General features: G+C 66.3%; 59 protein-coding genes and 1 tRNA gene (2 of these 60 running past the window's edge). 35 read left to right on the top strand and 25 right to left on the bottom strand.

Annotated features, from left to right (window positions below; translation table 11 throughout):
• Positions 1–1029 carry the 5' portion of a site-specific DNA-methyltransferase gene (locus A6F68_RS07880; RefSeq protein WP_067678259.1) on the bottom strand. The gene continues 99 nt to the left of window position 1, outside the view, so the window shows 1029 of its 1128 coding nt (coding positions 1–1029); it begins with the start codon at positions 1027–1029; the stop codon falls past the left edge of the window.
• A gap of 262 nt (positions 1030–1291) precedes the next feature.
• On the opposite strand from A6F68_RS07880, the gene A6F68_RS07875 reads away from it, so the two are divergent.
• Positions 1292–1987 carry a sulfotransferase family protein gene (locus A6F68_RS07875; protein WP_067678257.1) on the top strand — a complete coding sequence of 232 codons (696 nt, stop codon included), beginning with the start codon at positions 1292–1294 and terminating at the stop codon, positions 1985–1987.
• Here the strand turns inward: A6F68_RS07875 and A6F68_RS07870 are convergent.
• Positions 1984–2619, bottom strand: coding sequence for a ribonuclease HII (locus A6F68_RS07870; RefSeq protein ID WP_157096688.1), 636 nt, complete (start codon positions 2617–2619; stop codon positions 1984–1986). The two genes, A6F68_RS07875 and A6F68_RS07870, sit on opposite strands and share 4 nt — an antisense overlap.
• Here A6F68_RS07870 and A6F68_RS07865 point away from each other — a divergent pair.
• The 6 genes from A6F68_RS07865 to A6F68_RS07840 all read left to right on the top strand — a co-directional run bounded on the left by A6F68_RS07865 (position 2612) and on the right by A6F68_RS07840 (position 7460).
• On the top strand, positions 2612–3793 hold the full coding sequence (locus A6F68_RS07865; RefSeq protein WP_067678255.1) for a PQQ-dependent sugar dehydrogenase: 1182 nt from the start codon (positions 2612–2614) through the stop codon (positions 3791–3793). The genes A6F68_RS07870 and A6F68_RS07865 overlap by 8 nt on opposite strands.
• 54 nt (positions 3794–3847) lie before the next feature.
• The gene (locus A6F68_RS07860) at positions 3848–4372 is read left to right on the top strand and encodes a GNAT family N-acetyltransferase (protein ID WP_067678253.1); all 525 of its coding nucleotides are present in this window, start codon (positions 3848–3850) and stop codon (positions 4370–4372) included.
• Between the two features lie 24 nt (positions 4373–4396).
• Positions 4397–4936, top strand: a complete 540-nt coding sequence (locus tag A6F68_RS07855) for a DUF1285 domain-containing protein (RefSeq protein ID WP_067678250.1) — start codon at positions 4397–4399, stop codon at positions 4934–4936.
• Entirely contained in the window at positions 4933–5532 is a 600-nt protein-coding gene (locus A6F68_RS07850; protein WP_067678247.1) for a CoA pyrophosphatase, read from the top strand. The genes A6F68_RS07855 and A6F68_RS07850 overlap by 4 nt, the downstream gene beginning before the upstream one ends.
• On the top strand, positions 5525–6703 hold the full coding sequence (locus tag A6F68_RS07845) for a CCA tRNA nucleotidyltransferase (protein WP_067678244.1): 1179 nt from the start codon (positions 5525–5527) through the stop codon (positions 6701–6703). Before A6F68_RS07850 ends, A6F68_RS07845 begins: the two co-directional genes overlap by 8 nt.
• A 244-nt stretch (positions 6704–6947) precedes the next feature.
• Complete coding sequence (locus A6F68_RS07840) at positions 6948–7460, top strand: hypothetical protein (RefSeq protein ID WP_067678241.1); 513 nt, start codon at positions 6948–6950, stop codon at positions 7458–7460.
• 75 nt (positions 7461–7535) lie between these two features.
• On the opposite strand, the gene parC is transcribed toward A6F68_RS07840, so the two are convergent.
• Complete coding sequence (parC, locus tag A6F68_RS07835) at positions 7536–9830, bottom strand: DNA topoisomerase IV subunit A (RefSeq protein ID WP_067678238.1); 2295 nt, start codon at positions 9828–9830, stop codon at positions 7536–7538.
• Positions 9831–9919: 89 nt separating this feature from the next.
• Here parC and A6F68_RS07830 point away from each other — a divergent pair, with 89 nt between their 5' ends.
• A complete protein-coding gene (locus tag A6F68_RS07830) occupies positions 9920–10465 on the top strand; it encodes a type 1 glutamine amidotransferase domain-containing protein (protein WP_067678235.1) in 546 nt (181 codons plus the stop codon).
• Positions 10466–10595: 130 nt separating this feature from the next.
• The gene (locus tag A6F68_RS07825) at positions 10596–11474 is read left to right on the top strand and encodes a DUF4349 domain-containing protein (protein WP_084001755.1); all 879 of its coding nucleotides are present in this window, start codon (positions 10596–10598) and stop codon (positions 11472–11474) included.
• 29 nt (positions 11475–11503) lie between these two features.
• Here A6F68_RS07825 and A6F68_RS07820 read toward each other — a convergent pair whose 3' ends face one another.
• From A6F68_RS07820 to A6F68_RS07805, 4 genes are read right to left on the bottom strand one after another with little or no spacing between them, the layout of a single operon-like run.
• Positions 11504–12433 carry an alpha/beta hydrolase gene (locus tag A6F68_RS07820; protein ID WP_084001754.1) on the bottom strand — a complete coding sequence of 310 codons (930 nt, stop codon included), beginning with the start codon at positions 12431–12433 and terminating at the stop codon, positions 11504–11506.
• A 43-nt stretch (positions 12434–12476) separates the two neighbouring features.
• On the bottom strand, positions 12477–12809 hold the full coding sequence (locus tag A6F68_RS07815) for a 2Fe-2S iron-sulfur cluster-binding protein (RefSeq protein ID WP_067678229.1): 333 nt from the start codon (positions 12807–12809) through the stop codon (positions 12477–12479).
• Positions 12806–13867: a cysteine desulfurase family protein gene (locus A6F68_RS07810; RefSeq protein WP_067678227.1), complete on the bottom strand. Its 1062-nt coding sequence runs from the start codon at positions 13865–13867 to the stop codon at positions 12806–12808. The genes A6F68_RS07815 and A6F68_RS07810 overlap by 4 nt, the downstream gene beginning before the upstream one ends.
• Positions 13864–14952 carry a cysteine desulfurase family protein gene (locus A6F68_RS07805; RefSeq protein WP_067682297.1) on the bottom strand — a complete coding sequence of 363 codons (1089 nt, stop codon included), beginning with the start codon at positions 14950–14952 and terminating at the stop codon, positions 13864–13866. Before A6F68_RS07805 ends, A6F68_RS07810 begins: the two co-directional genes overlap by 4 nt.
• Positions 14953–15062: 110 nt before the next feature.
• Here A6F68_RS07805 and A6F68_RS07800 point away from each other — a divergent pair, with 110 nt between their 5' ends.
• Both A6F68_RS07800 and A6F68_RS07795 read left to right on the top strand, forming a co-directional pair.
• Positions 15063–15719, top strand: coding sequence for an alpha/beta hydrolase (locus tag A6F68_RS07800; protein WP_067678225.1), 657 nt, complete (start codon positions 15063–15065; stop codon positions 15717–15719).
• Between the two features lie 91 nt (positions 15720–15810).
• The gene (locus A6F68_RS07795) at positions 15811–16479 is read left to right on the top strand and encodes an energy transducer TonB (RefSeq protein WP_067678223.1); all 669 of its coding nucleotides are present in this window, start codon (positions 15811–15813) and stop codon (positions 16477–16479) included.
• A 27-nt stretch (positions 16480–16506) separates the two neighbouring features.
• Here the strand turns inward: A6F68_RS07795 and A6F68_RS07790 are convergent, their stop codons facing one another.
• Positions 16507–16710, bottom strand: coding sequence for a hypothetical protein (locus A6F68_RS07790; protein WP_067682294.1), 204 nt, complete (start codon positions 16708–16710; stop codon positions 16507–16509).
• 104 nt (positions 16711–16814) lie between these two features.
• On the opposite strand from A6F68_RS07790, the gene A6F68_RS07785 reads away from it, so the two are divergent.
• Positions 16815–17198 carry a DUF3597 domain-containing protein gene (locus A6F68_RS07785; protein WP_067678221.1) on the top strand — a complete coding sequence of 128 codons (384 nt, stop codon included), beginning with the start codon at positions 16815–16817 and terminating at the stop codon, positions 17196–17198.
• Between the two features lie 40 nt (positions 17199–17238).
• Positions 17239–19068 carry a DUF885 domain-containing protein gene (locus tag A6F68_RS07780; protein WP_067678219.1) on the top strand — a complete coding sequence of 610 codons (1830 nt, stop codon included), beginning with the start codon at positions 17239–17241 and terminating at the stop codon, positions 19066–19068.
• Here the strand turns inward: A6F68_RS07780 and A6F68_RS07775 are convergent.
• Both A6F68_RS07775 and A6F68_RS07770 read right to left on the bottom strand, forming a co-directional pair.
• The gene (locus tag A6F68_RS07775) at positions 19065–19559 is read right to left on the bottom strand and encodes a DUF937 domain-containing protein (RefSeq protein ID WP_067678216.1); all 495 of its coding nucleotides are present in this window, start codon (positions 19557–19559) and stop codon (positions 19065–19067) included. The genes A6F68_RS07780 and A6F68_RS07775 overlap by 4 nt on opposite strands.
• Positions 19560–19669: 110 nt before the next feature.
• On the bottom strand, positions 19670–21283 hold the full coding sequence (locus A6F68_RS07770) for a phosphoenolpyruvate carboxykinase (RefSeq protein ID WP_067678213.1): 1614 nt from the start codon (positions 21281–21283) through the stop codon (positions 19670–19672).
• Positions 21284–21501: 218 nt separating this feature from the next.
• On the opposite strand from A6F68_RS07770, the gene A6F68_RS07765 reads away from it, so the two are divergent.
• From A6F68_RS07765 to A6F68_RS07735, 7 genes are all read left to right on the top strand, one after another.
• Complete coding sequence (locus A6F68_RS07765) at positions 21502–22269, top strand: response regulator transcription factor (protein WP_067678210.1); 768 nt, start codon at positions 21502–21504, stop codon at positions 22267–22269.
• On the top strand, positions 22262–23824 hold the full coding sequence (locus tag A6F68_RS07760; RefSeq protein ID WP_067678207.1) for a sensor histidine kinase: 1563 nt from the start codon (positions 22262–22264) through the stop codon (positions 23822–23824). Before A6F68_RS07765 ends, A6F68_RS07760 begins: the two co-directional genes overlap by 8 nt.
• A gap of 3 nt (positions 23825–23827) precedes the next feature.
• Positions 23828–24262: an HPr kinase/phosphorylase gene (locus tag A6F68_RS07755; protein ID WP_067678204.1), complete on the top strand. Its 435-nt coding sequence runs from the start codon at positions 23828–23830 to the stop codon at positions 24260–24262.
• A gap of 46 nt (positions 24263–24308) precedes the next feature.
• The gene (gene rapZ / locus A6F68_RS07750; RefSeq protein WP_067678196.1) at positions 24309–25235 is read left to right on the top strand and encodes an RNase adapter RapZ; all 927 of its coding nucleotides are present in this window, start codon (positions 24309–24311) and stop codon (positions 25233–25235) included.
• A 76-nt stretch (positions 25236–25311) separates the two neighbouring features.
• Positions 25312–25740: a PTS sugar transporter subunit IIA gene (locus A6F68_RS07745; RefSeq protein ID WP_067678194.1), complete on the top strand. Its 429-nt coding sequence runs from the start codon at positions 25312–25314 to the stop codon at positions 25738–25740.
• A complete protein-coding gene (locus tag A6F68_RS07740; protein WP_067678192.1) occupies positions 25737–26015 on the top strand; it encodes an HPr family phosphocarrier protein in 279 nt (92 codons plus the stop codon). The genes A6F68_RS07745 and A6F68_RS07740 overlap by 4 nt, the downstream gene beginning before the upstream one ends.
• Entirely contained in the window at positions 26015–26824 is an 810-nt protein-coding gene (locus tag A6F68_RS07735; protein WP_067678189.1) for a TrmH family RNA methyltransferase, read from the top strand. Before A6F68_RS07740 ends, A6F68_RS07735 begins: the two co-directional genes overlap by 1 nt.
• Here A6F68_RS07735 and A6F68_RS07730 read toward each other — a convergent pair.
• Both A6F68_RS07730 and A6F68_RS07725 read right to left on the bottom strand, forming a co-directional pair.
• Positions 26821–27498, bottom strand: a complete 678-nt coding sequence (locus tag A6F68_RS07730) for a hypothetical protein (protein WP_067678186.1) — start codon at positions 27496–27498, stop codon at positions 26821–26823. The genes A6F68_RS07735 and A6F68_RS07730 overlap by 4 nt on opposite strands.
• 70 nt (positions 27499–27568) lie before the next feature.
• Entirely contained in the window at positions 27569–28954 is a 1386-nt protein-coding gene (locus A6F68_RS07725; RefSeq protein ID WP_067678183.1) for a DNA recombination protein RmuC, read from the bottom strand.
• A gap of 96 nt (positions 28955–29050) precedes the next feature.
• Here A6F68_RS07725 and A6F68_RS07720 point away from each other — a divergent pair, with 96 nt between their 5' ends.
• Positions 29051–29449: a four-helix bundle copper-binding protein gene (locus A6F68_RS07720; protein ID WP_067678180.1), complete on the top strand. Its 399-nt coding sequence runs from the start codon at positions 29051–29053 to the stop codon at positions 29447–29449.
• 24 nt (positions 29450–29473) lie between these two features.
• On the opposite strand, the gene A6F68_RS07715 is transcribed toward A6F68_RS07720, so the two are convergent.
• Together A6F68_RS07715 and recR are read right to left on the bottom strand one after the other, a co-directional pair.
• Positions 29474–30037: a peptide deformylase gene (locus tag A6F68_RS07715; protein ID WP_067678177.1), complete on the bottom strand. Its 564-nt coding sequence runs from the start codon at positions 30035–30037 to the stop codon at positions 29474–29476.
• A gap of 42 nt (positions 30038–30079) precedes the next feature.
• Positions 30080–30676, bottom strand: a complete 597-nt coding sequence (gene recR, locus A6F68_RS07710; protein WP_067678174.1) for a recombination mediator RecR — start codon at positions 30674–30676, stop codon at positions 30080–30082.
• Positions 30677–30728: 52 nt separating this feature from the next.
• Here recR and fmt point away from each other — a divergent pair, with 52 nt between their 5' ends.
• From fmt to A6F68_RS07695, 3 genes are read left to right on the top strand one after another with little or no spacing between them, the layout of a single operon-like run.
• The gene (gene fmt, locus A6F68_RS07705) at positions 30729–31634 is read left to right on the top strand and encodes a methionyl-tRNA formyltransferase (RefSeq protein WP_067678171.1); all 906 of its coding nucleotides are present in this window, start codon (positions 30729–30731) and stop codon (positions 31632–31634) included.
• Complete coding sequence (gene truA, locus A6F68_RS07700; protein ID WP_067678169.1) at positions 31631–32380, top strand: tRNA pseudouridine(38-40) synthase TruA; 750 nt, start codon at positions 31631–31633, stop codon at positions 32378–32380. Before fmt ends, truA begins: the two co-directional genes overlap by 4 nt.
• A 58-nt stretch (positions 32381–32438) precedes the next feature.
• Entirely contained in the window at positions 32439–33551 is a 1113-nt protein-coding gene (locus A6F68_RS07695) for a zinc-binding dehydrogenase (RefSeq protein WP_067678166.1), read from the top strand.
• Here A6F68_RS07695 and A6F68_RS07690 read toward each other — a convergent pair.
• Positions 33548–34525, bottom strand: a complete 978-nt coding sequence (locus A6F68_RS07690) for an asparaginase (protein WP_067678163.1) — start codon at positions 34523–34525, stop codon at positions 33548–33550. The two genes, A6F68_RS07695 and A6F68_RS07690, sit on opposite strands and share 4 nt — an antisense overlap.
• A 75-nt stretch (positions 34526–34600) precedes the next feature.
• Here A6F68_RS07690 and A6F68_RS07685 point away from each other — a divergent pair.
• Together A6F68_RS07685 and A6F68_RS07680 are read left to right on the top strand one after the other, a co-directional pair.
• Positions 34601–34676 (top strand) — tRNA-Val (locus tag A6F68_RS07685).
• Positions 34677–34738: 62 nt separating this feature from the next.
• Complete coding sequence (locus A6F68_RS07680) at positions 34739–35938, top strand: pyrophosphate--fructose-6-phosphate 1-phosphotransferase (protein ID WP_067678160.1); 1200 nt, start codon at positions 34739–34741, stop codon at positions 35936–35938.
• Positions 35939–35953: 15 nt separating this feature from the next.
• Here the strand turns inward: A6F68_RS07680 and A6F68_RS07675 are convergent, their stop codons facing one another.
• Positions 35954–36514: a TlpA family protein disulfide reductase gene (locus A6F68_RS07675; RefSeq protein ID WP_067682291.1), complete on the bottom strand. Its 561-nt coding sequence runs from the start codon at positions 36512–36514 to the stop codon at positions 35954–35956.
• A gap of 31 nt (positions 36515–36545) precedes the next feature.
• On the opposite strand from A6F68_RS07675, the gene argH reads away from it, so the two are divergent.
• From argH to A6F68_RS07655, 4 genes are all read left to right on the top strand, one after another.
• The gene (gene argH, locus A6F68_RS07670) at positions 36546–37922 is read left to right on the top strand and encodes an argininosuccinate lyase (RefSeq protein WP_067678157.1); all 1377 of its coding nucleotides are present in this window, start codon (positions 36546–36548) and stop codon (positions 37920–37922) included.
• Positions 37923–38171: an LPS translocon maturation chaperone LptM gene (gene lptM, locus A6F68_RS07665; RefSeq protein WP_067678154.1), complete on the top strand. Its 249-nt coding sequence runs from the start codon at positions 37923–37925 to the stop codon at positions 38169–38171. It abuts the gene before it with no gap.
• A 93-nt stretch (positions 38172–38264) separates the two neighbouring features.
• Positions 38265–39524, top strand: coding sequence for a diaminopimelate decarboxylase (lysA, locus tag A6F68_RS07660; RefSeq protein ID WP_067678151.1), 1260 nt, complete (start codon positions 38265–38267; stop codon positions 39522–39524).
• Entirely contained in the window at positions 39515–40285 is a 771-nt protein-coding gene (locus A6F68_RS07655; protein ID WP_067678148.1) for a precorrin-2 dehydrogenase/sirohydrochlorin ferrochelatase family protein, read from the top strand. Before lysA ends, A6F68_RS07655 begins: the two co-directional genes overlap by 10 nt.
• A gap of 12 nt (positions 40286–40297) precedes the next feature.
• Here the strand turns inward: A6F68_RS07655 and A6F68_RS07650 are convergent, their stop codons facing one another.
• The 6 genes from A6F68_RS07650 to A6F68_RS07625 form a co-directional block, all read right to left on the bottom strand.
• On the bottom strand, positions 40298–40825 hold the full coding sequence (locus A6F68_RS07650) for a hypothetical protein (RefSeq protein WP_157096687.1): 528 nt from the start codon (positions 40823–40825) through the stop codon (positions 40298–40300).
• Positions 40826–40913: 88 nt separating this feature from the next.
• Positions 40914–41381 (bottom strand): response regulator, encoded by a 468-nt coding sequence (locus A6F68_RS07645; RefSeq protein ID WP_084001904.1) that lies wholly within the window; start codon positions 41379–41381, stop codon positions 40914–40916.
• A gap of 8 nt (positions 41382–41389) precedes the next feature.
• Positions 41390–41722 carry a hypothetical protein gene (locus A6F68_RS15330; protein WP_232308095.1) on the bottom strand — a complete coding sequence of 111 codons (333 nt, stop codon included), beginning with the start codon at positions 41720–41722 and terminating at the stop codon, positions 41390–41392.
• 84 nt (positions 41723–41806) lie between these two features.
• Positions 41807–42769, bottom strand: coding sequence for a winged helix DNA-binding protein (locus A6F68_RS07635; protein ID WP_067678142.1), 963 nt, complete (start codon positions 42767–42769; stop codon positions 41807–41809).
• 65 nt (positions 42770–42834) lie between these two features.
• Entirely contained in the window at positions 42835–43320 is a 486-nt protein-coding gene (locus A6F68_RS07630; protein ID WP_067678139.1) for a L,D-transpeptidase family protein, read from the bottom strand.
• 4 nt (positions 43321–43324) lie between these two features.
• Positions 43325–44614 (bottom strand): adenylosuccinate synthase, encoded by a 1290-nt coding sequence (locus A6F68_RS07625; protein ID WP_067678136.1) that lies wholly within the window; start codon positions 44612–44614, stop codon positions 43325–43327.
• 206 nt (positions 44615–44820) lie between these two features.
• Between A6F68_RS07625 and A6F68_RS07620 the strand changes: the two genes are divergently transcribed.
• The 4 genes from A6F68_RS07620 to A6F68_RS07605 all read left to right on the top strand — a co-directional run bounded on the left by A6F68_RS07620 (position 44821) and on the right by A6F68_RS07605 (position 50190).
• A complete protein-coding gene (locus A6F68_RS07620; RefSeq protein WP_418368980.1) occupies positions 44821–45693 on the top strand; it encodes an alpha/beta hydrolase in 873 nt (290 codons plus the stop codon).
• A gap of 177 nt (positions 45694–45870) precedes the next feature.
• A complete protein-coding gene (locus A6F68_RS07615; RefSeq protein ID WP_067678133.1) occupies positions 45871–47697 on the top strand; it encodes a DUF1800 domain-containing protein in 1827 nt (608 codons plus the stop codon).
• Positions 47698–47708: 11 nt separating this feature from the next.
• Positions 47709–49121, top strand: coding sequence for a DUF1501 domain-containing protein (locus A6F68_RS07610; protein WP_067678130.1), 1413 nt, complete (start codon positions 47709–47711; stop codon positions 49119–49121).
• Between the two features lie 289 nt (positions 49122–49410).
• Positions 49411–50190, top strand: a complete 780-nt coding sequence (locus tag A6F68_RS07605; RefSeq protein WP_157096686.1) for a PilZ domain-containing protein — start codon at positions 49411–49413, stop codon at positions 50188–50190.
• Here A6F68_RS07605 and A6F68_RS07600 read toward each other — a convergent pair.
• The 3 genes from A6F68_RS07600 to A6F68_RS07590 form a co-directional block, all read right to left on the bottom strand.
• Positions 50168–51304: an ATP phosphoribosyltransferase regulatory subunit gene (locus tag A6F68_RS07600; RefSeq protein ID WP_067678124.1), complete on the bottom strand. Its 1137-nt coding sequence runs from the start codon at positions 51302–51304 to the stop codon at positions 50168–50170. The genes A6F68_RS07605 and A6F68_RS07600 overlap by 23 nt on opposite strands.
• 19 nt (positions 51305–51323) lie before the next feature.
• On the bottom strand, positions 51324–52907 hold the full coding sequence (gene serA / locus A6F68_RS07595; protein WP_067678121.1) for a phosphoglycerate dehydrogenase: 1584 nt from the start codon (positions 52905–52907) through the stop codon (positions 51324–51326).
• Between the two features lie 62 nt (positions 52908–52969).
• A complete protein-coding gene (locus tag A6F68_RS07590) occupies positions 52970–54100 on the bottom strand; it encodes a phosphoserine transaminase (protein ID WP_067678118.1) in 1131 nt (376 codons plus the stop codon).
• Between the two features lie 172 nt (positions 54101–54272).
• On the opposite strand from A6F68_RS07590, the gene A6F68_RS07585 reads away from it, so the two are divergent.
• Positions 54273–55179: the 5' portion of a glycosyltransferase family 4 protein gene (locus tag A6F68_RS07585; RefSeq protein ID WP_067678116.1), read on the top strand. The gene runs 254 nt beyond the window's last position; 907 of the gene's 1161 nt are visible here — the first part of the coding sequence; its start codon is at positions 54273–54275; its stop codon lies beyond the right edge, outside the window.

The following is a 55179-nucleotide window of genomic DNA, read 5'->3' as shown; positions in this document are numbered from 1 at the left end:
CGGCGCGCCCTGGAGGTCCTTGCCGAGACCGTGGATCGACCCGGTGGCCTTCTCGTGCACCAGCGACCCATCGGCACGCACTGTCGCCACCCAGCGGCGCTTCTTGTCGAAAACCTGCGTCCCGGGCGGAATCAAGCCAGCTTCCACTACCGCTCCGAAGGCGACCTTCGGCGCGGCGCGCGCGCTCTGCATCGTCGTCAGCGCGCTTTCGTCGAGCGGCAGCTCCTTCTCGATGCGCTTCGTGGCGACGCCGCGGTAGAATTCCTCGCGCTCGCAGCCGATCCACTCGCGGCCCAGCCGCTTGGCGACCGCACCGGTGGTCCCCGTGCCGAAGAACGGGTCGAGCACCACGTCGCCCTTTTCGGTGGTCGCCAGCAGCACGCGGTAGAGCAGCGCCTCGGGCTTCTGCGTCGGGTGCGCCTTGGTCCCGTTTTCCTTCAGCCGCTCGGCGCCCGAGCAGATCGGGATCACCCAGTCGCTGCGCATCTGGAGCTCGTCGTTCAGCGTCTTCATCGCGCGGTAGTTGAACTGGTAGCGGCTCTTTTCGCCCATGCTCGCCCAGATCAGCGTTTCGTGCGCGTTGGTGAAGCGCGTGCCCTTGAAGTTGGGCATCGGGTTGGTCTTGCGCCAGACGACGTCGTTGAGGATCCAGAAGCCGAGGTCCTGCAGGATCGCGCCGACGCGGAAGATGTTGTGGTAGCTGCCGATCACCCACAGCGCGCCGTCGGGCTTGAGGACGCGGCGTGCCTCGGTCAGCCAGGCGCGGGTAAAATCGTCGTATGCCTTGAAGCTGGAGAACTGGTCCCAATGGTCGGTCACGGCGTCCACGTGGCTGCCGTCGGGCCGGTTGAGGTCGCCCCCGAGCTGGAGGTTGTAGGGCGGGTCGGCGAAGACGAGATCGACCGACGCATCGGGCAGCCGCCGCATGGCTTCCACGCAATCGCCCGGCAGGATCCGCCCGATCGGCAGGTCCACCGGGGCTTCCGGCGCGCGCCGCGCGCGGACCTTCGTGGTCTCGATGACCCCCATCCTTCATTCCCCCTGATTCAACTTATCCACAGGGTGAGTCCTCGCGGACTCGGCGTCAAGCGGGGAGTTTGGCGCGATATGGTTAACGCGGAATCAACCGAGAAAGAACAGAAGGTGTCCGGCACAAGATGTTGAGTCCATGTGGAATCGCCGGACTCGATATCGTGGGGTGTGGCGCGGAAGACTCGGATTGGCGATTTCGCTTGTTTCCTCTCGGGCAGATGCCATCCTCCGCAGCGGGACGCATGGAGGGAGGAGCGGAATGGCTCTCGAAGTGATCGGTGCGGGCCTGGGGCGCAATGCGACCTTTTCGCTGAAATTCGCGCTGGAGCATCTGGGCTTCGGTCCATGCCACCACATGTCGGAAGTGTTCGCCGATGCACGCCGGCAGGTGCCGTTGTGGATCGACGTCGCGGCGGGGAAGCCCGACTGGGACGAAGTGTTCCGCGGCTTCCGCTCAACGACCGACTATCCCGCATGTACCTATTGGCGCGAGCTGGCGGACTATTACCCGGACGCGAAAGTCGTCCTCACGCACCGCGACCCCGACAGCTGGTTCGAATCGGTGAGCGAGACAATCTTTTCCGAGGCGCTGCAGGGGGGCCTGCGCGGAACGCCGACCGGCGACATGATGCACGGCAACATCTTCCGGCACTTCGACGGCGGATCGCTGACCGATCGCGCCTTCATGACCGACTGGTACCGCCAGCGGAACCAGGCAGTCATCGACGGCCTGCCGGCCGACCGCCTGCTGGTGTTCCACCCCAAGGACGGCTGGGAGCCACTGTGCGCGTTCCTGGGCGTTCCGGTGCCGGCGGAGCAGTTTCCGCGCGTCAACAGCCGGGACGAGATCTTGGCGGCCAGGAACGATCGCGGCGGCCTGCCTCCCTCGCCCGAAGATGCGGAGCGGTTCGGCCGCAAGTACATCGACCAGCTGAAGATCAAGGCATTCGGCTAGGCCGCGAACAGGTCCGCCTGCGCGACGGGGGCGAAGCTGCGGCGGTGGAGCGGGCATGGACCGTGCTCCCGCAAGGCGGCGAGATGGTCGGGCGTACCGTAGCCCTTGTTGCGTTCCCAGCCGTAGTGGGGGTGCGCGGCAGCCGCGTCGCGCATCAACCGGTCGCGCCATTCCTTGGCGATGATGCTAGCGGCGCCAATCGCCGGCTCACGTGCATCGCCGCCGACGATGGGCTTCGCCGCCCAGCGCCACTCGACGCACCTCCCATGCGGTGTCAGGTTGCCGTCCACCAGCACCACCTCGGGATCGCGCCCGAGCGCCTCGACCAGCCGGGATACCGCCAGCGTCATCGCCAGCATGGTCGCGCCGAAGATGTTCAGCCGGTCGATTTCGTCGACATCCACGATACCCACGCCCCACGCGCAGCGCCGCCGGACTGACACGTCGACCTTCGCCCGATCCGCGGGGGACAGTTTCTTGGAGTCGCCGATACCGCCCGGTCGAGGCTTGCAAAGCGCTACCGCCGCTGCGACGACTGGACCGGCCAACGGCCCCCTTCCCGCCTCGTCGACACCGACGACGAGCGGCGTGGAGCCAAATCGCGAATGAGGTGTTCCTGCCAACATGACCATGCGCCCGACCGTACTCGCCCTTGTATCCCTCAGCGCCCTCGCCGCGGCAAGCTGCGGCGCGCAGACCACCGGGGATACCCCCGGGGCGCGATCGACGCAGGCCCCTGTCTCGACGATGGCGACTCCCTTCGCGATCAAACCGCACGGCGCATACAACGAGCCGTGGGCGGCCGCGTTCGCCCCGGGCACGCCGGTCCTGTTCATCACCGAAAAGAGCGGGACGATGAAGTTCTTCGATACCCGCGCCGGTCGGGGTGGCACGGTGACGGGCCTCCCGACGGTCGATTCCGGCGGCCAGGGCGGGCTTGGCGACATCGCCTTCCTACCGTCGGAGAAGGCGGCCACGCTTTCGCGGCGTACGATCTACCTCACCTGGGCCGAAGCGGGACCCGACGATACGCGCGGCGCCGTCCTGGGCCGCGGGACGCTGGTTTGCGAGGAGGCGGATGCCTGCCGCATCGATGGCATGACGGTGATCTGGCGCCAGCCCAAGGTGTCCGGCCGCGGGCACTATTCGCATCGAATCGCGATCGCGCCCGACGGCAAGTCGATCTTCCTCGCCAGCGGCGACCGGCAGAAAATGGACCCGGCGCAGGATACCGCGAACAACCTCGGTTCGGTGGTCCGCCTCAACCTCGATGGTACCCCGGCAGCCGGGAACACGTTCTCCGGGCAGGCAGGCAAGGCGCAGGACATCTGGTCGTTCGGTCACCGCAACATCCTCGGCCTGCAGTTCGACGCCCAGGGTCGCCTGTGGGACCTCGAGCACGGACCGGCCGGGGGCGACGAGCTCAACCTTGTCACGAAGGGCGCCAACTACGGTTGGCCGGTCGTCTCGGAGGGCAAGCATTATGACGGGCGCGCGATCCCCGCGCACTCCACCCGGCCCGAATTCGCCGCCCCGGCGATCAGCTGGAACCCGGTGATCGCTCCCGGCGATTTCGTGTTCTACTCGGGCAAGCTGTGGCCCGAGTGGAAGGGCCAAGCCCTGATCGCCGGGATGAAGCCCGCCAGCGTGGTGCGGGTCGGCATCGATGGCACCCGGGCCACCGAGCTGGCGCGCTACGCGATGGACAAGCGCATCCGCGAGATTGTCGAGGGGCCCGATGGAGCGCTCTGGCTGCTCGAGGACAAGGCGGGCGGAAGGCTGCTCGAACTGCGGCCCAACAAATAGTTTAGCGCGAACGTCCTCGACTCCGCTGCGGCTCGCCCGTATCGGCGCGCGCCCATGCCCACTATCGTGCCCCTGTCCGCGGTCGACCCGCAGCATGTCGAGGACCTGCTCGACGCGGCGTTCGAACCCGAACGGCGGGGCCGCACGTCGTACCGCATCCGCGAGGGCACCGACTGGTTGCCGATGCTGAGCTTCGCCGCGCTCGACGACGAGGACTGGCTGGTGGGCTCGATCCAGGTCTGGCCGGTCGCGCTGGCAGCGCCGGACGGACGCGCGCATCCCCTGCTCATGGTCGGCCCCGTCGCGGTCCTGCCGGCGCACCAGGGAGAGGGCTATGGCAAGGCGCTGATGGCTGCCGCGCTCGGCGCCATCGATCCGGCCGCCGCCCTGCCCCAGGTCCTCATCGGCGATCCGCCATACTATGGCCGGTTCGGTTTCGTCGAAGCTCCCCGCGGCTGGCACTGCCCCGGCCCGTGGGAGCCCGAGCGCCTGCTCGTGCGCTGTAACAACCCGGCCATCCTTCCCCCGGCGGGCATGCTGGGTCCGTGGGCAGGAGCCGCGAGCCGCTTGGCGAACTGACGCGGTTCTGGCATCGCCGCGCCGATGCCCTACGAGCCGCCTCCCGAAATCGCCGGAATGTCGCTCGCCGAACTCGCGGCGGCGGTGGCGGAGCGCAAGCTGCCGCCGGTAGAGCAATGGTCCCCCGCGCACGTCGGTGACAGTCACATGGCGATCCTTGCGGACGGAACCTGGACCCACGAGGGATCGCCGATCTCGCGCCCTGCAATGGTGCGCGCTTTCGCATCGCTCCTGATGCGCGACGAGGCCGGCCGGCACTGGCTGGTGACGCCGGTGCAGAAGCTCTCGGTCGAAGTCGAGGATGCGGCGTTCGTCGCCACCGATGTAACCCAGCGCGATGGAGCGCTCGCCTTCCGCCTCAACACCGACGAAATCGTGATCGCCGGCCCCGATCATCCGCTGCTTGCGCGTGGGGATGCGGAGACCCCCGCGCTCTACCTCGCGGTGCGACGCGGGTGCGAAGCGCGTCTCAACCGGTCGACCTACGAGCAACTGGCGCTCCTCGCGGATCGCGACTGGCGGGTCTCGAGCGAGGGCGCGACCTTTTCCCTGGTGCCGAGGTGAGCGCGCTTTTCGATCGCCTTTCGCGGGTCCTCCATGCCGGTCATGCGCGCGAGGTCGAACTTCTGACCGACGCGATGGCGCCGCCCGATCTTCTGCGCCCTGCCGCTGTACTGATCGCGGTGACCGAACGCAGCGACCCGGGCGTGCTGCTCACCCACCGGCCCGAGACGATGCGCAGCCACGCCGGACAGGCGGCTTTTCCGGGTGGCAAGATCGATCCGGGCGAGGATGCGGTCGAGGCGGCCCTGCGCGAGGCGCACGAGGAGCTTGGCATCGACCCGCGCGACGTGCGGGTGATCGGTCCATCCGATCCGTTCCGTACCCGCACCGGTTACGACGTCACCCCCGTCCTTGCGGTCGTGCCGCCCGACCTGCCGATCCGGCCGAACCCCGCGGAAGTCGCCGACTGGTTCGAGCCGCCGCTCGCCTATGTCCTCGACCCGGCCAACCGGATGCCGCGGACGGTCGAGTGGGAGGGAGCCCAGCGCACCTATTTCGAGATCGTGTGGCAGGGGCATCGCATCTGGGGCGTGACCGCGGCCATTATCGGCAACCTGTCGCGCCGACTGGAGCTGGCGGAGCTGTTCGATGGCTGAACTGCCGCAGGCCGAATGGACCCAGCGCCCGGAACTCGCCCGGCTTATTGCCGCTCTCGGTCCGGGCAACGCACGATGGGTCGGCGGCGCGGTGCGCGACACGCTGCTCGGTCACGAGGTCGCCGACATCGATGCCGCGACCCCGCTGGAGCCGGTCGAAGTGATCGACCGGCTCGATGCCGCGGGCATCCGCACGATTCCGACCGGCATCGATCATGGCACGGTGACCGCGATCATTGATGGCGGGAACGTCGAGATCACGACGCTGCGGCACGATGTCTCAACCGACGGCCGCCGCGCGACGATCGCCTTCGCCAACGACTGGAAGGACGATGCGGCGCGGCGCGATTTCACGATCAACGCGCTCTATGCCGACCCGCTGACCCTTGAGATCCACGACTATTTCGGCGGGGTCGATGACCTTGCCGCGCGCCGCGTGCGCTTCATCGGCGACGCACGCCAGCGCATCCGCGAAGACCACTTGCGTATCCTGCGCTACTTCCGCTTCCAGGCGCGCTTCGGGGCAGAGCTGGACGCAGAGGCCGAGGAGGCCTGCGCCGAATTCGCCCCCATGCTCAAGGGTCTCAGCCGCGAGCGCGTCGGATGGGAATTGCAGAACCTGCTGTGCCTGCCCGATCCTTCCGCCACGGTCATGCGGATGCGCGAACTCGGCGTCCTGCAGGTGATCCTGCCGGAGACTGGCCGGAACGAGGTCGACAAGCTTGCGCAGCTCGTCGCGGCTGAGAAGAGCCATCGAATAGCGCCCGACGCGATGCGCCGGCTGGCCGCGCTCCTGCCCGCGGTGCCGCCGGTGGCGGAAACGGTCGCGGCGCGGCTGCGGCTGTCGCGAAGCCAGCGCGACCGGCTCGCCTGCGTGGCCGCGCGCGACATGCGCGATGGCGACGACCCGCGCGGGCTCGCCTATGGGATCGGGCTATCGTGCGCCATCGACCGGCTGCTGCTGACCGGCGCTGACCCTTCACCATTGGAAAACTGGGATGTGCCCGTCTTCCCGCTCAAGGGCGGCGAGATCGTCGCCCGCGGCGTGAAGGCCGGGCCGGAGGTCGCGCGAATCCTTCAAGGCATCGAAAAGCGCTGGGTGAGCGAGGGATTTCCCGTGAGAACGCGCGTGGAAGAGATGCTCGAAGAGGCGATCGCAAGCAGGGCCTGACCTTTCAGCCAGGCTTCAGGCTTCCTGTGCCATGGTCCCGAGGTTGCCTTTTCATTCGCCCCGCGGATAAGGGAGCAGGCCGCCGAGCGGCCGCCAGCGCGTTTCGGCCCATGGGGCCGTCCGTCCCGCCGGTCGGGACACCTCGCGAAGCAGCGCTTCGTATCACCCGCGCGAACAACCAAGTCTGGCCGTGAAGCGGGCGTGCCTGCGATCGCGGCGCCATGTGAACCGATCGGAGACCACAATGAAATTTACCCGTCTGGCCGCCAGCGCAGCCATTGCCGCCATCCTTCTTCCCGCAGCCGCGTTCGCGCAGGTCGCCGCCGGGGCCAAGGTCTATGGGCCGCAAGGCAATGAGGTTGGCACGATCGTCAAGGTCGAAGGGGGCATCGTCACTCTCGACACGGGTGCGCACAAGGCTCCCCTGCCCGAAGACGCCTTCGGCAAGGGCGACAACGGGCCGACGATCACCGTCACGAAAGCGCAGATCGATGCCATGATGGACGAGCAGGTCGCCGCCGCGAAGGCCGCCCGCGACAATGCGCTGCTCGCCGGTGCCGCTGTCGTCACCGCCAAGGGCGCGCCGGCCGGCACGATCAAGTCGGTGGAGGGCGATGCCGTCGTGCTCGAAAGCCCGACCGGCCCGGTCGCGCTGAAGCGCGAGCACTTCGCGGTCAATCCGCAAGGCGCTCTGATGGCTCTGTTCACCGCAGACCAGATTGCCGCCGCGACCGATAGCGGCGAGACCTCCGAATAACCGAAGGCTCAAAACCCCTCGAGCCCTTCGGGTCGTGGAACGGGTCGGCAGCGAAAACGCGCAGCCGGCCCGTTTTCAGTTCTGGAAGCGATTGCTCTTCGGAAAGCCCGTCGGCGGCAGACGGCCGGCCGCCCCCCGCGCTACCTTCCATTGCCAGATGTCCGTCTCGGTCCGGGTCCGGCCGCTCTCGCCGCCCATCGCCCAGCTGAGGCCGTCGTCGAGCTTGAAGGTGGTCGCGTCGCTGAGACCGCCGTCGCGGTAGCGCTGGAGCGTCACGCCCTGCCCGCGGCCGAGGATCGGCAGTTCCTCGAGGTGGAAGACGACGAGCTTGCGGTTGTCGCCGACCACCGCGACATGGTCGTGCTCGGCGGCGATCTCGCGCACCGCGGCGACCTTCTGCCCCGCCTTGAGATTGACCACCTGCCGCCCCTTGCGGGTTTCGGCGAGCAATTCGTCGGTTTCTGCCGCAAAGCCCTTGCCGCTCGTCGCGGCGAGCAGGAGTTGCCCCTTGGGCTTGTACACCAGCGCGGTCACGACCTGGGCCTCGCTGTCGATATCGATCATCGTGCGCACCGGCTCGCCAAAGCCCCGCGCGCCCGGCAACTTGTCGCAACCCAGCGTGTAGAACCGCCCGTCGTCAGCGGCGAGCAGCAGCTTGTCCGTCGTCTGGGCGTGCAGCGCGAACGCCGGACCGTCGCCCTCCTTGAACTTCCAGTCCTGGTCGAGCGGGAGGTGCCCGCTTGCCCCGCGGATCCAGCCGCGCTGCGACAGGATGATGGTGATGGGCGCCTTCTCGATCATCGCGTCGGGATTGAATTCGACGGTGGGGGCGGCTTCGGCGATCGTCGTACGGCGTGCGCCGAGCTTGGTGTCGGGACCGTATTCCTTGCGTAAGGCCTCGAGGTCCCGGCGTAGTCGCGTGCGCTGGCGCGCGGGCGAGCCGAGCAGCTTCTCGAGCTCTTCCTGCTCCTTGATGAGGTCGTCGCGCTCCTGCCGCAGCTCCATCTCCTCGAGCTTGCGCAAGCTGCGCAGCCGCATGTTGAGGATCGCCTCGACCTGGCGGTCGGTGAGGGAGAATTCCTCCATCATGATCGGCTTGGGCTCGTCCTCGGTGCGGATGATCTCGATCACCCGGTCGAGGTTGAGGTAGGCGACGATGTAGCCTTCGACGAGTTCGAGCCGCTTCGCGATCTGGTCGAGCCGGTGACGACTGCGGCGCTGGAGGATGTCGATCTGGCTCGCGATCCAGTGCTGGAGCAGCTCCTTCAGCCCCATCACCATCGGCACTCGCTGCGCATCGAGCACGTTCAGGTTGAGCCCGAAGCGCGTCTCGAGGTCGGTCAGCTTGTAGAGCGATTCCTTGAGCAGTTCCGGATCGACGTTGCGACTACGCGGCACGAAGACGATGCGGATATTCTCGTCGCTCTCGTCGCGCACGTCTTCGAGAATCGGCAGTTTCTTGTCCGCGATGAGCTGGGCGACCTGCTCGATCAGCTTGCCCTTCGCCACCTGGTAGGGGATTTCGCTGACCACGAGCTGCCACTGGCCGCCGCCCAGCCGCTCGATCCCGGCCTGGCGGTCCGCTTCCTCCTTCGCCTCGGCGGCGTGGAACCGTGCGCGCATCCGGAAGCTGCCGCGCCCGGTCTCGTAAGCCGCCGCGATCGTCTCGGCGCTGTCGACGACAAGGCCGCCGGTGGCGAAATCGGGCCCGTGGAAGAGCTCCATCAGCCGCGCGTGCTCGGCGTGCGGGTTGTCGACCAGTTCGAGCGTCGCGTCGATCACCTCGGCGACGTTGTGGCTGGGAATGTTGGTCGCCATGCCGACCGCGATGCCGCTGGACCCGTTGGCGAGCAGGTTGGGGAACAGCCCGGGGAAAATCTCGGGTTCCTGCTCCTCGCCGTTGTACGTCGGGATGAAGTCGACCGTGCCTTCGTCGAGACCCTGCATGAGGAGCATCGCGGTGCGGGTCAGCCGCGCCTCGGTGTAGCGGTAGGCGGCGGCGTTATCGCCGTCGATATTGCCGAAGTTGCCCTGCCCCTCGACCAGCGGATAGCGCAGCGCGAAGTCCTGCGCGAGGCGCACCATCGCGTCGTAGACCGACGCATCGCCGTGCGGGTGATACTTGCCGATGACATCGCCGACGACGCGCGCGCTCTTCTTGAACGCTTCGGTGGGGTTGAGCTTCAGCTGCCGCATCGCCCACAGCAGGCGGCGGTGGACCGGCTTCAACCCGTCGCGCAGGTCGGGCAACGAGCGCGCCGTGATCGTGGACAGCGCATAGACGAGGTACCGTTCAGACAGCGCGCTGTCGAACGGGGCGTCGACGATCGCGTCGAAGGGGTCTTTCTCGGCTTCGATGAGGTCTGCCATGCGGGTCGCCCTAGCAGCGGCACGGGCGGACGCTCAACGCCGGAACGCTCCGCTATCCCCACGCGTATGGTGGGCAAAGGAGACTCCCCATGCCCAAGCGCGTACTCATCATCGCCACCGACGGTTTCGAGCAGTCGGAACTGGAAAAGCCCAAGGCCAACCTGGAAGCCGCCGGCTTCGAGACGGTCGTCGCCAGCCTCGAGGATGGCGAGATCAAGGGTTGGGACCAGAAGGACTGGGGCCGCGCGGTCAAGGTCGACATGACGGTCGAGGAAGTCAGCGAAGGCGATTACGACGCGCTGCTGCTTCCGGGCGGGCAGATGAACCCGGATATCCTGCGGATGAACGACACGGTCATCGATCTGATCGAGGACTTCAACGACGCGGGCAAGCCGATCGCGGCGATCTGCCACGCACCGTGGCTGCTGATCGAGGCCGACATCGTCGACGGCAAGACCGTGACGAGCTGGCCCTCCCTGCGCACCGATCTCGAGAACGCGGGCGGAAACGTTGTCGATCAGGAAGTGGCCATCGACGGCAACCTCATTACCAGCCGCAATCCCGATGACATTCCGGCGTTCAGCGAGGCCCTCATCGCCGCACTTCAGCAGGAAAAGGTGCCCGAAGACGCCTGATCTGTTCGAAACAAAGCATTGAAATTCAAGGCCTCGCCGGGCGACCGGCGGGGCCTTTTTGCATCCCTCTTGAATTATGGCAAAACCAGGGCATGATTAAGGCTGAAATAAGGCAAGAGAGGATTTGCATATGAAGAAGGTTCTGTTCGGCTCGTGCGCGCTCGCGCTCGTCCTCGCCGGTTGCAGCGAAAACGCCGAGCGTCAGGATGGCGTGGGTGCCGCGATGGAGGCTGCCGCCGATTCGGCAGTCGCGGAGGAGATGGCCCAGCCCGCTGCGGCCGCCGACGACCAGATCGCCGGTCGTGCCGAGCTTCCCGCGAACATGCCCAAGCTCGCCTACGCGTACGGGCTTTCGTACCGGCTCCCTTCCGATCAGATCGGCAAGCTCATGCGCAGCCATGCGAACCTCTGCGAGCAGCAGGGCCCGTCCTCGTGCCGGATTGTCGGGATGGATCTTTCGGGCGACGTGGAGGAAGACACCGTGCGCGGCACGCTCCAGCTCGCCGTCGCCGCAAGCCACGCGCGCGCTGTGAGCGCGCTGATCGAGGACGAAGCCGAGGGCGCCGGAGCCGAGCAAGCCAAGGCGACCATCGGCAGCGAGGAAGTATCCAAGCAGATCGTCGATACCGAGGCCCGCATCCGCGCACGGGAGGAACTGCGCGACCGGCTGCTCGAGGTCCTGCGCACCCGCAAGGGCAGCGTGAACGACCTCGTGGCGGCCGAGCGCAGCGTCGCCGAGGTCAACGAGGAGATCGACCAGACGCGCTCATGGCTCGCCGAGACCAAGGGGCGGGTCGCCTTCAGCCGGATGGACATCGACTATGCGCCGGCCACCGCGGTTGCCGGAGACTTCACGGCGCCGATCGAAGGGGCACTCGGCTCGCTCGGCAGCATCCTCGGCAACATCGTAGCGGTGCTGATCGTGCTGCTCGCCATCGCGTTGCCGACGGGCGGGTTGGTCGCTGGCGCGATCTGGTTGCGGCGCAGACTGGCGGCAGTGCCGAGCTGATCCCCGTCGCGCTCTCGCCCGCGTCGGCGTCAGCGGTCCAGGGTTTGGACAACGTAGTCGGGTGTTCCGTCGAACATATGCCGGGCAACGAACCGGGCGTGCGCCTGCGCCATACTGGCGCCGCCCGGTCGAATGGAGAAGAATCCGAGCGGACCGAAGCCGTGCCCGCCGCCGCGTATGGTCGTGTGCGCAAACGGGATGCCGGCGGCTGCACTCGACTTGGCCAGTGCCGTGGCTGCAGAGGGGGAGACCACTTCATCGGCATCGCCGTGCACGATGAGCAGTGGCGGCTCGCCGAGATCCATGACGCCGTCGAGGAACAGTTGGCCATAGTAATCGACCACCGCCCGCGGTCGCGGCGCATCGATCCCGAAATCGTCCAGCGCATAGGCGACATTCAGGGCAGTCATCGCTCCGGCGGATGCGCCCCATAACCCGACCCGTCCGGAATCGAGGCAGAATTCCTTACCCTTGACGGCGAGCCAGTTCATGGCTGCGACCGTATCTTCCGCAGCCGCCGCGGCAGCCGCGCTGCGCGCGCCGAACCGGTCGGGATCGGCCTTGCGGAAGTCTTCGGGGAATTTGGCGTAGCGCGGTGAAGCCGCCGGGCGGTCGCCCTGCAGGCGGTACTGGATCGACAGGGTCGCGATGCCCTCCGCCGCCAGGGCGGCAGCGATCGTGGGGACAGCATTGCCGCTGTTGCTTCGCTCCACGAAACCGCCGCCATGGATGAAGACGACCGCCGGTCGCGGCGACGTGCAGGGCGACTGCGGCGCATAGAGATCGAGATGGAGCGGCATCGATCCATTCTCGGTAGCGCCGAAGCCGTAGACGATCCCGCCAGTCTTCTGGGGTTCCGGGGCGGACGTGCCGGTGCTGCTGGCCACTGCGATCGCCCCTTGCCCTGCCAGGGCAGCCAGACCAATCAAGGTCATCGCAAGGCGGAGTGGTTTCGCCATCACGCCGTCACCAATTCTTGTCCACTGATCGGCACGCCTCGTCCTACAGCCGCCGGGCGTCGTGGCTGTCGGCGGGCACCCGCACGGCAAGTCCGTCGAGGTCCGGCGTCAGCTCGATCTGGCACGCCAGCCGGCTCGTGCGGCAGGCGCCGGCGGCAAGGTCGAGCATGTCCTCTTCCTCTTCGCTCGCGGGAGGCAGGCGGTCGAACCATTCGGCCGCGACGATCACGTGACAGGTCGAGCAGGCCATCTGCCCTTCGCACGTACCCTCCAGCGGCAGACCTTTCGCCTGGCCGAGGCGGAGGAGGTTGTCGCCCGGCTCGGCCTCGGCCTCGATCACGCCCCCGCGCGGCTCGGTAAAGGTAACCTTTATCATTGCGCGTCCGCCGCGGCGTTGATCATGGCGGCTGCTTCGTCGATTTCGTCCATGGTCGTATAGCGTCCGAACCCAAGCCGGATGGAATTCCTGGCCTCGGCATCCGACAAGCCGATCGCCTTTAGGACGTGGCTTGGCCGGCCCGAGCCGCTGGCGCAGGCGCTGCCGGCGGAGAACATCACCTCGCGACAATCGCTCATCAGCCGGGCGACGTCGAGGCCGTCCTTGCGGATATTGAGATTGCCGAACCAGCGGGCCGAAGCGCTGCCGTTCAGTTCCCAATCGCCGAACAGCTCGCCCACCCTGTCCCACAGCGCTTCGATGTGCGCGCGGTCCGCCGTCATCCGCTCTTTCGCCAGAGCCGCTGCGGCGCCCATCCCGGCCACGAGAGCGGGGCTGACGGTGCCCGAGCGCAAGCCGTGCTCCTGCCCTCCGCCGGTCTGCACTTCGGTCAACTCGACACCATTGCGCACCCACAGAGCGCCGACACCCTTGGGCCCGTGGAACTTGTGCGCGGAGACGGCGATCATGTCGGCAAGAGTGACCGGCAGCTTGCCGCAGGCCTGCACCGCGTCGCACAGGAACAATGCTCCTGCCGCCTTCGCCTTGCGATGCCAGTCGAGCGTGGGCTGGATCGTCCCGATCTCGTTGTTCACCTGCATCACCGCGACGAGCCGCGTCCTTGCGGCAAGATCCTGCGCCGGATCGCACAGTCCTTCGCCGTCGACCTTCAGCACGTGCGCGCCCTCTGCGGTGTCGAGAACGGCGGCATGCTCGATTGCCGATACGGCGACCTTGCCCTCGCCGCGCGTGCCGCGGATCGCAAGGTTGATCGCTTCGGTCGCGCCGCTTGTGAAGATCACCCGTCCGCCCGGCGGCATGAGCGCGGCGACCTGGTCGCGGGCGTGCTCCACCGCGGCCCTGGCCATCCGGCCCATCCGGTGCGCCGAATGCGGATTGCCGAACCCCTCGCCGCCGGGCCCGTCGAGCCATCGCAGCATCGCCTCCCGCGCCTCGGGCGCGAGAGGGGTCGTGGCCTGGTAGTCCAGATAGATCATGCGTTTGCCATATCCAGCCACACCTCGCAGAAGCGTTCCACCTCCGCACGTGTCGTTGTCCAGCCGAAACTCACCCGGATGGTGCGGTCGGCGATCTCGTCCGGCACGCCCATGGCAGTCAACACATGGCTGCGCTTCATCGTGCCCGACGAGCACGCCGAACCCTGGCTTACCGAGATACCCGCCATGTCGAAGCGCATGAGCTGCGCTTGCGCCGACATCCCGGGCATGGCGATCGCACGGATGTACGGCGTGGGATCGGACAGGCGATCGGACAGCCATTCGCCGCCGAGCGCGCGAACCTCGCCGGCAAACGCATCGAGCGGTTCGAGCACGGAAGGGTCTATGTAGGGATCGGTGCAGGCTTCCAGCGCGGCCGCCATGCCCAGAATACCAGGCAGGTTCTCGGTCCCGCGCCGGTAGCCACGCTCCTGCCCGCCCGACGGGTGGAGCATAGCGTAATCCTTGACGAGCAGCGCTCCGACACCGACCGGCCCGCCGAACTTGTGCGCCGCCACGATCGCCATGTCCGCCATCTGCGGCAGTTCGAACTTGCCGGCGCTTTGCGCGCAATCCACCAGGAGCAGTCCTCCGTTGTCGTGCACGAGCTCGGCACCGAATCCGATGTGCTGGCGATTGCCCGTTTCCGAATTGACGTGCTGGACCGCGACCAGCGAGCGGTTTTCGGGATCGTCGACCAGCAGGTCGGAGGGGCGACTTTCGGCCGACAGCGCCATGAGGTCGGCCGCTCCGTCGGGGCGCACCGGCAGTGTCCATTCGGGCCGGTCGCCGCGCAGCACCGCATCGTGTTCGACAGCGGTCGCTATGTCGTGAACGGCGTTCGCCGCGTTGAGCGCAATCTCGGCTGCCTCGCTTGCGCCGGACGTGAAGATCACCTCGCCTGTCCAGCCGAGAGAATTACGAATCCGGTCCCGGGCATTCTCCAGCGCACTGCGTGCCGCCCGCCCTTCCGCGTGCGGACTGGAAGGGTTGGCCCACAGGGCAAAGCCTTCTTCGAGCGCCGCGCGCGCCTCTGGGCGCAGCGGGGTGGTGGCCGCATGATCGAGATAGATTCGGGAAGGTATCGTCACGATTGCGATTTTTGCCTCCGTGCCTATATAGCCGCGCACCCGCGAGGCGCCAGCGCCGCCTCGTGTAACCAATTCAGCGAACTCTTTTCTTCTAAGGCGATTTCATGCCCTCAGTGATCTTTCCCGGCCCCGAAGGCCGCCTCGAAGGCCGTTTCAGCCCGGGGCCGCGTCCGCGCGCGCCTGTTGCGATGATCCTCCACCCGCACCCGCACGGCGGGGGCACGATGAACGACCGGATCGTCCAGCGGCTGTACAAGACCTTCGTCGATCGCGGGTTCGCCGTGCTGCGCTTCAACTTTCGCGGCGTGGGCCGCAGCCAGGGCAGCTTCGACAACGGTGTGGGCGAGCTCAGCGATGCGGCGTCGGCGCTCGACTGGGTCCAGTCGATCCACCCGGAGGCGCAGACCACCTGGGTTGCCGGCGTCAGCTTCGGCGCACTGATCGGAATGCAGTTGCTCATGCGGCGTCCCGAAGTGCGCGGGTTCATCTCGGTATCGGCTCCGGCGAACATGTACGACTTCACGTTCCTGGCCCCCTGCCCGGCCAGCGGCATCTTCGTGCACGGTGCGCAGGACACTGTCGTGCAGCCGAATTCGGTCGAGAAGCTGGTCGAAAAGCTGCGCACGCAGAAGCACATCACGATCCACCACGACGTGATCCCGCGGGCGAACCACTTCTTCGAACACGAGATCGACGACATGATGCTGTCGGTCGACAAGTACCTCGACTTCCGGCTCTCGCCCGACTGCCCGATCCGCTGATACCGTTCGTTCGGTGGCGCTTTGCGACGCGAAACTGCTTGCGCTAGGTATGTGATGTTGTAACATCAAATGTCGAGAGAGGAGACTCGACATGGCATACCTGCAGAACACCAGCTGGAAGGATCGTCCGGGAGCGATCGCCGGGGTCGTCGCGATCCACGGGGTCATCGGCTACGCCCTGATCACGGGATTGAGCTTCACGCAGATCATCGAGCGGGTGAAGAACCCCCAGGCAGTCGATGTGGTGGTCCCGCTCCCCGTGCCACCGCCGGAACCGCCGAAGCCCCAGCCCGACGAAGCGGTAATCGATCGGCCGATCGTGGCTCCCAAGCCGCTGATCGACGTGAGCCCGGTCAAGCCGGTGATCGACACGACGCCGATCATCATCCCGACGCCCGATATCCAGCCCCGCGTCATTCCAAGCCCGACGCCGGCCTTCACTCCCGCCGCGCGGCCGGCGTTCGACCCGGTCGGCGCGAAGCCCAAGAACAACCCGGGCAACTGGGTAACGGTGAACGATTATCGTTCGAGCTGGATCAACCGCGAATGGACCGGGACCGCGCGCTTCCGGCTTCAGGTGGGCGCCAACGGCAGGGTAGAGAGCTGCACGATAACGTCCTCGAGCGGACACCCTGAGCTCGACCAGGCGACATGTGCGCTCGTGACGCAACGCGCGCGGTTCGATCCGGCGAAGGATGAGGCCGGCGCAAAGACAACCGGCAGCTACAGCAACTCGGTCCGCTGGGAACTACCGGAGTGACGCGAAAGGTACGCGGTCGGCCCGATCCTACCGCGTGCCCAGCTGCCCGACCGGCGAGCGCCCCTCGTCGTCGGGCAGCGTCCAGATCGCGACGTTGATCACCGCGATCCCGGCCAGCACGAGCATCAGCATCGCCTGCCTGCGCATGCCCGGCTTGCGCCACAGCCAGACCGCACCGGCGACCAGCGCCAGGGCGGCAAGGACGAGCAGCGAGAGCACGGTCGAAATCATCTGCTTCCCATAGCTGTTGCCGATCACCCGGAACAGCCCGCCCGCGAAGGGGTTTTACTCGCATACGGGCGGAATGGCCGCCCTTTCCCGCGGGAGCGCAATACATGAGCATTTTCGGCAAGATCAGGGACGCAATCTTCGGCAAGGCGAAAGCGGCTCCTGCGCCCTCCCCGACGATCGATACCACACAGGCACCCGGCTCCCCGGCGCCCGAACCCTCGGAAGCAGCGGCCGTCACCGAGATCGACGTCACCAACAGCCTCGATTCGATGCCGGGCGCAGACCACCTCAACTGGCGTACTTCGATCGTGGACCTGATGAAGCTGATCAACGTCGATTCGGACTACGACAGCCGCAAGGCACTGGCCCAGGAGATGGGTCGCACCGACTATTCGGGCACGGCAGAGGACAATGTCTGGCTGCACAGGCAAGTAATGAGCGAACTTGCGCGCAACGGCGGCAAGGTCCCTGCGGAATTTCTCGACTAACGACTTTGACAGTCACTGAAGGTCGCGACACAGGGCCGGAATGACGAGCCATTGCGATTTCACGCGCCGCCAGGCCCTCGCGGGTCTTGGCGGCGTTTCCGTCGCCGCACTCAGCGGGTGCGCGACTACCGCCTTAAGAACGCCCGGCATTTCTCCCGAGCTCCTCCTCGAGGAGATTGCGTGGAACCTGCTCGAACACAAACCGGGCCGCGCTACCTCGCTGGGGGTCGACACCGGTACCCGCGCTCGGCTGCGCGGCCTTCTCGAGGATACCTCGGCCGAAGGACAGGCGGAGATAGCGGCCACCCTTCGCAGCGACCTGGCGCGGGCGCGCGCCGTCGACACCGCCCCGCTCGATGCCGCAAGCCGCACCAGCTTCGAGGTGGTCGAGAGCGCATACTCGACCGCCCTCGACGGGTTTGCCCTTCCCTATGGCGATGTCGCCGTCGGCAGCTGGCGGAACAGCCCCTACGTCGTGCTCCAGAACGTCGGCGCCTACCTTGATCTTCCGCGGTTCATGAGCGCCCAGCATCCGGTGCGTGACCGCGACGATGCCGAAGCGTATCTTTCCCGTCTCGAGCAGATACCGCGGGTGTTCGAAGGCGAGCTCGGCCGTATCCGGGCTGCACGCAGCATCGGCCTCGTTCCGCCCGGGTTCCTTCTCGACAAGGCCATTGGCGCAATGGAGCGCTCGATCGCCGATGCTCGCAGCGCCGAAGGCACATATGTCACGGGTCTGACAAGACGCAGCGAAGCCATTCCCGGCAACTGGGGCGCACGTGCGCGTGCACTGACACCCGCCATCGCCGAAGCCCTCGATCGTCTGCTTGTCGAATTAAAGACACAGCGCTCGGTCGCGGACATGGACCCCGGCATGTGGAGCCAGCCCCGCGGTGACGAGTGGTACGCCTGGGGCCTGCGGGCGGCGACGACAACGCGCCTCACTCCCGACGAGATTCACTCCATCGGCTTGCGCGAACTCGACGAGATCCATGCCCGCATGGACACGCTGCTTCAGCAGGCAGGCTATGCGCAGGGTTCGGTCGGCGATCGCATGAAGGCGCTTGCGGAAGACCCGCGGTACAAGTTCTCGCAAGGCGACGCGGGACGCGCCGAGATCATGGCATTCATCGAGCAGCGGCTCGCCTGGATAAAGGCGCAAATGCCGCGCGCCTTTGCGCATGTCGTCGACCCGAACATGGAAGTCCGCCGGCTTCCGCTCGCCGAGGAACCGGGCGGTCCGGGCGCATACGGTGGCGCCGGGTCGAAGGATGGTACGATCCCCGGCAGGATGTGGATCAACCTTCGCACGACAGACCTTCACCGCAAGTACGATCTGCCGACTCTTACCCATCACGAAATGGTGCCCGGCCATATCTGGCAGGGGGAATATTCGAACCGGCTTCCCCTGATCCGTTCCATCCTCTCTTTCAGCGCGTTTTCCGAAGGCTGGGCGCTCTACGCCGAGCAGCTGGCCGACGAGCTTGGCGCCTATGATGAAAATCCGCAGTGGCGGCTCGGCTATCTTCAGAGCCAGGCCTTCCGGGCCTGCCGTCTGGTCGTCGACACCGGCCTCCACCACAAGCGCTGGAGCAGGCAGCAGGGAGTCGACTTCTTCGTCAACCGAAACGGCGACAACGCGGACTCCATCGCGAGCGAGGTCGATCGCTATTGTTCGTGGCCCGGTCAGGCGTGCGGCTACAAGATCGGCCATACGGAAATGAACCGTCAACGCACCCGGGCCAAGGCGGAGCTCGGGGCGCGCTTTGACCTGCGGGCATTCAACCAGGCCGTCGTCGATGGCGGCAACGTGCCGCTCGACGTCATGGCACGCACGGTCAGTCGATACGTGGCTGGAGCGAGATCCTAGCGTCTCAACATCCCGGTCACGACCTGCCCGAGAATTCCGCCAATTGCGCCGCCCAGGGCACCGCCCGCGCCGCCCTGCGTGCCGCTGCCCTTCCCCTTCATCATGTAGCCGACCACCGCCATCGCGAGGATCGGCAGCATCTTCTTGAGCAGCTCGGGCGGCAGACCTGTCGAACCGGCGACTTCTTCGGCGACGCCGCGGCTTACGTCCTTGCTGCCGAAGATCTGGCCGAGGATGTCGTTGCCCGGCCCTGTCGGAGTCGGCCCGGCGCCAAGGACGCTGTCGAGCAGGCCGCCGCCCAGCCCGCCGCCGAGTATGTCGCCGAGGCCGCCGCCGCTACCACCCGGCCCGGCCTGGCTGCGTCCCATACCCGCGACGATGGCGGGCAACAGCGCGCCGGCAGCGGTCTTGGCGGTTGCGGAGTCGATATTGAGTTCGCGGGCCATCGAATCGATGGCACCCGACTGTTGGAGGACCTGGCTCAGGTTCATGGCGATTGGCTCCCTATCCGGCATGTTACTTCTCGCACTCAACGCACCAGACAAGAAAAGGCCCCGGTCCGGTTTCCCGGCCGGGGCCCTCCTCTCCAACTGGTGAGGCGTCAGGCGTTCTCGGCCTGAGCAACCGGCGCGGCATCGCGCACGCCCTGGTCGACGTGCTCTTCGAACTGCGCGAAATTGTCCACGAAGAGCTGCACCAGCTTGTGCGCGGTGCGGTCGTATTCTTCCGGATCGGCCCACGCGGCGCGCGGGTCGAGCAGGTTGGCGTCGACGCCCGGCACGCTGACCGGCACCTCGAAGCCGAAGTTCGGATCCTTGCGGAACTCGACGTCGTTGAGGCTGCCGTCGAGCGCGGCATTGAGCAGCGCGCGGGTCGCCTTGATCGGCATGCGCTTGATGCCCGGCTCGCTCGCCTTGCCGCCGCTCCAGCCGGTATTGACCAGCCAGCAGGTCGCGCCGCCCTCGGCGATGCGCTTCTTGAGCAGGTTGCCGTAGACGCTGGGGTGACGCGGCATGAACGCCGCGCCGAAGCAGGTGCTGAACGTCGCGGTCGGCTCGGTCACGCCGATCTCGGTGCCGGCGACCTTGGCGGTGTAGCCGGACAGGAAGTGATACATCGCCTGGTCGGGCGTGAGCCGCGCGATCGGAGGCAGCACGCCGAACGCGTCGGCGGTGAGCAGGATGATGTTCGACGGCGGCGGCCCGAGGTTCTTCTCGCTCGTGTTCGGAATGAACTCGATCGGATAGGCGCCGCGCGTATTCTCGGTCTTGCTGTCGTCGGTGAAGTCGAGCTCGCGCGTGTCCGGGTCCATCGTCACGTTCTCGAGGATCGTGCCGAACATCTTCGTCGTCGCGTAGATCTCGGGCTCGCCTTCCGCCGAGAGATTGATCATCTTGGCGTAGCAGCCACCCTCGAAATTGAAGACCGCCTGGTCCGACCAGCCATGCTCGTCGTCGCCGATCAGCGTGCGGCTCGCGTCGGCCGAAAGGGTGGTTTTGCCGGTGCCCGAAAGGCCGAAGAAAATCGCGCTCTTGCCGTCGGGGCCGATGTTGGCGCTGCAATGCATCGGCATGACGCCCTGCGCGGGCAGGAGGAAGTTCAGGAGGCCGAACACGCCCTTCTTCATCTCGCCCGAATATTCGGTGTTGCCGATCAGGATCAGCTTCTCGGTCAGGTTCACCGCGATCACCGTGTCGCTGCGGCAACCGTGGCGCTCGGGATCGGCCTTGAAGCTCGGCAGGTTGATGATCGTGTATTCGGGCGTGAAGTCCGCAAGCTCGTCGGCGGTCGGGCGGACAAGCAGCGTACGGATGAACAGGTTGTGCCAGGCGAGCTGGTTGATGACGCGGACGTTGACGCGGTATTCGGGCTGGCTGCCGCCGAACAGGTCGGCGACGAACAGCTCGTCCTGCCCCTTGAGCTCGGCGAGGAAATCGGCCTTCAGCACATCCCAATGCGCCTGGTCCATCGGCTGGTTGATCGCGCCCCAGTTGATCGTGCTCTCGGTCGTCGCGTCGCGGACGACGTACTTGTCCTTGACGCTGCGTCCGGTGAATTTCCCGGTATCGACCAGCAGCGCACCGTCTTTCGTCAGTCGACCCTCGCCCCGCTTCAGCGCTTCTTCGACGAGCGCGGCGGTGCCGAGGTTGGCGTGGATGGCGGCGGGGGTTTCGATGCCCTGCGCGGACAGCGGGTCAGCAAGCGCGGCAGTCACTTGGGTTCTCCTGGTATCAGGCGAAAATTCGGTGCGACCGGCCCTGCCATCCGTCGCTGTGCATACGAATGCGCGGGGCCCTGGCCCGGCGCATAGTCGGCAATCCGATTCCCGTCAAACCGACCCGTTGACGGACAGACGAAGCGTTTTGTTGTGCGGCCCAAAGGTGCAGCATTGCCGCGTTGCGGCGAACGAGCGCAAAGGCTAGGCAATCCCACATGCAGGCAGACGCGACAGAGCCACTTTCGCCCGGCACCCCCCGCGCTTCGGACCGCACGACGATCGCGCTGGTCGACGATGATCGCAACATTCTGACGACCGTTTCGATCGCGCTCCAGGCCGAAGGATTCGCCACCCGCGTCTATTCGGATGGCGAGGCAGCGCTGAAGGCCATCACCGAAAATCCGCCCGATTTCGGCGTTTTCGACATCAAGATGCCGCGGATGGACGGAATGGAGCTCCTCCGCCGCGTGCGTGAACAGCATCCGACGCTGCCCATCATCTTCCTCACCAGCAAGGATGAGGAGCAGGACGAGGAAGCCGGTTTCGAGATCGGGGCCGACGATTACATCGCAAAGCCCTTTTCGCTGCGCCTGCTCATCGCGCGTATCCGCGCGATCCTGAAACGAAGCGGTGCGACGGACCTGCCCGAGGCTGGCGGCGGCATCGCGCCTGAACCGGGCCCGGTGATCGAGCGAGGTCGACTGAGGATGGACCCGGCGCGTCACCAGGTGACGTGGGAGGGACGCCCGGTATCGCTCACCGTAACGGAATTCCTCATTCTCGAGGCGCTCGCCCAGCGACCGGGGGTCATCAAGAGTCGCAACCAGTTGATGGACGCGGCGTACCCCGACGACGTCTTCGTCGACGACCGGACGGTCGACAGCCATATCAAGCGCATGCGCCGCAAGTTCCGCAGCGTAGACCGCGAATTCGGCGCGATCGAAACGCTCTACGGCGCAGGCTACAGCTTCGCCGATGGCTGACCCTTCGGAGCGGTTGCTGCGCTTCGAACCGGGGCGGCGGCTGTCGCTCACCCCTCGCCTGCTGATCATCAACCTGCTGCCGCTGTTGCTGCTGGGCGGCGGGGTTTTCTACCTCGACAGCTATCGCAAGCAGCTGCTCAACGAGCGGTACAAGCTGGCGCGGGTCGAAGCGCAGATCACGGCCGAAGCGCTGGCCGGCGCATCGCGCGAACGGCAGGAGGCCCTGCTGATCCAGATCGGCAAGGAACAGACCATGCGCCTGCGCATGTTCGATGCCGAGGGCAAGCTGTGGGCCGACAGCTTCGCCCTCGCCGAGCCCAGCTTCGCCTTCGACAAACCGGGTGACGAGACCTGGCAGGAAGATCTTGCGCGCTGGATGGATCGCGCGGTCGACACCATCGTCGGTGCCGATCCGATCCCCGACTACGTCGAACCCGACGACCCGGATGCCGACGCGTGGCCGGAACTGAAGCGGGCGCGCGAGGAAAACCTGACCCAGATCCAGTTGCGCGACGCAAGCGACGGTTCGCCCGTGATCAACACCGCCGCTCCGGTCGGCCTGCTAGGCGCGACATTGCTGACCACGCGCAACGCGGTCGACATCACGCAAGAGGTGCGCGAAGCGCGCAGCACGCTGATCCTCGCGGTGCTTCTCGCGCTGTTCATGTCGACCCTCCTGTCGCTTTACATGGCGCGCACGATCGTCACGCCGCTGCGGATGCTCGCGAGCGCGACCAACCGAGTCAGGCTGGGTCGGGAGCGCCAGGTCGAAGTGCCCCGCCTGCCCGGACGGCGCGACGAGATCGGCCAGCTGGCCCGCGCCATCGCCGACATGACCGACACGCTGCGCCAGCGGATCGACGCGGTGGAGCACTTCGCTGCCGACGTCGCGCACGAGATCAAGAACCCACTCGCGTCCTTGCGCAGTGCGCTCGAGTCTCTCGGGACCGTCGATGACCGCGACCTCCGCCACCAGCTCAACGCGATCGCGGCGCATGATGTCCGGCGGATCGACCGGCTTGTCAGCGAAATATCCGAAGCCAGCCGGATCGACGCCGAGCTATCGCGCGCGACCTTCGAACCGATCGATCTGGTCGCGCTGGCGCAGAACATCGTCGGGCGCCGCGAAACCCGGGACGAGAACGGCGGTCGACCCGTGACGATTGCGCAGCCGATTGGCGGCGCGACCGTGATGGGCGTGCCCGTCAGGCTCGAGCGGGTCATCGACAACCTGCTCGACAATGCCGTCTCGTTCTCTCCGTCGCGCGCGCCGATCGAAGTCGTCATCGACCGTGCAGACGGTCTCGTGACGCTGTCTGTCAGCGACCGCGGTCCTGGAATTCCGGAGGAGGCGCGCGAAAAGGTCTTTCGGCGATTCCACTCGGACCGGCCGGAAGACGAGGGCTTCGGGCAGCATAGCGGCCTGGGTCTCGCCATCGCGCGGACCATCGCCGAGGGACACGGCGGGACATTGATCGCGGAATCGCGCGCGGACGGAGACGAAGGCGCATGCCTCGTCCTCACTCTTCCCGATGCGTTGGCCAATCGGCGCTAGACGATGACCGAGGTGCTTCGCCAGGTCACTGCGGTCGCGATCAAGGGCCGCGCCGTGCTGATCGAAGGGCCCCCGGGAAGCGGGAAGTCGACCCTTGCACTGACCCTGATCGATCGGGGAGCGATCCTCGTGGGCGATGACGGAGTGGCCCTGGAAGAGCGCGGCGGCGTTTTGTGGGCGGGCCCGCCGCTGGCGACCGAGGGCCGACTGGAAGTGCGCGGCGTCGGGCTAGTGACAGTGCCGGCAGCAGCTGCTCCCGTAGCCCTGGTGCTGAAGGCGCATGGCGATCCACCGCGCTTCGTGGAAGCTGCGGGGGAGACCGAAATTGCCGGTTTCGCCATTCCCAGCCTCCCCTTCGACCTGCACGCCGACGGAGCAGCGTTGCGGGCCGAATATGCCTTGACCCTTCACGGGTTGCCCCACGGCGGGTCGATATGACCGGAGCCGCTTTCCATGTGGTCCGGGTTGCGTCAGAGCCGGTTTCGTGAATTCCGACTCCAGTCCTGAGGCGCAGCGCCAGCGCGTGGTCCTGGTGACCGGGCTCAGCGGCGCGGGCAAGACCACCGCGCTGCGGGTTCTCGAGGACCTTGGCTGGGAAGCGATCGACAATTTTCCGATCCGGCTGCTCGAGAGACTGGTCGGCGCCGAAGCGGCGTCCGGAGAAGCGCGCCCGCCGCTTGCGATCGGCTTCGATTCGCGGACCCGCGGCTTCGTCCCCGATGCGATCATCGCGCGCTGGAAGAAGTTGTCCGCACGGCCTGACCTGGCGGTAACCACCCTATATCTGGACTGCACCAGCGCCGAGCTGGAGAGACGCTACAACGAAACGCGCCGGCGCCACCCGATGGCAAGCGGCCGCCCTGTGATCGAGGGCATCCAGGCGGAACGCGAGCTGATGGAGCCGCTGCGGCGCTGGGCCGAAGCGGTGATCGATACCAGCGGGCTTACCTCGAGCGAACTGCAGCAGGCGATCCGCGATCGTTTCGCCGACGCACCCGGCGAGGCGATGACGGTCAGCGTATCGAGCTTCGGCTTCGCAAGGGGCATGCCGCCCCTCGCCGACCTGGTGTTCGACATGCGGTTTCTCGACAATCCGCACTGGGATCCCGAATTGCGCCCGCTCACCGGCCTGGAAGACGCGGTTTCGCGGCACATCGAGCGCGACCCCGCCTGGGGCGAGGCATTCGAACGAATCCGCGACCTGATCCTGCTGCTGCTTCCGCGTTATGCGGCGCAGGGAAAGACCTACGTGAATATCGCCTTCGGCTGTACCGGCGGGAAACACCGCTCGGTCCATACGGCCGAGGCTGTCGCGGAGGCCTTGCGCGGGGCCGGATTTTCGCCCACTGTCATCCATCGCAATCTGGGTTCGCGCGCCGCAGACCAGCTCGAAGGGCAGCCGCAGGCATGACGAACCCGCAACACACGGGCGACCGACGGCGAAGCGGTCCCGCGGAACGAAGTCGCAGGCAGAGCATCTCCAAACAATGATCGGATTGATCCTGGTCACACACGGCCGACTGGCCGAGGAATTCGTGAGCGCGATGGAGCACGTCGTCGGCCCGCAAGAGCGGATCGCCACGATCTGCATCGGGCCGCATGACGACATGGAAAAGCGCCGCGAGGAAATCGCCACCGCCATCCGCGACGTCGATACGGGCGCAGGCGCGATCGTGCTGACCGACCTGTTCGGCGGTACGCCGTCCAACCTCGCGATCTCGCTGCTCGACGCGGGGCGCGTCGAGGTGATCGCCGGAATCAATCTGCCGATGCTCATCCGCCTCGCGGGAGCGCGAAAGTCGATGGATGTCGGCGCCGCAGTCTCCGCCGCGCGCGATGCCGGCAAAAACTACATCACGATCGCGTCCGAGTTCCTCTCCGCCGACGCCTGCGCCAAGAAGAAGGCGGCTTCGTGAGCGAGTCCCGCCGGACCTGCACGATCGTCAACCAGCGCGGGCTTCATGCGCGCGCGAGCGCGAAGTTCGTGAACGCCGTGTCGGTGCTTCCGGATGGCTGTTCGGTGCGTGTCGCGAAAGACGGTAACGAGGCCGTGGGCGGGTCGATACTGGGCCTGATGATGCTGGGCGCGGCCAAGGGTGACAGCGTCGAAATCATCGTCGCAGGCGACGAAACCGGGACCGTGCTCGACAGACTTTGCGCGATGATCGACGACGGGTTCGGCGAAGATTGATGGACGCGCCCGGCCGGAGGACGATCACCGGCTTTTCCAACCCCACGGTCAAGGCGCTCCGGGCCTTGCGCGACAAGAAGCATCGCCAGCGCGATGGCCGTTTCCTCGCCGAAGGCTTGCGCCTGCTGACCGATGCGCGCGAGTCGGGCATTCTCCCGCAGATGCTGGTCATGGCCGAAGGGCGGGAGCAGCACGCGCTGCTCGATGCGCTCGAAGCAGACGTCCTCGCGAGCGGCGGCGAGGTGATCGAGACATCGCCGGATATCCTCGCGAAGATCACCGGAAAGGACAATCCGCAGGCCGTGGCGGGCGTGTTCCAACAAATGGCCACCGACCTCGCTTCGATTGATCGCGGCTCGGCAGAGATCTGGCTCGTGGCGCAGGCGCTGCGCGACCCTGGCAATCTTGGGACGATGCTGCGGACCGGCGACGCAGTCGGCGCGGGCGGCCTCATCCTGATCGACGACTGCGCGGACCCTTTCTCGGTCGAAGCAGTCCGCGCGAGCATGGGAGCGATATTCACGCAAGCGATTGCGCAGGCGCGGTGGGACGAGTTCCTTCCCTGGTTGCGCTCGGGTCCCGGCCAACTCGTCGCCGCGTCGCTGCGGGACGCCGTGCCCTATCGCGGGGCGCCCTACTCAGCGCCGTGTTTCATCCTCATCGGAAACGAATCTCGCGGTCTGCCCGAAGAGTACGAGGCCGCCTGCGACCTGCGCGTCACGATGCCGATGCGCGGGCGCGCCGACAGCCTCAACGCCGCCATCGCGGCAGCGGTTCTCGCTTACGAGGTGCTCGACTCGCTTGGCTAGTCGCCCGCGATCAGGGTGGTGAAGCTCCACTTCCCGTCGCGGCTCGAGGCAAGAAGCCGGTATCCCGCGATCGGCCGCAGCTTGTCCGCCTCGATGAAGCCGACTTTGCCGTCCGACGTCTTGACCTGGTGAAACGCGGCATCGGGCTTGAAGCTGCCGACCAGCGTGACCGCGTCCCACGAGATCGGCGCAATGACCTTGCCCGATGCATCGGCCGTCTCGCGCAGCGGCACATCTTCCCCCATCACGATGATCGAGTTGAGGACGTCGAGTTCGCCGAAGTCCTGAGCGAAGTACCAAGGCAGCGTGATGCCGCCGACCTCGCTCTTGGCGCAGCCGAGGGTGACGAGGGTCGCAAGCTCGTCCCAGAGGTCATAAGTCGGATCGGCGAGGCGCTTGCGAAGTTCCGCGGTGCCCGACCCGCCGCCGAAATCAAGCTCGACGTCCTTTGCCGCCAGCGCGATCAGCGCATCGGTGTCGCGCGTTGAAACGGCCCTTGCCAGGGCCGCGCGGAATTCCGCCGCGCCCTTCACATCGCCGCATTCGTCGCGCGGAGCGTAAGGCCCCTTGGCGAGCTTGGGCGGCGGTGCCTGCACCTGCTCGACAACCTTGTCGGCGGCCTTGCTGATCGCCTCGGACGGCGCGTTCTCCTGGCTGCAGGCAGCAAGCACCATTGGAAAAACTGCAACGGCAACTAAGTGTCTCATGGGCATCCACTAACCATCCAAGTGCATACCGTGCAACTCAATCGTCAGCGACTGGCTCCGCGTCCTCCGTCGAAGCCTCGACATAGCGTGGTGCGGCTTCGACGAGCGGAATGTCCTCGATCTCGCGCTTGCCGATCTCGATGCCCTTGTCCTTGAGGCGGCGCCCGGCGGAAAGAACATTGCGCTCGAAACTGCCGACGAACTTGTTGTAGTTGTTGACTGCGGTTTCGAGCCCACCGCCCACGCGCTTCATGTGCTCGGCGGCGACCGCAAGCCGGTCGTAGAGTTCCGCCCCCGCCCTGCCGATCTCGACCGCCTCGCGGGCGATCGTGTCCTGCCGCCAGACCTGGGCGACGGTGCGGGCAATCGCCACCAGGTTGGTAGGAGTGGCTAGCAAGACCTTGTTGCGGAACGCGAAATCCCAAAGCTCCGGATCGTGTTCCAACGCCGCTGCGACGAAGTGCTCGCCGGGGACGAACATCACCACGTAATCCGGCGCTTCCTCGAACTGGCTCTGGTAGCTTTTCGCGCCAAGGGTCTGGACATGGTTGCGCATCGAGCGCGCGTGGAGATCGAGGTGACGGCGACGCTCATCCTCGTCGTCGGCTTCGAACGCCGCCTGATAGGCGTTGAGCGATACCTTCGCGTCGATCACCAGCTTCTTCTGACCCGGGACGCGGACGATCGCGTCAGGGCGCAGCCGACCTTCGTCGGTATCCATCGAATGCTCGAGCTCGAAATCGGTGTGCTCGGAAAGGCCGCACTGCTCGAGGACGTTCTGCAGCGCACGCTCGCCCCAGCGGCCGCGCGCCTTGGGTGCATTGGTCAAGGAATTGCCGAGCCGCGCCGCCTCGCGCCGGACCTCTTCTTGCCCGGCCCGCATCGCCTCGATCATGCCGGCGAGCTGGCCGAAGGCGTCGACGCGCTGCTTCTCGAGCGTCTCGACCTGGGTCTCGTACGCCTTCAGCCTTTCGCCGACCGGCTGGAGGAGCGCGGCGATCGCTTCCTTGTTCGACTTTTCGGCATGGCCGAACCGCTCGGCCGCACGGGCGAGGAACATTTCCTGCGCCTTTCCAAGCACTTGCGCGCCGGTGTTCTCGAATTCTTTGAGGAGCTTCTCGCGGCTTTCCTCGAGAAGACGCTTCTGCTCGGCAAAGCCAGCGGCCTGCGCCTTCAGCCCGGTGAGTTCATTGCGCGCGGCATCGAGCGATGCCGCCAGTCCGTCAGCGCGGGCTGCGCGCTCGCTCATGGTCGCAAGCTCGGGGACCATCCGCGCCAGCTTGTCGGACAGGTCGCGCGCCTCCGTGTCGCGCTCGCCGTGTCGCGCCTTCCAGTCCGCAGCTGCCCGTCCCCAAACCAGCCACCCCGCGACCACGCCAAGGGCGAGCGCCACTACGATCAATCCGATTGCCAGAGCATCCATTGCAGGGAACATAGGCGGAACGCCTGCGGCAGGGAAGCCCCCGGCGGAACTATCCACCGCGCTCGTTCGTCAGTCCCTTGCAAAGGAGACAAACCCATGTCGATCAAGGAAATGATCCGCGAGCACCCGCAAGTCGGTGCCGATTACAACGAGGCCCTCGCCGAGGCGGTCAAACACGCGATGTATTGCGCGGCGATCTGTAATTCGTGCGCCGACGCGTGCAGCGCCGAGAGCATGGACATGAGCCGGTGCATTCGGCTGTGCAGCGACTGTTCGGACATCTGCACCGCCACCTATCGCGTGGCGACGCGGCGCACCTCCGGCAACGTTGCGGTTATCGAATCGATGCTGAAGACGTGCATCGCGGCGTGTGAGGCTTGTGCCGACGAATGCGAGAAGCACGACAACGACCATTGCCGCCGCTGCGCGCGGATGTGCCGTGAATGCGCCGACGATTGCCGCAAGGCGCTTGAAGGGATGAAGGCGCACGCCTGACCCGGCGCGCGGGCGGTCTGCGCGTCAGGCCGCCCGCAGCTTTTGCAGCTTCTTCAAGGCCATCTGCCGCTTGAGGCGGCTGAGGTGATCGATGAACAGGATCCCTTCGAGGTGATCCATCTCGTGCTGCATGCACGTGGCAGCGAGCCCCTCCATCACCTCTTCATGAAAATTGCCGTCCAGATCCTGCCAGCGAACGCGGCACCGGGCCGGGCGATCGACGTCGGCGTAAATGTCCGGGACCGACAGGCATCCTTCCTGATAGGTCGCCAGTTCGTCCGCCGGATCGAGGATCTCGGGGTTCACGAAGACCCGCGGTTCCTTCCTGGTCGGCTGATGGTGATGATGGTGGCCGTCATGGTCGCAGGCGACCGGCTCGGCGTCGGGATCCTCGGGCTGGAGGTCGACCACCAGCAGCCGCTTGGGCACGCCGACCTGGATCGCCGCAAGACCAATGCCGTTGGCGGCATACATCGTCTCGAACATGTCGTCGACGAGCGTGCGCAGCTCGTCGTCGAACTCGGTGACGGGCGTCGATACGGTCTTCAGCCGGGGGTCCGGCACTTCAAGGATTTCGCGGATGGCCATGCGCCGCAGATAATCACACTGCCGCTGAACGACAAGTGAGTGTCAGCCCACCGGTCGCCTGGCCCTCAACGCCTGCGCCAAAGTCCCTTCGTCGAGGTAGTCGAGCTCGCCGCCGACCGGCAGGCCGTGGGCGAGTTGGGTGATGCGCACCGGCATCCCTTCGAGCCTTTCCGCTATGTAATGCGCGGTCGTCTGCCCCTCGAGCGTAGCGTTGGTCGCCAGGACGACCTCGTCGATCCCGCCTTGCCGCACCCGCTCGAGCAAGATCCCGATCGACAGGTCCTCCGGCCCTACGCCGTCGAGCGCCGACAGCCGCCCGCCGAGCACGTGGTAGCGCCCGGTGAACAGCTTCGCGCGGTCGAGCGCCCAGAGGTCGGCGACATCCTCGACTACGCACAGGCTGCGCTGGTCGCGGCGGGGATCGGTGCAAATGCCGCAGGGGTTCTGCGTGTCGACGTTGCCGCAGGTACCGCACTCGACGAGCTTGTCCTGCACTTCCTGCAGTGCGGACACGAGCTGGCGAAGCGCCGTCTCGCGCCGCTTCACCAGCCACAGCACCGCCCGCCGCGCACTGCGCGGACCCAAGCCGGGCAGGCGCGCCAGCGCTCCGGCCAGCGTCTCGATCTCTTGCGATGCCATGGAGCGGGAGATAGGGGCTGCCCTCCCCCCGCGAAAGGTATCCGAACCGCTTATGCGCATCGTCTTCATGGGTACGCCGGCATTTGCGGTGCCGACGCTTGCCGCGCTCCACGATGCGGGGCACGAGATCGCGGCCGTCTATACCCAGCCGCCCCGCCCCGCCGGTCGCGGCAAGCAGCTCCAGCCCAGCGCGGTGCAGGTCGAGGCGGAGATCCGCCATATCCCGGTGCGCTGCCCTGCCTCGCTCAGGTCGCCGGAGGCCCAGGCCGAGCTCGCGTCGCTGGAGCCCGATCTCGCGGTCGTCGCGGCCTATGGCCTGATCCTGCCGCAAGCCGTGCTCGACATTCCCAGGAACGGTTGCCTCAACGTCCATGCCAGCCTGCTGCCGCATTGGCGTGGTGCGGCACCGATCCAGCGCGCGATCATGGCGGGCGATCCCGTCACCGGCATCACGATCATGCGGATGGAGGCCGGCCTCGATACCGGCCCGATGCTCGCCACGGCGCGCACGCCGATCGAGGACAAGACCGCGGGCGAATTGACCGAGGAGCTCGCCGAGATCGGTGCGCAGCTCTTGGTGGGTACGCTGATCGACCTGCCGATGCTCCATGCCGTGCCGCAGGACGATGCGGAGGCGAGCTACGCACCCAAGATCGACAAGGCCGAGGCCAGGATCGACTGGATCGACGGCGCCGAAGCGATCGAGCGCAAGGTGCGCGGCCTCGCCCCGTTTCCCGGCGCGTGGTTCGAGCTGGATGGCGAGCGGATCAAGGTGCTGAAAGCCCAGGTCGTCGCGCGTGAAGGCAAGCCGGGGACGACACTCGACGACCGGCTCACGATCGCTTGCGGCTATGCAGCGCTGCGCCCGGTGCGCATCCAGCGCGCCGGGAAGCCGGCGATGGACGTCGACGCTTTCCTTCGCGGCAAGCCGATACCGGCAGGAACCCCGATCGGGTGACCCGCTTTGCGCTGACCCTCGAATACGACGGCACCCCGTTCTTCGGCCTGCAGCGCCAGGCCACCGGGCCGAGCGTGCAGCAGGCAGTCGAGGAGGCAGCCGCACGCGTGACCGGCGAGACGGTGACGCTCCGTGCGGCCGGCCGCACCGACACCGGAGTGCATGCGCTTGCGATGCGCGCGCACCTCGACATCGTAAAGGCAATCGAACCCTTCCGGTTGATGGAGGCGCTGAACGCACACCTGCGACCGAACCCGGTGGCCGTTCTGGCGTGCGAGGTGGTGGCCGACGATTGGCACGCGCGGTTTTCATGCATTGGACGCGCCTACGAGTACCGCATCGCCAACCGCCGTGCGCCGCTTACCCTCGAGGCGAACCGCGCCTGGCAGGTGCCTCAGCCGCTTGACGCCGAGGCGATGCACGAGGCTGCGCAAGCGCTTGTCGGAACCCACGACTTCACGACCTTTCGGTCGGTCCAGTGCCAGGCGGCAAGCCCCGTAAAGACGCTCGATCAAATCAGCGTACGGCGGGAGCAAGAGCACGTGATCGTCGCGGCCGCCGCGCGCAGCTTCCTGCATCACCAGGTGCGCAGCATGGTGGGCTGCCTCGCGCTCGTCGGCATGGGGCGCTGGCGCATCGGCCAAGTTGCCGAGGCCCTAGAAGCGCGCGACCGTCAGGCGCTCGGCCTCAATGCGCCGCCGCATGGACTCTACTTCATGCGCGCGGTCTATCCCGGCGAGGGCTAGCCAACATCGCCCTGCGGGCCTAGCGACAGTTTCAAACCGCAACTGGGAGACTCGGATCATGGCGACCACCGGCAAGCAGCTCTTCACCACCCTCACCCCCGACGGCAACCTGACGCTCGAGGTAGTCGAGAGCGAATTCCGCGAGCCGACCGGCAACCAGGTGCTGGTGAAGATGGAGGCGGCCCCGATCAACCCGTCCGATCTCGCGATCCTGACGAGCGCCGCAGATTTCGAGAACGCCGAGTATTCCGCCGGCAAGGTCGTGGCGAAGATGCCTGACCCGTTTCTGTCGGGTCAGAGGGCGCGCCACGGCCAGCGCCTGCCCGCCGGCAACGAAGGTGCGGGCACCGTCGTCGCGACCGGCGATTCGGACATGGCCAAGGCACTGATGGGACAGCGCGTCGCCTGCGTGCCGGGCACGGCGTTCTCGCAATACGCAATCGCCGATGCCGCGATGTGCCTGCCGCTCGGTGACCACAGTTCGGAAGCCGGCGCGTCGAGCTTCGTCAACCCGATGACGGCGCTGGGCTTCGTCGAGAACGCGAAGATCGACGGTCAGAATGCGATCCTCCACACTGTCGGTGCATCGAACCTCGGCCTGATGCTCGATCGAATCTGCCGCGAGGACGGGATGGCCCTGGTGAACATCGTGCGCAAACAGGAGCAGGTCGACCAGCTCAAGGCGCAGGGCGCGGAGCACGTCGTCAATTCGTCCGACGGGGACTTCATGGCGAACCTGCGCGCGGCCATCGACGCCACCGACGCATTCTACGGCTTCGACCCGATCGGAGGTGGATCGATGGTCGATTCCTGCTTCAAGGCGATGGAGCAGGTCGCTGTATCGAAGATGAAGGAATACTCGCGCTACGGCTCCACGCAGGCGAAGCGGATGTTCATCTATGGCCGTCTCGACTTCGGCCCGACCATTCTCGCCCCGGCATACGGATTCGGCTGGACGCTGTCTGGCTGGCTCCTGACCCCGTTCCTCCAGATGGCCGGGATGGAAACCACGATGCGGATGCGCAAGCGGGTGCTCGACAATCTGACGACCACCTTCGCCAGCCACTACAAGAGCAAGGTGGATCTCGAGGGCATGCTGACCAAGGACGCGATCCTCGACTACCGCCAGATGAAGACGGGCGAGAAATACCTCGTGACGCCCTGGGGCTAACGTCGGTCGAATTCTTCTTGCATGCGGGCGGGATCGCGCATCCCGCTCGCGAGGAGGACCTGAAGCAGGATCCGCGACTTCGCCGGGCCCAGCCCTCGCGCGGCCACGAAGCCGTACCGATCATCGTCCACTTCGAGATTGCGATCGACCGAGCCCTGGTCGACCCGGCTCGAGCGGACGACCGGCACTCCCGATATAGCGAGAGCCTCGATCACCGGGCCCGGCGCGTTGCCCTGCCCCAATCCGGCAAGCACGAGTCCGGCAGCTCCGTTGCCGAGCGAGCAACCGACTGCGTCGGCGTCCATTCCGGCATAGGCATGGAGAATCGCCACCTTCGGCAGCGCATCGGGCCAAGCAAACCGCGCCCCGCGCCCACTGCGGTCGGGCGGTCCGAACCAGTCGAGCGAAGTTGGGGTGACGTTTCCGATAGGACCGCGCGGGAACCCGCGAAAGGCCTCGGCCCCTCCGGTCGCCGCCTTGCGGACATCGATCGCAGCGAAGACCTGGTCGCTCATCACCACCAGCACGCCCCGGCCCGCAGCCGCTGTGTCGCCGGCCACGCGGACGGCGTTGGCGAGATTGCGCATCCCGTCGCTGCCCACTGCATCCGCCGGCCGCATCGCGCCGACGAGCACCACCGGCTTTCCTGCCGGAAGCGTCAGGTCGAGGAGGAACGCCGTCTCCTCTGCAGTGTCGGTGCCGTGGGTAACGATCACCCCGTCCACGCCGTCATCGGCCATTGCCGCCACGATCTCGCGGTGGAGTGCGTCCCATTGCGGCCATCCGATGTCTTGGGAGCCGATCGCTGCGATGTCCCGACCGGCGAAGGCAGCGTCCAGACCAAGCGTTTCGGCAGCCCCGAGAAGTTCGGCGACCCCGATCTGTCCCGGCCGGTAGCCCCGTTCGATCGCCGAGCCGGCGCTGCCCGCGATGGTACCGCCTGTGGCGAGGATGCGGATACGCGGTGTGTCCATCGCCAGCGCACTAGCCCCGATTGACGCCCAGCGCCAACCGGCTAAAGCGCCCAACCGCGTGAACCCGTTTTCTAGGGGCGCTTAGCTCAGTTGGTAGAGCATCTCGTTTACACCGAGAGGGTCGGCGGTTCGAGCCCGTCAGCGCCCACCACGCAATCCTCCGCATAGCTATTCGACTAGGCGCAGCGCCTCCGGCTTGGCATTGTCGCGGCCATGGCCGTGAACACTGTCGCAATCCTCACCGCAGGCGGTCTCGCGCCGTGCCTCTCTTCCGCCGTCGGCGGGCTGATCGAGCGTTACACCGAGATAGCGCCGGAAGTCCGCATCATCGCGTATCGCAACGGCTACGCCGGCCTGCTGACCGGCGACTGGATCGAGGCAACCGAACAGGTCCGCGCCGCCGCATCGCGCCTCCACGCCTTTGGCGGCAGCCCTATCGGCAATAGCCGGGTCAAACTGACCAACGTCGCCGACTGCGTGAAGCGCGGCCTCGTGCAGGAGGGCGAGGATCCGCTGGCCGTCGCCGCCGCGCAGCTTTCGCGCGACGGGGTCGACGTGCTCCATACGATCGGCGGGGACGATACCAATGGTGCCGCAGCCGACCTTGCCGCCTTTCTCAAGCAAAACGGGTACGATTTGACTGTCGTCGGCCTTCCGAAGACGATCGACAACGACGTCATCCCGATCCGCCAATCACTCGGCGCGTGGACGGCGGCCGAGCAGGGCGCCGTTTTCGCTCGCAACGTCATCGCCGAACACACCGCCAATCCGCGCATGCTGACCATCCACGAGGTCATGGGCCGCAATTGCGGTTGGCTGACCGCGGCAACCGCGCTCGAGCACCACCAATGGGTCAAGAGCGCACCATTTGCGGAATGGATGGAAAACGCCGCGGCCCGCTGGGACGTGCACGGCGTCTATGTGCCCGAAATGGCGCTCGACATCGAGGGCGAGGCGCATCGCCTGAAGGCGATCATGGACTCGCAGGGCGGCGTGAACCTGTTCGTTGCCGAAGGCGCGGGCGTGAGCGAGATCGTCGCCGCAATGGAAGCAGCCGGTGACGAGGTACCGCGCGATCCCTTCGGCCACGTCCAGCTCGACAAGGTCAATCCCGGCCAGTGGTTCGGCAAGCGTTTTGCCGAACAGCTCGGGGCCGAGAAGGTGCTCGTGCAGAAGAGCGGCTACTTCTCGCGCTCGGCGCCTGCGAACGAGACCGATCGTGCCCTGATCGATGCCTGCGTGCGCAACGCGGTCGATGCAGCCCTCGCAGGCGAATCGGGCGTGATCGGCAACGACGAGGAGCGCGGCGACGAACTGCGCACGATCGAGTTCGAACGGATCAAGGGCGGCAAGCGGTTCGACATCGAAACGCCGTGGTTTGCCGATCTTCTGCGGGACATCGGGCAGGCCTGAGCCCCGCCGCCCCGGTCAGCTTCCGATGGCTTCGTCCACCAGCGCCTTGGCCTCCGGGCTCTGCCAGTCGTAACCCCCGACGACCCGCGCCACTTCCTGGCCGCTCGCATCGTAGAGCACGGTAGTCGGCAAGACCCCGTCGCCCCCCAGCGCGGTCGAAAGGTCGGTTTCACGGTCAAGCCAAGGCTCGAGGTGGGCGTACTTGGCCTTGGCGAAGAACGGCACGACTTTCTCCGCACCCTGAAGGTCCTGGCTCGCGACGATCACCCGCATCTTGCCTTCGTATTGGCCGGCAAGTGCATCGAGCAACGGCATTTCCTCGACACACGGTGCGCACCACGTCGCCCAGAGGTTGAGCAGGACCGGCTGCCCCGTCAGCGCGCCTGTGTTGAGTTCCTTGCCATCCGGATGAGCCAACGCCACCGCGGGGAGCAGATCGCCTGCGCGGCTGCGGTCTATCGTTCCGGTCAGCGCAGCTCCCTGCGCCTCCGCTTGCGGCTCGGCGGGGTCTTCCCTACTGCACGCGCCAACCAGGCAAGCCGAAAGAACCAGCGTGAGCGATAGTCTGAGCGACAAGACGAACTCCCATGACGGCGCGGCCAATGCGATGTGGGGCGGGCGCTTCGCCGAGGGACCTAGCGCGATCATGCGCGAAATCAACGCCTCGATTCCGTTCGACAAGGCACTGTGGCGGCAGGACATCGCCGCGAGCAAGGCGCATGTCGCGATGTTGGGGTCCCAGGGGATCGTCTCGGCGGAAGACGCGCAGGCGATCGCCGATGGTCTCGACCAAGTCGCCGCCGAGTACGAAGCGAACGGAGTGCCCGAGAACTGGGATCTCGAGGACATCCACATGGTCACCGAGAGCCGCCTGGCCGAGCTCATCGGCGCGCCCGCGGGCAGGCTCCACACAGGCCGCAGCCGCAACGACCAGGTGGCGACGGACTTCCGCCTGTGGGTGCGCGATGCAATCGACCAGGTCGACGCGGGCCTCGCCGACCTCCAGCGCGCACTGGTAGGCCGCGCGGGCGAACACGCCGCCAGCATCATGCCCGGCTTCACCCACCTGCAGACCGCGCAGCCGGTGACGCTAGGGCATCACCTGATGGCCTATTACGAAATGATCAGGCGCGACCGCAGTCGCTTTGCCGATGCGCGCACGCGGATGAACGAAAGCCCCCTCGGCTCGGCAGCACTTGCCGGTACCGGGTTTCCTCTCGATCGCGACGCGACTGCCGCCGCTCTCGGTTTCGACCGGCCTACCGCGAACAGCCTCGATGCCGTGAGCGACCGCGACTTCGCGCTCGATTACCTGCAGGCGGCTGCCCAGTGCGCCTTGCACCTCAGCCGCCTCGCCGAAGAGTTGATCCTGTGGGCAAGCCAGCCCTTCGGCTTCGTCCGCCTGCCCGATGCGCTGAGTACCGGCAGTTCCATCATGCCGCAGAAGAAGAACCCCGATGCAGCCGAGCTCGTACGTGGGCACGCGGGGCGCATCGTCGGCTGTCTCACGGCGCTGATGGTGACGATGAAGGGTCTTCCCCTCGCCTATTCGAAGGACATGCAGGACGACAAGCCGCCGGTTTTCGAGGCGCACGGGCTTCTCGCCCTCAGCATCGCGGCGATGACGGGAATGGTGTCGGGAAGCGATTTTCGCACCGACCGGATGCGACAGGCCGCCGAGCTCGGCTACGCGACGGCAACCGACCTCGCCGACTGGCTCGTTCGCGAGGCGGACGTGCCCTTTCGTGAAGCGCATCACATTACGGGCGCGGCGGTCAAGCTTGCCGAGGCCCGTGGTGTCGCGCTCGATGCGCTGACCCTCGCGGAGCTGCAGGCAATCGACCAGCGGATCGACCAGCGGGTCTTTGCCGCGCTGTCTGTCGATGCATCGGTCGCGGCGCGCGCCAGCTATGGCGGCACGGCGCCGGTGCGGGTAAGGGAACAGATCGCCGACGCGAAGATCGTGCTCGACATGGAGTCCTAGATGAAGCGCACGCTTGCTCTTTTCCCGGCACTCGCCCTCGTCCTGATGCTCGGCGCGTGCGGTCAGAAAGCCGATCTCGAACCGCTCCCGGGGCAGGCTCTGCCGCCGGCACCGTTCGGGGCGAAGGCGCAACCCGACGCGCAGGACTTGCTGGCACCCGATCCGCTGGCCGCGCCCGAGCGCTCGGTCGAACTGCGCAAGCGTTCGGAAGAACGTCAGGACGACCCTTTCGACCTTCCTCCGGAATGAACGTCGGGCCCTGACACCCGATAACCTGCGGCCATGCCCGGCCAAGCAAGGCTTGCTTGGCGCGCTTGCCCGACGCGGCTAATCGCCACCCCGATGGATCATTTCGCGCTTCGCAACGGCGTCCTCCACGTCGAGGACGTACCCCTTCCCGCCATTGCGGAGGCGGTCGGTACGCCGGTCTACGTCTATTCGCGCGCGACCCTCGTCCGTCATGCGCAGGTCTTCCGCGAAGGCCTGTCCGGCCTCGACGATCCGCACATTGCGTTCGCCGTAAAGTCGAATCCCAATCTCGCAGTCTTGCGGGTGCTCGCGAAGGAGGGCTTCGGCGCCGATGTCGTGAGCGGCGGCGAACTGACACGTGCGCTGGCGGCCGGCATGAAGCCGGACGACGTGGTCTTCTCCGGCGTCGGCAAGACCCACGCCGAGCTTGTCCAGGGGATCGAGGTGGGCATCGGGCAATTCAACATCGAAAGCGAAGAGGAAGGCCACGAGCTTTCGCTCATCGCCCAGCGCCGCGGGGTCCGCGTGGCTTGCGCGCTGCGGGTCAACCCGGACGTCGATGCCCGCACTCACGAGAAGATCTCGACCGGCAAGCGCGAGAACAAGTTCGGTGTGCCGCTCGATCGCGCGGCCTCGATCTATGCCACGCTTGCAGAGCAGCCCGGGCTAGAGATGCGCGGAGTGGCAGTTCATATCGGCAGCCAGCTGGGCGACCTCGATCCGCTCGAGACGGCATTCACCAAGCTCGGCGCGCTGATCGCCGAACTGCGCGCCAACGGTCAGACGGTCACCCATGCCGACCTCGGCGGCGGGCTTGGGGTTCCGTACAAAAAGGGCGAAACCTATCCGACCCCGGCGGAATATGGCGCCATGGTGGCGCGGGTGACCCGGGACTGGGGCGTGCGCCTGTCGTTCGAGCCGGGCAGGGTAATCGCGGGCAACGCGGGGGTTCTCCTTACCCGCGTCATCCGCTCGAAGCGTAGCGGAAACGGCCCGCCGTTCGTGATCGTCGATGCCGCAATGAACGACCTCGCCCGCCCCGCGATGTACGGCGCCTGGCACGATTTCGATGCCGTGGAACCCACCGGCGAGCGGATGACCGCGCATATAGTCGGTCCGATCTGCGAAACTGGCGATACCTTCGCCATGGACCGGGAAATCGATGCCTTGTCGGCGGGGGACCTCGCGGTGTTCCGGACCGCCGGCGCCTACGGCGCGACGATGGCTTCGAGCTACAACAGCCGCGGGTACGTTGCCGAGGTGCTGGTCGACGGGGACAGATTCGCCGTGGTTGCCGACCGGATCATGCCGCATTCGATCATGGACGCCGAGCGGGTCCCCGAATGGCTTTGAATTCCCTCCCGCTCTTCCATCGCATTGCGGGGAAGCGGGTGGTTGTGCTCGGCGATGGAGACGCTGCAGAAGCCAAGCGAAGGCTGGTCGAGCGCGCGGGCGGGATCTGCTGCGGAGAGCCGGAGGCGCATCACGCATCGCTCGCCTTCGTTGCCGTCGACGATCAGCGCCAGGCCGAAGCTGCAGCCATTCGCTTGCGCTGCAAGGGGCTGCTGGTGAACGTCACCGACCGTCCCGAGCTGTGCGATTTCACTGTTCCGAGCATTCTCGATCGCGAACCCGTTATCCTGGCGGTTGGGACCGGAGGTGCTTCGGCGGGACTGGCGAAGCAATTGCGCCTGCAGCTCGAACGGCTTCTGCCGCCGTCGCTCGGTCGCCTCGCGATCGCGCTTCAGTCTGCCCGCGCGGCAATGCGTGAACGCTGGCCCGATGCCGCCGGCCGCCGCCGGGCGCTCGACGTAGCGCTTGCGCCGGGAGGTGTGCTTGACCCGCTCAGCGACGGTGCGGACGAGCGTGTGGACAGCTGGCTGCATGGCTCGCACGACGCGAACGCGAGCGGGACGCGCGAGATCTTGCTTGCGAGCGCCGACCCCGACGATCTGACGCTACGTCAGGCGCGCTGGCTCGGCGAGGCGGATACGGTCCTGCACGATGACGGCGTGCCCGCGAGCATTCTCGATCGCGCGCGTGCGGACGCGGTCCGCGGGCCGGTCGACGGCGATCCCGGCGGCCTGACGGTGGTGATCCGTTTCGGGCCCTGAGCTATGTCTTCGTCAGGGCGTCGTCATCTCGAGGTTATCGAACCGGAAATTTCCCGAGCCGCAGAAAGCCTGGGCCCTGCCCACGCCCATGTTGGCGAAGGTGATCGGCACGACCAGGTCGTCAAGCGTCAGGCGGCCCACGCCAGCCGGATCGAGATCGAGTCCGAACCGGAAAGAACCGTTCAGCGGGATGTCCCGCACTGCCTGCTGCACCGGCTTGCCATCGGTAAGTCCGACGATCGCTACCGAGAGTGCAGTTGCATCGGCCTTTGCCTTTACTGCACGGACGCCGATTGCATTCTTGCCATCCGCCGAGGTCACCAGCAGACCTGCCAGCGGCGGTGTCTTGCCGGAACGCAATGTGCGCGCGGTGACCATCGCGGTCATTCTCACGGCGGGACCGATCGCGCTGGAAACCGACGACGAATGCGCCTCGGGCACATCGCAATCGAACGTGAGCGGTGCCGCGGCAACCTGCGCCGGCAAAGCGACGAGCAGCGCAGCCCCGATCGAGGCGGCCATCGAACCAATACGGCGCATGAGTTTCGTCCTGTTGCGATCCTGAACCCGTATTGTCGCGACTATCGGCGCGACTCGCAAGCAGGTTTCGCTGGCGCTGCAGTAGCTTCTAGGCAGCACCGATTGCAGCGAGGCGACTGATCAACGACGCGTCGTCGAACGGCTTGATCACATACTCATCGGCGCCTGCCTCGATACCCTTGTGGATATCGCGCGCGCCCGAGTTGGTGGTGCAGAACACGACTCGCGGACGGCGATCGGTGGGAATGGCACGCAACGCGGAAACGAAATCGATCCCGCTCATCACCGGCATGTTCCAGTCGGTGATGACGAGGTGCGGCATTGCTGCGCGGCAGCGTGCGAGCCCTTCTTCCCCGTTCTCCGCCTCGATGACAGTGTAGCCCACGCTCTCGACGATCCGCCGCGCGACCTTGCGGATCATCCGCGAGTCGTCGACGACCAGGCAAGTGCGCTGGCCGGCTTGCGTCGGTGTCGCCGCCACTTGTGCGGGAGCGGGAGAAGGCGAGTCAGCATGTGTCGCAGACTGCGGCGGAACGGCTCCTTGCGGACCGTTCATGCGCTTGATCAACCCGTGTATGGCACGAACTCCTCTTCGCCATAGACCGGCCGCTCGCCAGCGAGATAGTCGGGCGCGAGCTCGGTATCCCCGATCGGGCGCTGTGCCGGGGCCGGTTGACCCAGGTTCGCCTTCTCCGTGGGCGTCATGCAGACATGGAGGTAGGGCACCCAGACATCGCCGAAATCAGCCTTCTGGTACCACAGGTCGAGGACGTCGTAGCTGGCCCAGCACCCATCGGGCTCCAGGAGCCGGATACCTTCGCCGATGCGCGGCACCGCGGCAAAGCGGATGCGATGCTGGGACTGATGGGTTTCGTTCTGGATTTCGACTTCGATCACCGGTGCGGCACCCCTTGATTGAGGGTCACCCTAAAGCGAAATGGTTGCCGAAGTTTCAACTTGCCGGGCGTTGCCTTTCGCGAGTCAGATTGCCGACTTGCCGTCCTTGCCAAGCTCGTGAAAATATCGCGCCATCGCGTCGACCGCCTTGTCCGAAAGCTCGATGAAGGCGCGGCGGCGGTCGGTCTCGTCCTCCACCCGCACGAGCAAGCCCGCCTCGGACATCTGCGCGATCCACCGCAAGGCCGTCGTCGGGGGAACGCCGCTGGCGATACACAACGAAGTGACCGAGACACGGGTATGCTCTGCCCGCGCTGCGGTGAGATCGAGCAGGATGTCCCAAGCGGGATCGGCAAAGAGGTCGCCCCCGAGGAATTCGGCGCGAAGCTGGCGCTGGCGGATGATCTTGCGCACCAGCCGTGGATCGGGAAGCGGGGGTCTTGGTGGGCGGATCAGCCTGCGTTCGCCTTCGTCGCCGTCGCCGCGAAATTCGTCGCCAGGCGATTCGAGCCGGAAGGCGCGCGGCTCGTCAGATGAGAGACGATCGATCTGCGCCGCAATCTGCGCGACCTGCTCGGTCAGGCGATGCAGGGTAAGGCGATCCTGCTCGTCGAGTTCGCGCAACCTCATGCGCGGAATCTTGAGCAATGCGCGCCCGAGGGCAATTACGCGTTCCCCCCTAGTCGGCTCGACCATGATCTCCGCGCCCGACCGGTCGAGACACCCGAAAACCGTCTCCAGCATCGCCATCGACGTGGTGACGATCAGCGGTAGACCGGACTCGGCCGCGCGCTGGTCGAGTTGCATGATCGCTGCAATCGTCGCGCCGTCGTGGACCGGGCAATCGACGAGGAGGACATCGCACCGGAAAGGCGGCGCCGTTTCGTCGAGTTCGGCGAGGAGGTCGTACTCCACCGTCCCGTACCCTGCGACGACGGCATCTTCGCGGAGGTTCGCAACCATCGTCGGACGCGCTGAGTAAATCCCGACGACAGATGCAATCGAATCGGCAACCGCCGGTCCGTAGGCGAAATCCTCCTGCCTCATGTCGCGACCTCCTCAGCAACCCAGACGAACAGGAGTAGAACGCGAGAACCTGAAGTCAATGTGGATCAAGGTCTTATCTCGATAGGCGTCCCGTCCTCGATCACCTCCCACAGGATCTCGATCTCGGCATTCGACACCGCGATGCAGCCGTCGGTCCAGTCGCCGACCATGCGCAGATCGCTTGGGAGCGCATTGGGCTGCCCATGGATGAAGATGTCTCCACCGGGCGACCTGCCCTGCGCCGTGGCGAAAGCGCGATCGGCAGCGTTCGGATAGTCGATCCTGAGGCTCAGGTGGTAGGCGCTTCGCGGGTTGCGGGTGTGGATCGTATAGCGTCCCTCGGGTGTGCGCTCGTCGCCTTCGAATTGCTTGTGCCCATCGGGCGCATCGCCGAACTGGATGCCGGCGATCGTCCAGGTGGGCTGTCCTGCGGTGTAGAGCGTCAGCGTACGATCCGACTTGTCGACCAGCACCAGGTCCGCGACGGGAGGATGGGCCTGGGCCGACGTGCATCCCGCCAATATCAGCAAGGCGGTCAGCCGTACGCGCATTCGCTCAATCCACGAACGGGTCACGCACGAGGATGGTGTCCTCCCGTTCGGGGCTCGTCGATACGAGCGCGACCGGCGTTTCGATCAGTTCCTGCACCCGCTGGATGTACTTGATCGCCTGGGCCGGCAGGTCCGCCCACGAACGCGCGCCGGCAGTGGTTTCGTGCCAGCCGTCCATTTCCTCGTAGATCGGCTCGACCGCGGCCTGATCCGCGGAATGCGAAGGGAAGTAGTCGAGAATCTTGCCGCGCAGCCGGTAACCAGTGCAGATCTTCACCGTGTCGAACCCGTCGAGCACGTCGAGCTTCGTCAGGGCAATGCCGGTCACGCCCGAGATCGCGCACGACTGGCGCACGAGCACGGCATCAAACCAGCCGCAACGGCGCTTGCGCCCGGTGACGGTGCCAAACTCGTGTCCGCGCTCGCCGAGCCGCTGGCCGGTTTCGTCCTCCAATTCGGTCGGGAAAGGTCCGCTGCCGACACGGGTGGTGTAGGCCTTGACGATGCCGAGCACGAAGCCCGTCGAATTGGGGCCGAGGCCGGAGCCGCTTGCTGCAGTGCCGCTCACCGTGTTCGAGCTGGTCACGAACGGATAGGTCCCATGGTCCACGTCCAGCAGCACACCCTGCGCGCCCTCGAACAGGATGCGCGCACCAGCCTTGCGCACCTTCTTGAGGCGCTTCCAAACCGGCTGCGCGTATTGCAGCACGAAGGGCGCGATCTCGGACAGGTCCGCGAGCAGGCGGTCGCGGTCCACCGGGGGCTCGCCGAACCCAGCGCGCAGCGCGTCGTGATGGGCGCAGAGCCGGTCGAGCTGCGGCTCGAGCTGATCGAGATGCGCCAGATCGCACACCCGGATCGCCCGGCGGCCCACCTTGTCTTCGTACGCCGGGCCGATGCCGCGTCCGGTTGTGCCGATCTTGCCGGAGCCTGCTGCCGTTTCGCGCAAGCCGTCGAGATCGCGGTGGATAGGAAGGATAAGCGGGCAGTTGTCGGCAATCGCGAAATTGTCGGGGTTGATGGTGACCCCCTGCCCCTCGAGCTTCTCGATCTCGGCCTTGAGCGCCCACGGATCGAGCACCACGCCGTTGCCGATGATGCTGAGCGTGCCGGTCACGATTCCGCTGGGCAGGAGGCTGAGCTTGTAGGTGGTGTTGCCGACGACAAGCGTGTGACCGGCGTTGTGCCCACCCTGAAAGCGCACGACGGCATCCGCCCGGCTGGCGAGCCAGTCGACGATCTTGCCCTTGCCTTCATCGCCCCACTGGGCACCGATAACGGTAACGTTGGCCAAAGCCGGTTTCCTCTTTCGTCGCTAGGCGCACCATAAGGGAACGGCGCACGGCGCGGCCCTATGGCATGGCACAGCGCGTTGGGAAACGCCTGTTTGCCCCGGCAGCGGCACTCTGGCAGCGCCACGCATTGAAGGCTGCGACAATTCGCGACTTTGCGGTGTCGCGGAAACGGTGCATCCCGCACGAAAATCGTCGGGAGGGATCGTTGCGGCGTCTGTTCTGGTCCATCGCTGCCTTGGGGCTGGCGGGCGGTACGATTGCCGTGGCCCAGACGGGGCAAGACTTCGCGACAGCCTCTCCAGCCGAGATCGCATTCGGGTCCGATCCGCTCCAGCGGCTCGATTTCTACCCCGCGACAGGACCTGCCGGACCGGCTCCCCTGATACTTTTCGTGCATGGCGGTGGATGGAAGCGAGGCGACAAGCGCAACGCGACCGGCGCATTCAAGGTGCCGCATTTCGGTGCGTCGGGCTATCATTTCGCTTCGACGAACTACAGGCTGGTGCCGTCGGCAACCGTCGAGCAGCAGGCGGCCGACGTCGCGAGCGCACTGGCCGCCTTGCTTGCGCGTGCCGACTCTCTCGGGATCGACCGGCGCAAGGTCGTCCTGATGGGTCACAGCGCAGGCGCTCACCTTGTGGCACTGGTCGCGACCGACCCGCGGTACTTGCGTGCTGCGGGCCTTTCGACCGATGCGGTGGCTGGTGTGATCCCGCTCGACGGCGCGGGCTATGACGTACCTTCCCAGATGGGAGAGAATGCCAGGCTAATGGGCGACACCTATGCCCAGGCGTTCGGGACCGACCCCGCGCGGCAGCGCGCCCTGTCCCCTTCGGCGCACGCGGGTGCGCCCGACGTGTCCGACTGGCTCATTCCGCATGTCGAGCGCGCCGACGCCGCGAGGCAGAGCGAGGGCCTGGCTGCCGCGCTGCAGAAGGCAGGGGTGCGTGCGGAAGTGGTGGCGCTCGAAGGCCGGGGCTTGCGCGGCCACATGGAGATAAACCGTCGGCTCGGCGATCCGGATTACGCCGGGACGAAGCTTGTCGATGCCTGGCTGGCCCGCGTCTTTGACCGGTAGATTGCGCCCGTCCGTTCCTCATGCGCGCCCGGACGCCGTTAGTCCTAATCGTGCGACGCAGCGCAGCATAGTAAAAGTCCGCTTAAGTCCAAGCGTAAGGAAATTACGCAGGGCCGGGGCGATAAGGGGTCGTCCAACACGACATGGTCCACCCGGGATCGGTGGAAGAGGGGTCGCATGAGGGACGAAGTACCGGAAGCGGCCGACTCCGCCGGCGCGGACGACAATACCGAGACGCCCGAAGAGACAGGGTCATCCCCGACGAAGGGCTTGGCGGTATCCTCCCTTGCGCTTGCTGCGGCCGCCTGCGGTGGTGGTGGCGGTGGCGGCGGATCGGGCGGCGGCATTATCGGTGGAATCATCGGCGGCGGCACGCCCGCGCCCACCGTGCTCAAGCCCCAGACCGATGCCGAGGCCGCCCGGTTCATCCTGCACGCCTCGATCGCAGCATCGACCGCGGCGATCGCCGACGTGAAATCGCAAGGCTACGAGCCTTGGCTCAACGCACAGATGAGCCTCGGCAACGACCAGAGCGCAGAGGCCTATTTCATCGCCCGGGGCTACGACGCGGTCGACGCGAACCAGTACTACAACAGCTCCGGCATCGCCGACCGGATGATCTGGAAGCAGCTGATGAACGGCAACAGCGGGGTCCGAAAGCGGGTCGCGCTGGCGCTTTCGGAATTCTTCGTCGTTTCGCTGACCTCGGTAAACATCACCTGGCGCAGCCAAGCGATGGGGTATTACTGGGACACGCTGAACGAGCACGCCTTCGGGAACTTCCGCGACCTGCTCGAGGCGATCACTCTCAACCCGGCCATGGGCGTGTTCCTCAACACGCTGGGCAACCGCAAGGCCGACCCGTCGACGGGCCGCGTGGCCGACGAGAATTTCGGGCGCGAGGTGATGCAGCTTTTCACCATCGGCCTGTTCGAACTCAACCCCGACGGGTCGCTCAAGGGCGGCGGCACCCCGGTGGAAACCTATACCAACGCCGATGTGACCGGGATCGCCAAGGCGTTCACCGGCTACGACTACGACTACACCGGCGTCACCTTCGCCTCTCCCCCTGGCTCGACCGCGCAGATCCAGAGCCCACGCTACGTCCGTCAGCCGATGACCGCCGACCCATCCAAGTGGCGGCGGCCGAGTACGACAAGCCAGCATTCCGACGAGGCGAAGACGTTCCTCGGCACCACCGTGCCGGCCGGAACGTCCGCGGCGGCGACGCTCAAGCAGACGCTCGACACGCTGTTCAATCACCCCAATGTCGGCCCGTTCTTTGCCCGGCAGATGATTCAGCGGCTGGTCACGAGCAATCCCTCGGCGGCCTACGTCCAGCGCGTCGCGGCCGCCTTCGCAAACAACGGCAGCGGCGCCCGCGGTGACCTTCGCGCGGTATTCAAGGCGATCCTGCTGGACGACGAGGCGCTGTCCCCTACCGGCCTGACCGACCTGCGCTTCGGCAAGCTGCGCGAGCCTATCCTGCGCTTCGCCCAGTGGGGCCGGACTTTCGGAGCTGCCTCCGCGAGCGGGGACTGGGCCCTGTCCGACATGTCGGACACTGCCGCACGGCTGGGCCAGTCGCCGCTCCGCTCGCCATCGGTCTTCAACTTCTTCCGGCCGGGATACGTGCCGCTCAACTCGTCAGCCTCCGCTGCCAACCTCCTCGCGCCGGAATTCCAGCTCGTGAACGAGAGCACGGTGGCTTCGTACGTCAACTTCATGGAGCGAACGGTGGACGGAACCGGCGGCTGGATGTCGGACGTCAAGGCGACCTACGCGGGCGAACTGGCGATCGCCCACGACGCACCCGCCCTCCTCGACCGCATCGACCTCTTGCTCACCGGAAAGCAGCTTTCGCAGGGGACCCGGGACACGATCCTGGCGGCGATGCAGGCGGAAACGGTCACCGAGGCATCCGACGAGGCGACCAAGCGACGTCGCATCCATATCGGCGTGCTTCTGGCGATGGCGTCGAACAACTACCTGGTCCAGAAGTAGGGGGCGCGGCAATGTTCATCGGCAAGAGCGACGAGATTTCGCGGCGCGCGTTCCTCCAGCGTACCGGGCACCTGGCGGTAGCCGGGTCCGCCAGCGCCTATGCCCTCGGCCTTGCCGGGATCGGCGAGGCGGCAGCGTTCAGTTCGGCTGGCGGATACAAGGCGCTGGTCTGCGTCTTCCTTTACGGAGGCAACGATTACGCCAACACACTCATCCCTTACGACAACCTCAACTACGGCCGCTATTCGACGATCCGCGGGGGGACGAGCGGGATTGCCCTGTCGCAGTCGAGCCTTGCGAACACTGTCCTGGTCCAGCCCCAGTCGCAGGTACTGACCGACGACATCCGCTATGCGATCGCTCCGACGATGCCCCGGCTCAAGGCGCGGTTCGACGAAGGCAAGATGGCGCCGCTGCTCAACGTCGGCCCGCTGATCGTTCCGCTGACCCGTGCCGAATACAACAGCAGCAACAACGTCAGCTTCCCCAAGCCGCCGAAGCTGTTCTCGCACAACGACCAGCAATCGACCTGGCAGAGTTCCGCGCCCGAGGGATCGGTGACCGGCTGGGGCGGACGGATGGGAGACCTGGCGCTGTCCTCGAACACGAATTCGATGTTCACCGCGATCAACGCGACCGGCAACGCAGTCTTCCTGTCGGGGCGCAACGCCCTGCCCTATCAGGTACAGACCTCCGGCGCGGTGACGATCAGCGGGCTTGGGAGGCGTATATACAACTCATCCGCCGCACAGACCGCTCTTTCCTCCCTGCTGCGTGCGCACAACGGTCATGTCCTCGAGATGGACTACGCCCAGGTTATGGCGCGCTCGATCGAGTTCGGCGGCTTCGTCAACAACGCGCTCGCGACGACCTCGCTCACGACCGATTTCGGTCCTACCACCAACCGTCTCGCTACCCAGATGTCGGTGGTTGCCCGGATGATCGCAGCGCGCAGCGCGCTGGGGGTGACTCGTCAGGTATTTCTCGTCAGCCTTGGCGGGTTCGACCATCACGACGACCTCATCGGCTCGCACGAGGCGCTGCTCGGCCAGGTCGATTTCGCGATGGACGCATTCTACCGGGCGACCGTCGAACTGGGCGTGGCGAACCAGGTGACCACCTTCACCGCCTCGGATTTCGGACGCACGCTGAGCTCCAACGGGGATGGCAGCGACCACGGATGGGGCGGCCACCATTTCATCCTCGGCGGTGCGGTTCAGGGCGGCCGATTCTACGGCCGCGCGCCGAGCGTGTCGGTCACATCCGACGACCAAGTCGGCCAGGGCCGCCTGCTTCCTTCGACGTCCGTCGATCAGTACTCCGCGACCCTTGCCCGGTGGTTCGGAGTCGCCGACAGCGAGCTTTCGAGCATCGCACCCAACATCGGCCGCTTTGCCAGTCCGAATCTCGGCTTCATGGGCTGATAGAGCGCGCCAAAAAGGTCGGGGCGGCAGGTCAATCGACAGCAAGCGCCCACTTGCAGACGCTTACGTAGTTAAGCGGCCGAAGGCGGGTAATTAACCCCTCGTTATCGATTAACCCCAACCTGGGACGTCCGTCGCTTTCGCGTTGCCCCGCGACAGGTTTGTCGCCTTTCTGCTCGCCACGGGAGAATGCTCCCACCGGCTTCCGCACGGAATGGACATGCCGGGTCGCACCAGAGCCATTCATCGTCGGAAGCCGAGCCAGGTTCGGCAGACAAAGGACAATGCGATGATGAGCAGCAGCGAGCAGACGGAGGGCGAACGGCGCTGCGAAGGGCGGTTCTCGCTCGAAGTGACTGCGGCAGTGCGCAAGCGCGGTGCGAGCCAGGTGCCCGCGACGCTCCACGAACTTTCGACCGCTGGATGCCGCATTGGCGGCATGCATCTCATCCCTGATCCCGACGCCGACGTCTTCGTACGGATTCCGGGTCTTGAAAGCCTCACCGCCCGGGTCTGCTGGACAGAGGAAGGACGTAGTGGGCTTATTTTCGAAAGGCGGCTTCATCCCGCCGTCTTCCAGCGGTTGATCTCCTTGCACGGTCACGGCGCGCCGCCTGCGCCGATGCTGTCGTGGACAGCCCCCAGCCGTCCGCAGGACCCGCCGAAAGAGCGCCCCAGCGGCTCGCGACGCGACCAGATCCGGTCGGGTTACGTCGTACCGGACCCTGGCCTGCTCCTCGACAAGCAGCCGATCGAGGGCGGCAAGTCGATCTTCACTTTGGTCCGGAGGAACACGGCACGCATGTCCGATCACCGGCATGAGCCCCGCTATCCCGCTCCGGACGACGCCGAAATGGCGATTGGTCCCGCGGACCGGCCCGCCGAGATTGCCAACATCTCGGGAAGCGGGGTCATGGCGAGTGGGTCCATCGGCCAGGAGATCGGCGAAACACTGGAGGTGCGTTTTGCCGGCTGCCAACCGATCTGGGGCACGATCATCTGGAAGCGCGGCGAGCAGTTCGGGCTGTCGCTGCCGAAGGATTCGATCATGCTTGCCGAAACGGGCTGACACGACCCCAGGCGGGCCGGGTCTCTCCCGCGTCGAGTACGTGGGTACAGCCCAACCGCCTGGGATCCTCTTCGGCATCCAGCGCCTGCAGGGTCCGCCAGCCAATCGCGCGCAGCCGCGCCGCGACTTCTGGATCGTGGCCTAGAGGAAGGAACAGAAGATCGCCCTGCGGGGCGCCCCCGAGGGCGTCCACCAGCGGATCGATGTAGAGCGAGAAACCGGTCGCGGGCTCGTCTCCGCCGGCACGATAGGTGCCGCCGCGCCCCAAGGTGCCGCGCACCCCCTCGGCATAGAGCGTGAAGCCGAACCAGCTCTGGTACTGGAAGCCGTGCCGTTCCGCCGGATCGAGCGTGACGCGCGCTTTGTCGCCCACGCGCGCAGCGATGTCCTTCAGGCCGGCTATCCGCGAGGCGAGCGCGCCGCCCGCATCGATTTCCGCGAGCCTGGAGACCGCATCATCAAACGGCCCCGCGGCATAGAGCAGTGGGAGATAGCTCTCGCCGCCTGCGGCTTTCAGCGCACCGGCGTCCTTCGCATCAAGCTCCCGGCGAACGTCATCGATGCGATCGGCCGCAATCGGCAGGGCTGAGGCGGCCAGCGTGTCGACGAGGTCCGGCAGGGTGAAATCGACCGAGATGCCTGTGGCCCCCGCCGCGCTCAGCGCCTCGATCGCGAGAACCACGATCTCCGCCGCTGCCGCCGCGCTATCGCTGCCGATCAGTTCCGCCCCGATTTGCAGCCGTTCGCGCGCCGGATCGAGCTGATCGCTGGCAATCACCGCAACCTCGCCTGCATAGCACAGCCGCAAGGGCCGCGGGGCGCCTGCCATGCTGGTCGCGGCTATACGCCCGACCTGCACGGTTATGTCGCTCCGCAGCGCCAGTGTGCGCAGCGACGCGGGGTCGACGAAGCGGAACATGCGGCGCGTTGCCACCCCGCTCATCCGCGTTGCCATCGACTTCTCGAACTCGATCAGCGGCGGGATGACCCTGTCGTATCCATGGGCGTCCATGGCATCGAGCGCTGCGCGTCGGGCCCGCGTGAGCGCGCGGGCCGAGGCCGGCAAGCGGTCCTCGAGCCCGATGGGCAGCAGGTCGGCGGTCGGATCGGTCACAGGCGGCGCCCTAGCGCGGTCAGAACTCGAGCGCCATGACGGTCTTCACGCCTTCGAGCTTGCACGCGGCATCGATCACGTTCTTGGGAATGGCCTGGTCGACGCTCAAGAGCAGCACCGCCTCGCCCCCGGCATCGCGGCGGCCGAGGTGGAACGTGCCAATGTTGATCCCGCTCTCGCCCAACAGGGTGCCGATGCGCCCGATGAAACCAGGCGCGTCCTCGTTCACGATGTAGAGCATGTGGCCGGCCAGTTCCGCCTCGATGCCGATGCCGAAAATCTCGACCAGCCGGGCGTTGTCCTGACCGAAGAGCGTACCTGCAACCGAGCGGTCACCGGCATCGGTACCGACGGTGACACGAAGCAGGGTATTGTACGCGCCCTCGCGCTCGTGGCGGATCGAGCGCACGTCCATGCCGCGCTCCTTCGCGAGGTACGGCGCGTTGACCATGTTCACGCTATCCGAATAGCGGCGCATGAAGCCCGCCAGCACCGCTGCCTCGAGTGGCTTGCCGGCGAGCTCGGCTGCGGCACCTTCGCGCTCGATCGAAATCTGCGTGAGGTTTCCGTGGGCGAGCTGGCCGACGAGGCTGCCGAGGTTTTCTGCGAGCTTCATGTAGGGGCGCAGCTTGGGCGCCTCCTCGGCGCTGAGCGACGGCATGTTGAGCGCGTTGGTGACCCCGCCGTTGACGAGGTAGTCGGCCATCTGCTCGGCAACTTGCAGCGCGACGTTGACCTGAGCCTCGGTCGTGGAAGCGCCGAGGTGCGGGGTGCAGATGAAGTTCTTCGTTCCGAACAGCGGCGAATCCTTCGCCGGCTCGACCGCGAAGACGTCGAGGGCGGCGCCCGCGATGTGCCCGCTGTCCAGCAGATCCTTCAGCGCCGCTTCGTCGATCAGACCGCCCCGCGCGCAGTTGACGATGCGCACACCCTTCTTGGTCTTTTCGAGCCGCTCGCGGCTCAGGATGTTGCGGGTCTGGTCGGTCAGCGGGGTATGCAGCGTGATGAAGTCGGCACGGCTGAGGAGCGTTTCGAGGTCGACCTTCTCGATGCCCAGTTCCACAGCGCGCTCCTCGGTCAGGAACGGGTCGTAGGCGACGACCTTCATCCGCAGGCCGAGCGCGCGGCTGGCGACGATCGAGCCGATGTTGCCCGCGCCGATGAGCCCGAGGGTCTTGCCGGTCACTTCGACGCCCATGAAGCCGTTCTTCGGCCACTCGCCCTTCTGCGTCAGCTCGTTGGCCTCGGGAATCTGGCGGGCGAGCGCGAACATCAGCGCGATGGCGTGTTCGGCGGTGGTGATCGAGTTGCCGAACGGGGTGTTCATCACGACCACGCCCTTGCCGCTGGCGTAGGGAATATCGACGTTGTCGACCCCGATCCCGGCGCGGCCGATGACCTTGAGGTTGGTCGCGGCGTCGAGGATTTCCTTCGTCACCTTGGTCGAACTGCGGATGGCGAGGCCATCGTATTCGCCGATGCGGGCGATGAGCTGTTCGGGCGTTTCGCCGGTGATCACGTCGACGTCGCAGCCGCGCTCTTCGAAGATCTTCGCGGCGTTGGGGTCCATCTTGTCGCTGATGAGAACTTTGGGCTTGGCCATCGTCGGCCTCCTTGAATGCAAATGAAAAGACGCGGCGGGCACGGGGCCCGCTCACGCGAAAGTCAGGCTGCAGTCGCCGCGTAGGCCCAGTCGAGCCAGGGCCCGAGCGCCTCGATGTCGGCGGTCTCGACCGTGGCACCGCACCAGATGCGCAGGCCCGCCGGGGCGTCGCGATAGCCCGCGACGTCGTAGGCGGCATCGTGCTCTTCGAGCAGCTTGGCCATCGCCTTGATGCGCGCCTCGTCGGCACCGTCGACCGTCAGGCAGACGCTGGTGTTGGAGCGGCTCGCGGGATCGGCAGCGAGGTGGCCCAGCCATTCGCGGCTCTGCACGATGGCGTCGAGAGCAGCGGCGTTGGCATCTGCCCGGGCCTTCATGGCGGAGAGGCCGCCGAGCGACTTGCCCCACTCGAGCGCGAAGATCGCATCCTCGACCGCGAGCATCGACGGGGTGTTGATCGTCTCGCCCTTGAAGACGCCCTCGGCAAGCTTGCCCTTCGACACGAGGCGGAAGACCTTCGGCAACGGCCATTCGGGAGTATAGCTCTCCAACCGCTCGACCGCGCGAGGGCCGAGTATCAGCACGCCGTGCGCGCCTTCCCCGCCCAGCACCTTCTGCCAGCTAAAGGTCAGCACATCGACCTTGTCCCAGGCGATGTCCTGCGCGAACACCGCGCTGGTCGCATCGGCAATGGTCAGGCCTACGCGGTCGGCGGCGATCCAGTCGCCGTTCGGTACGCGAACACCGGAAGTGGTGCCGTTCCAGGTGAAGATCACGTCGTCGGCGAAATTCACCTCGCCGAGATCGGGAAGCTGGCCGTAGTCGGCGCGGATCACCGTGGGATCGATCTTGAGCTGCTTGACCGCATCGGTCACCCAGCCCTCGCCGAAGCTCTCCCACGCCAGCGTGGTCACGCCGCGCGCACCCAGCATCGTCCACATCGCCATTTCGACCGCGCCGGTGTCCGACCCGGGCACAATGCCGATGCGGTGCGTCTCAGGCACCTCGAGCACTTCGCGGATGAGGTCGATGCAGTACTGCAGGCGCGCCTTGCCGATCTTCGAACGGTGCGAACGCCCGAGCGATTCGGTGGCCAGCTTGTCGGGGGACCAGCCCGGCGGCTTCGCGCAGGGACCGGAAGAGAAATAGGGGCGCGCCGGCTTCAAAGCCGGCAACGGCGGGGTATCAGTCATGTAGTCTCTCCTTGCAGAGAGCACGCGCGGCGTTGGGACCGCGTGGCCCGCCGGCCGCACTAATGTTGCGGCGCAGCAAGTCAAGCGCGCAATCGGATTATCCGGCAAAGCGCCTTTGCGCAGCGTCGGTTCCCCTCTCGCCAAACCAATGTGACGCTCATATGGCCGCGCAATGCAGGTATCCGACCTCCGCATCGCGCTTTTCAGCGGCAATTACGCCATGACGGTCGACGGCGCGAACAAGGCGCTCAATCGCCTAGTCGATTACCTGCTGCGGCAAGGGGCGCAGGTGCGCGTCTATTCGCCGACGATCGAAAAACCGCCGTTCGAACCCAAGGGTGAGCTCGTCAGCCTGCCCTCGATCGCGATACCCGGTCGCAGCGAATATCGGGTGCCGGCCTGGCTCGGCAAACGCGTGCGCGAGGACCTTGCCGCGTTCGACCCGCATGTCGTGCATATCTCCTCGCCGGATTTCGCGGCGCGCGAGGCCGCCAGTTGGGCGCGCGAACGCAACCTGCCGGTTGTTGCCAGCGTCCATACCCGGTTCGAGACCTACCCGCGCTATTACAGGCTCGGTTTCATGGAGCCGGCCGTCGAGGCATGGCTGCGCAAACTCTATCGGCGCTGCGACGCGCTGGTCACCCCTTCGCCCAGCATGATCGACACGCTGCGCGAGCAAAAGATGAACCGGGACATCGGATTGTGGTCTCGCGGGGTCGAACACCAGATATTCAATCCGGAGCGGCGCGACCATGCATGGCGGCGGGAACTGGGGTTTGCCGATGGCGATGTCGTCGTCGGATTCCTCGGACGGCTCGTTCTGGAGAAAGGCCTCGACGTTTTCGGAGACGTCGTCGCCGAGCTCGAACGACGCGAAGTGCCGCACAAGGTGCTGGTCATCGGCGACGGTCCCGCCCGTGCGGCCTTCGAGGACAAGATGCCGACCGCCTGCTTCGTCGGCTTCCAGGGCGGTGCCGATCTCGGCCGCGCGGTCGCCTCGATGGACGTGCTGCTCAACCCCAGCGTGACCGAAACGTTCGGCAACGTCACGCTGGAGGCCATGGCGTGCGGTGTGCCCG

Source organism: Tsuneonella dongtanensis, assembly GCF_001698205.1.
GTDB classification, from domain to species: domain Bacteria; phylum Pseudomonadota; class Alphaproteobacteria; order Sphingomonadales; family Sphingomonadaceae; genus Tsuneonella; species Tsuneonella dongtanensis.
The sequence above is the reverse complement of the archived record's forward strand: the minus strand, read 5'-3'. Positions and strand labels throughout refer to the sequence as shown.

Bases quoted from the DNA above. Each gene is read 5' to 3' on its own strand.
- A6F68_RS07875 (WP_067678257.1), top strand. From the start codon at position 1,292: ATGGCTCTCGAAGTGATCGGTGCGGGCCTGGGGCGCAATGCGACCTTT.
- A6F68_RS07865 (WP_067678255.1), top strand. From the start codon at position 2,612: ATGACCATGCGCCCGACCGTACTCGCCCTTGTATCCCTCAGCGCCCTC.
- A6F68_RS07870 (WP_157096688.1), bottom strand. From the start codon at position 2,619: ATGGTCATGTTGGCAGGAACACCTCATTCGCGATTTGGCTCCACGCCG.
- A6F68_RS07860 (WP_067678253.1), top strand. From the start codon at position 3,848: ATGCCCACTATCGTGCCCCTGTCCGCGGTCGACCCGCAGCATGTCGAG.
- A6F68_RS07855 (WP_067678250.1), top strand. From the start codon at position 4,397: ATGCCCTACGAGCCGCCTCCCGAAATCGCCGGAATGTCGCTCGCCGAA.
- A6F68_RS07845 (WP_067678244.1), top strand. From the start codon at position 5,525: ATGGCTGAACTGCCGCAGGCCGAATGGACCCAGCGCCCGGAACTCGCC.
- A6F68_RS07840 (WP_067678241.1), top strand. From the start codon at position 6,948: ATGAAATTTACCCGTCTGGCCGCCAGCGCAGCCATTGCCGCCATCCTT.
- parC (WP_067678238.1), bottom strand. From the start codon at position 9,830: ATGGCAGACCTCATCGAAGCCGAGAAAGACCCCTTCGACGCGATCGTC.
- A6F68_RS07830 (WP_067678235.1), top strand. From the start codon at position 9,920: ATGCCCAAGCGCGTACTCATCATCGCCACCGACGGTTTCGAGCAGTCG.
- A6F68_RS07825 (WP_084001755.1), top strand. From the start codon at position 10,596: ATGAAGAAGGTTCTGTTCGGCTCGTGCGCGCTCGCGCTCGTCCTCGCC.
- A6F68_RS07820 (WP_084001754.1), bottom strand. From the start codon at position 12,433: ATGGCGAAACCACTCCGCCTTGCGATGACCTTGATTGGTCTGGCTGCC.
- A6F68_RS07815 (WP_067678229.1), bottom strand. From the start codon at position 12,809: ATGATAAAGGTTACCTTTACCGAGCCGCGCGGGGGCGTGATCGAGGCC.
- A6F68_RS07810 (WP_067678227.1), bottom strand. From the start codon at position 13,867: ATGATCTATCTGGACTACCAGGCCACGACCCCTCTCGCGCCCGAGGCG.
- A6F68_RS07800 (WP_067678225.1), top strand. From the start codon at position 15,063: ATGCCCTCAGTGATCTTTCCCGGCCCCGAAGGCCGCCTCGAAGGCCGT.
- A6F68_RS07795 (WP_067678223.1), top strand. From the start codon at position 15,811: ATGGCATACCTGCAGAACACCAGCTGGAAGGATCGTCCGGGAGCGATC.
- A6F68_RS07790 (WP_067682294.1), bottom strand. From the start codon at position 16,710: ATGATTTCGACCGTGCTCTCGCTGCTCGTCCTTGCCGCCCTGGCGCTG.
- A6F68_RS07785 (WP_067678221.1), top strand. From the start codon at position 16,815: ATGAGCATTTTCGGCAAGATCAGGGACGCAATCTTCGGCAAGGCGAAA.
- A6F68_RS07780 (WP_067678219.1), top strand. From the start codon at position 17,239: ATGACGAGCCATTGCGATTTCACGCGCCGCCAGGCCCTCGCGGGTCTT.
- A6F68_RS07775 (WP_067678216.1), bottom strand. From the start codon at position 19,559: ATGAACCTGAGCCAGGTCCTCCAACAGTCGGGTGCCATCGATTCGATG.
- A6F68_RS07765 (WP_067678210.1), top strand. From the start codon at position 21,502: ATGCAGGCAGACGCGACAGAGCCACTTTCGCCCGGCACCCCCCGCGCT.
- A6F68_RS07760 (WP_067678207.1), top strand. From the start codon at position 22,262: ATGGCTGACCCTTCGGAGCGGTTGCTGCGCTTCGAACCGGGGCGGCGG.
- A6F68_RS07755 (WP_067678204.1), top strand. From the start codon at position 23,828: ATGACCGAGGTGCTTCGCCAGGTCACTGCGGTCGCGATCAAGGGCCGC.
- A6F68_RS07745 (WP_067678194.1), top strand. From the start codon at position 25,312: ATGATCGGATTGATCCTGGTCACACACGGCCGACTGGCCGAGGAATTC.
- A6F68_RS07735 (WP_067678189.1), top strand. From the start codon at position 26,015: ATGGACGCGCCCGGCCGGAGGACGATCACCGGCTTTTCCAACCCCACG.
- A6F68_RS07730 (WP_067678186.1), bottom strand. From the start codon at position 27,498: ATGGTGCTTGCTGCCTGCAGCCAGGAGAACGCGCCGTCCGAGGCGATC.
- A6F68_RS07725 (WP_067678183.1), bottom strand. From the start codon at position 28,954: ATGGATGCTCTGGCAATCGGATTGATCGTAGTGGCGCTCGCCCTTGGC.
- A6F68_RS07720 (WP_067678180.1), top strand. From the start codon at position 29,051: ATGTCGATCAAGGAAATGATCCGCGAGCACCCGCAAGTCGGTGCCGAT.
- A6F68_RS07715 (WP_067678177.1), bottom strand. From the start codon at position 30,037: ATGGCCATCCGCGAAATCCTTGAAGTGCCGGACCCCCGGCTGAAGACC.
- recR (WP_067678174.1), bottom strand. From the start codon at position 30,676: ATGGCATCGCAAGAGATCGAGACGCTGGCCGGAGCGCTGGCGCGCCTG.
- fmt (WP_067678171.1), top strand. From the start codon at position 30,729: ATGCGCATCGTCTTCATGGGTACGCCGGCATTTGCGGTGCCGACGCTT.
- A6F68_RS07695 (WP_067678166.1), top strand. From the start codon at position 32,439: ATGGCGACCACCGGCAAGCAGCTCTTCACCACCCTCACCCCCGACGGC.
- A6F68_RS07690 (WP_067678163.1), bottom strand. From the start codon at position 34,525: ATGGACACACCGCGTATCCGCATCCTCGCCACAGGCGGTACCATCGCG.
- A6F68_RS07680 (WP_067678160.1), top strand. From the start codon at position 34,739: ATGGCCGTGAACACTGTCGCAATCCTCACCGCAGGCGGTCTCGCGCCG.
- argH (WP_067678157.1), top strand. From the start codon at position 36,546: ATGTGGGGCGGGCGCTTCGCCGAGGGACCTAGCGCGATCATGCGCGAA.
- lptM (WP_067678154.1), top strand. From the start codon at position 37,923: ATGAAGCGCACGCTTGCTCTTTTCCCGGCACTCGCCCTCGTCCTGATG.
- lysA (WP_067678151.1), top strand. From the start codon at position 38,265: ATGGATCATTTCGCGCTTCGCAACGGCGTCCTCCACGTCGAGGACGTA.
- A6F68_RS07655 (WP_067678148.1), top strand. From the start codon at position 39,515: ATGGCTTTGAATTCCCTCCCGCTCTTCCATCGCATTGCGGGGAAGCGG.
- A6F68_RS07650 (WP_157096687.1), bottom strand. From the start codon at position 40,825: ATGCGCCGTATTGGTTCGATGGCCGCCTCGATCGGGGCTGCGCTGCTC.
- A6F68_RS07645 (WP_084001904.1), bottom strand. From the start codon at position 41,381: ATGAACGGTCCGCAAGGAGCCGTTCCGCCGCAGTCTGCGACACATGCT.
- A6F68_RS07635 (WP_067678142.1), bottom strand. From the start codon at position 42,769: ATGAGGCAGGAGGATTTCGCCTACGGACCGGCGGTTGCCGATTCGATT.
- A6F68_RS07630 (WP_067678139.1), bottom strand. From the start codon at position 43,320: ATGCGCGTACGGCTGACCGCCTTGCTGATATTGGCGGGATGCACGTCG.
- A6F68_RS07615 (WP_067678133.1), top strand. From the start codon at position 45,871: ATGAGGGACGAAGTACCGGAAGCGGCCGACTCCGCCGGCGCGGACGAC.
- A6F68_RS07610 (WP_067678130.1), top strand. From the start codon at position 47,709: ATGTTCATCGGCAAGAGCGACGAGATTTCGCGGCGCGCGTTCCTCCAG.
- A6F68_RS07605 (WP_157096686.1), top strand. From the start codon at position 49,411: ATGATGAGCAGCAGCGAGCAGACGGAGGGCGAACGGCGCTGCGAAGGG.
- serA (WP_067678121.1), bottom strand. From the start codon at position 52,907: ATGGCCAAGCCCAAAGTTCTCATCAGCGACAAGATGGACCCCAACGCC.
- A6F68_RS07590 (WP_067678118.1), bottom strand. From the start codon at position 54,100: ATGACTGATACCCCGCCGTTGCCGGCTTTGAAGCCGGCGCGCCCCTAT.